Source organism: Rickettsiales bacterium (assembly GCA_025210695.1).
Lineage (GTDB): Bacteria > Pseudomonadota > Alphaproteobacteria > Rickettsiales > CANDYO01 > CANDYO01.
Map to the genome: position 1 here is coordinate 1 of JAOARE010000019.1, position 40,491 is coordinate 40,491.

The following is a 40,491-nucleotide window of genomic DNA, read 5'->3' on the forward strand; positions in this document are numbered from 1 at the left end:
AGCAGCGATTTCAGCTGATTCAATAACTGGAGCAAAGATTTCAGATAGTGAAGTTGCTTCTGAACATTTAGCAGCAAATGCAGTTACAGCAGCAGCGATTTCAGCTGATTCAATAACTGGAGCAAAGATTTCAGATAGTGTTGTGGCCTCTGAGCATTTAGCAGCTAGGTCAGTTCTTGAAGCAGCAATAGGTGTTGGAACTTGGGGGGCAGCTAATTGTGCTTCTTATACTATAGCTGATTGTACTCGTTCAGATTCTCCAAGTAATTGTGCCACTAGTGGTGCTGCTACGTTTTCTGATATATTAAATGTAGTTGGTCTTTGTAGTATTGAATGTACTAGTAAGACCGGTGTAGAAGATTGCATATCTTACTATATAGATATAGCCTAATTTTCTAGGTAGATCAGTTTTAAAAGCTAATCTATTTAGTTAAACTATAAAAAACCTGCTATAAAATAATCTTATAGCAGGTTTTTTATTAAAGAGCTGAGATTATTAACTTATTATTAACTATTGTATTTTAAATTTAGCGCTCTGTAGTTATTAATTGAGCTAGTCATGTGTTATGCAAGTTAAGAATAAAAATGTTTCAGTGTTAAATAAACGACTGTTTAATGCCGCAAGTGCTGGAGAAAATGAAGTTATACTAGAGCTTTTATTTGAGGGAGCTGAAATTAATAGTTATCAGGAGTTAAATGCTACACCTCTTTTTGCAGCATCAGCTTATAACAGAACAGAGTCTGTTAAGTTATTAACATATATGGGAGCTGATATTGAAGCTTTAATGAATCATAGTACAACTCCACTTTTTAAAGCTTCCTATAATTGCTATTCTGGTATTGTTAAGTTTCTTATAGATTCAGGAGCTAATTATTCAACTACAATTGGTGTACGTACTTCTTTTTGGGATTCTGTGTATTCCGGATGCGTTCAAAATGTTTTAGTTTTTCTAGAGGCTGGGGCAGATATATTGTCGGATAAATTATACAATAGTCCATTACGTTTGGCTGGTAAGTTTCAAGATCAAGGCGAATCGTATAAAGAAGTATACCAAATTCTTATGGATCATTATTGGGGAATAGTTGAAAATTATCCTCCAATTGTGTCAACAACAACATTTGAGGTAGTAGTTGTCAGGTATAAAGAGGATCTATCATGGATTACTAAAGAGTTTAAAACTGAAAAAGTTATTGTATATAATAAAGGGGAAGACGATTTAGAATATTTGCCAGATAACTGTCAGGTTATAAAAACACCGAATATTGGGTGGTTCGGTGGGACTATATTACATCATTTGGTAAAAAATTATGATTCTCTAGCAGCTACAACTTTATTTCTTCAAGGGGAACCATATGATACTGAAGCATTTCTACCGCTGATACGATATAAAGCCCCTTTAAATTCCACATGTAATAATATTGTTGCTAAATGTGAAAAATCTACTTTATTACATTATTCTAAATATTTTGAAGGTCTTACAGAGGAAGATTGGGCAAGTAGTAAATATAAGTGTTTTGATAAACCTTTAGGGTTTAATTTAATTGAATTTGTTCATGAATATATTAATAAGGATTATTTTCCAAGTGATGTTTTATATGTTGACTTAGGGGCCCAGTTTTCTGTTAAATCTTCTCAAGTTCATATACATCCAAAAAGTTTTTATGAAAGAATGTTGCCTCTTTTCAATGAAAAATGTCCCAGAGCTGATTTTTATTTAGAAAAAGTATGGGATATTATTTTTCGCCCTAAGACTATATCAGAGTTGAATGATGAATTAGTTGAGGCTGTTCTAAAAGAAGATAATCAGACCATAGAGGAATTAATATTTAAGGGGGCCGAGATTAATAGTCGTCATGTTTTAAATGCGAGTCCTATTTTCATAGCAGCTGCTTACAACAAATCTAAATCAGTTAAGAAGCTTTCTGATATGGGTGCTGATCTTGAGAGTTTAACAGATTATAAAGAGACTCCTCTCTTTAAAGCTGCCCATAGGTGTTATTCTAGTGTAACAAAAACTCTTTTAGAAGGAGGAGCTAATATAGAAACAGAGGTTAAGGGATATACTCCTCTTTATGCTGCAGCCTCTTCTGGATGTGTTGAAACAGTAAAAATTCTTTTAGATGCAGGGGCGTTAACTCATTCAGATCATCTGATAGATTCTCCTATTTTAATTGCTACTCAGGAGCGTAATAAAGATTTAGAGCATAAACAGGTTTATAATATTATAATGGATTATTATAATCGGGAAGTGATGGATTTTTATTCTAATAGAGATCAAGATGATAGCTCAAGAAGTTTTAGAGTTGTTGTTGTAAGGTATGATGAAGATCTGTTATGGTTAAATAAGGAATTTAAATACGAGAAGATAGTTGTTTATAATAAAGGCAAAGATAACTTAAAACTAGAAAATTTACCAATTCATACTGTAGTAATAAATATTCCTAATGTTGGATGGTTTGGTGGAACTATATTAGCACATTTAGCTCATTACTATAGTTATTTAGATGATAGAACTTTATTTTTACAGGGAGAGCCATATGAACAGCATTTATTTTTACCTTTAATAAGGTATAAAAATGGTCTTTCATCTAAGTGTAATAATATAATAGCAAAATGTGTGGAAGTTACTTTACTTAAGAAGTCTAAGGATATAACTGATATAAATGAGGAGGATTGGGCAGAAACCAAATATGGTGGTAAGTTTAAGTTATTTGATAATTATACTATGATAGATTTTGCTCATCAATATATTGATAGGGATCTTGTGCCTAAGAATCCTCTATTTATGGTTTGGGGAGCCCAATTTGCTATAGATAAAGAAAGAGTTTATTTACATAGTCAAGAGTATTATGAAAGAATATTACCAGTGTTTAACAAGAAGTATCCAATGGAAGACTTCTATTTAGAAAAATTATGGAATGCAGTTTTTCAAGAAAAAAATATAACTTCATTAGATAAGAAATTATATAATGCTGCATTGGAAGGAGATAATCAATCTATTATTGAAGCTGTAGCAGATGGTGCTAACATTAATAGTAGGCATCTTATAGATTCGACACCGTTCTTTGCCGCTGGTGCTAATAATAGATTAGAGTCCATGAAGTTACTTAGTATAATAGGGGCTGATATTAATTTATCTGTAGAAAGTGGCGAGACTCCTCTTCACAGGGCTGCTCAGTTTTGTCGTGTAGATGTTGTTAAATTTCTTTTAGAAAAAGGAGCTAACAAAGATGCAGCTAAATTCAATATGCATACTCCAATTTACGTTGCTATTTATAAGGGATGTGTAGAGGTTGTAAGAATTCTTTTGGAATATGAAGTGTCTATTCATATTAATAATACAACGGAAACTTCTTTAAGATTAGCTGAGAGTAAAAAAAATAATAGTCCTGAGCATGAAGAAATTTTTAGTTTAGTAAAGGGGTATTATTGGAAAGAGATAGAAACAACTCTACCTAAGTTAAATGCAAGTTTAGAACTTAATAACTCAAGAAGTTTTCAAGTTGTTGTGGTAAGATATGATGAAGAATTATCATGGCTTAATAAGGAGTTTACTAATGAAGAAATTATTATTTATAATAAGGGAGAAAATAATTTAAATACAGAAAATTTGCCAGTTAATAGTGATATAATAAATATTCCTAATGTTGGATGGTTCGGTGGAACTATTTTATACCATTTGGTTAATTATTATAATAATTTTGCTGATAGAACATTATTTCTACAAGGAAATCCTTATGCTGAACCTCTGATTACTCCTTTAATTCAGTATAAAGGAGAGTTTAGCTTAAATTGCATTAATATAATAGCAAAATGTTCTAACTATACTTTGCTTACAGAGTCAGATCAATTTTCAAAATATAGAACTAAGGATACATGGGCTAAGACTAAGTATGGAAGTAAATTTCAGCTGTTTGATAACTATACTATGATAGACTTTGCTCATGAATATGTTGATGAGAATATGCCTCCCGAGGATTCTTTAGCGATAGTGTTAGGTGCACAATTTGCTGTAGATAAAGAGAATATTTATTTGCATTCAAAAACTTTTTATCAAAGAATGTTACCTATTTTTAATGAAACTTATGCGATGGCGGATTTCTATATTGAGAAGTTATGGGATAAGATATTTTCAACTAAACAAGTAGATTTTATTGAGTCTGATAACCAACTATTTAGTGTAGAGTTAGTAGGAGAGGATTAGTGTATTTAAATATTTTTAGTAGTTAGTATAATAATAAATAAGGAGAAGATATGGTAATTGATAAAACGAAAATATTAAGTGGAATTGCATCAGTGTTAGGTGGAATAACATTGCCAGGAACAAAGAAAATTTTTGCTTTGCCAGATGATTTAGTTTTCGTAATTGACACAAGGGATAATCTTGAAAAGTTACATAATTTATCGAGCGGTAAAGGGCATGAACCATATATGATAGAAAAGATGATGGATTTTGCTCGTGTGAATGAAACTTATATTGAAGTAGGGGGGCATTATGGAGATTTTTCTATTAGAATGAGTAGAAAGCTTGGAGATAATGGGCATGTATATGCCTTTGAACCTGGTCGTAACTTGTTCGAATGTTTTTCTACCAGTGTGGCTTTAAATGGAATTTCTAATATTAAACTAGAGAATCTAGCTGTGCTTGATTCAGAGCAAGAAATAGAATTTTCAGAAGATACAGAGGTGTCTTTAATGGGTCATGTTTCTACGGTTAGTGGTAGTGGAACTCAAAAAATAAAGTCTATAAATTTAGATTCTTATTTTGAGGGTAAAGAATCTAGCATTGATGTAATAAGACTTGATGCAGAGGGGAGTGAATGTAGGGTTTTAAGAGGAGCACAAAAAATTATCGATTCTTCGCCTGATTTAAGATTATTTATTGAGTGGCAATCTGCTTTATTAGATAGGTATGAGAAAGAAGAAGATCAAAGAGAGTGTCTTTCAGGCCTTGTTAATGAAGGGTTTGTTCTTATTGATATTGCTAATTTTGACAAAGAATGTGGTAACTTAAATTATCGCTTTACAATAGATGATCTTATAGGGGCACGAGTGCTAGAGTTTTTAGCAATTAAAGAGAATTCATTACAGAAATTTATAGATAATGATGTTTTAGGTGATAATAAAGAAAAATGTTCCAATAACCTTTTGTTTGCTGCTTCTTTAAGAAATAGCCCTGAAAATATAAAGTTTGCAATTTCACAAGGTGCTGATGTTAATAAGATGCATTCAATAGGAGCTACTGCTTTATATATGGTAGCTCAACATGGGGGGCTTGATGTAGCGGCAGAGTCAATAAAAGCAGGAGCTAATGTAAATACCAAAACAATCGGTGGTGCTCCACCATTGTGTATGAGTGCTCAAAATAATGATTTTCCTATGGTTAAGTTACTTGTAGAAAATGGAGCAGACATAGAGTCTTCTTATAGAAACAATGCCACAGCTTTGTATTTGGCCACATACGTTAATAGTGAAGATATGGTTAAGTATTTGTTAGAAAAAGGTGCAAGTAAAAATGTTACTGTGGGAGGTTTTAGTACTTTTGAGAGAGCTATTGAACTAAAACACTATGAAATTGCAAGATTATTAGCTGATGATGAGTTGAGTTTCTGTAAAGAGATTTCAGAACTAGATATATATCAAGAATATATAGAATATTGTGGTCAAATAGAAAATTTTAACCATGGAGAGAACTTTTAATAGAGAGTGATGTGTATTAATAAAATTAACTGGTAATAAAAATGAAAATGAAGGGTAATAATTCCACTTTAAATAAGTTGTTATTTGATTCTGCTTTATCTGGCAATAATGAGGCTGTAGTGGAGCTATTATTCGATGGTGCTGAAGTTAATAGTCGTCATACCTTAGGGGCTACTCCTCTTTTTGTAGCGGTTACTTATAATCATGTTAATACGGTTAAGTTACTTTCTTATGTAGGCGCAGATATTGAGTCTCCAATAGATAAAGGAACAACACCACTTTTTAAATCTGCTCATAGTTGTCATTCTAATATAACAAGAATTCTTTTAAAATCAGGTGCTAATACAGAGACAACGGTTGATGGGTATAGTCCACTTTATGCTGCAATTTCTTCTGGTTGTGTAGAGGATGTAAAAATTCTTTTAGAGGCGGGCGCTTTGATTCACTCGGATAGCGTTGTAAATACTCCTATTTTAATAGCTAATCAAGAAAGAGATAGTAGTGAGTTTCATAAGGAGATTTATAAAATTATAAGAGATCATTATCAACGTGAATTAGCAGAATTACCTCTTAATGAGGTTGATAATTCAGGTGATTTTAGAGTTGTTGTTGTAAGGTATAATGAAGATTTGTCATGGCTTAATAAGGAATTTAAGAATGAAAAGATACTTATATATAATAAAGGTGAAGATGATCTATTTTTAAAAGATTTACCAGTTAATAGTGAAATAATAAAGATTCCTAATACTGGGTGGTTTGGTGGAACTATTTTACATCATTTAATACATCACTATGATCGTTTGTATGATAGAACTTTGTTTTTGCAGGGAGATCCTTATGATCAACATTTATTGCTACCATTAATAAGATATAAAAAAGAGGATCCCTTTGTATGTAAGAATATAGTAGGAAGATGCGTTGAAAGCAGTTTGTTAGAGAGGTCTAAGAATATAACTAATATTGATAAATTAGATTGGGAAGCTAGTAGATATGGAGGGGGTAAGTTTCAGTTATTTGAGAACTATAGTATGATTGATTTTGCTCATCAATATGTTGATGGTGAGATTATTCCTGAAAAACCCCTATCTATGGTTTGGGGAGCTCAATTTGCTGTGAAGAAAGACAAAGTTTATACCCATAAAAAAGAGTTCTATCAAAGATTGCTAGAAATGTTTGATGAAATATATCCGATGGCAGATTTCTATTTAGAAAAATTATGGGATCTAGTATTCCAAGGTGCTACAGATACTACGAAGATAGACAAACAACTATTTGACGCTGTTTTGGAGGGAGATAAACAAGCTGTCATAGATCTTTTAAATAAGGGTGTTAATATTAATAGTAGGCATGATATAGGTGCAACACCTGTATATGCAGCAGCAAATAAAAACAAACCAGAAATACTTGAATTACTTATTAAAGAAAAGGCAGACATAGAAATTCCAGCTGATAATGGTGGAACCCCTCTTTTTAGCGCAGCTTTAAATTGTAATGCTAAAGCTACAAAAATACTTATAGAATCTGGGGCAGATATAGAAAAAAATGTAGATGGATATACGCCTCTTGCCGCCGCTATATATAGTAAATGTAAAGATGTAGTTGTGCAGCTTTTAGATGCTGGGGCAGATCTTCTATCTGATGTTGTATTATCGGAAACTGATATAGATTCCTATCGTGATGTTAAAATCCCATTTCAGCTTAGTTCATTTTTCTATAACCGAGAGGATAAAGATAGCAGAATTGATGAAATTCATTCTATAGTTCTTGACTATTATTATAATACTGTTGCAGATAAGATTAGAGAAGTAGATCAAAAGACGATGAATGATAAAAGATCATTTGAAGTGGTTGTTGTTAGATATAAAGAAGATTTATCATGGGTTTCAAAAGAGTTTCCTCACGATAAGGTAACGGTTTATAATAAGGGTCCAGATGATATTGAAGAATTACCAGGTAATATTAATGTAATAAATACAGAGAATGTTGGTTATTTAGGTGGAACATATTTAAAGCATATTGTAGATAATTATAATAACCTTGCAGATAGAACTCTATTTATTCAAGGCGATCCTTATGATGTAAATACATTTTTCCCTCTTATTCGATTTAAAGGTGATTTAGAGTCTAAATGTAAGAACATAATAGGAAAATGCGTTAATACTACTTTAGCAAAAGAGTGGGAATTTCTGAAGAACTTAGATTGGGATAATATTCCAAGATATAAAGATTTTGTTCCTAGAAATGCTAGTATGTTAGATTTTCATTATAAATATATAGGTAATCAATCACTTGATGAGGCTATGTACGTAACCTATGGGGCAGTTTTTGCAGCAGATAAAGAGGTTATTTTAAGGCATGAAGTTGAGCATTATTCTGTGATGCTCCCAGGGTTTAATGATACCAAAACAATGCTAGATCATTTTATGGAAAGAGAATGGGATTGGTTGTTTGATCCTATTAAGGCATGTTTTGGATTATAACATAAAAACTATGACTGTGGGCAATGAAAATCTGTGGATTTATATTCAAAAGAAGATTTTCTTTTATAAGAATAAGCAAAGTGCTAACTAATAATATTGTAAAAATTGGAGAATAATATGGTAAGAAAAACATTAAGTTCTATTTTAATTCAGGAGCATGGAATAGAGCTTCCTAATAATAAACAAATATGGCAGTTACCGAATGGTCTAATATTTATTGTAGATGATAGAGATAGTTTTGGTAAAGTGAATGATCTTTCTCTTGGAGAAGGGCATGAATATTATTTAGTAAAAAAAATATTAGAGCTAGTTGGTCCTGGGGATACGTATGTTGAAGTGGGGTCTAATTATGGAGACTTCGCTTTGCTAGTAAGTCAGAAGCTTGGTTCTACAGGAAAGCTTTACACTTTTGAGCCGGGTAAAAAACTATATGAGTACTTTACTACTAGTATATTTCTAAATGGTGTTACTAATATTGTTGCAGAGAATTTAGCAGTTTTAGATTATTCTCAACAAATAAATTTCTTTGAAAATATAAAAGAGTCTTTGGGTAGTAGCGTAATGGAAGAAAGTAATGATTTAACTCAGTCGGTTAAAGCTGTGTCTTTAGATGAATATTTTCGTGGAATAGAACATGGTATTAACTTTGTTAGATTAGATGCAGAGGGAAGCGAATGTAAGGTGTTAGATGGGGCTAAAAATATTATAAACTTTTCCGACGATGTAATGTTTTGTATTGATTGGCAGATGCCATTATTAATTAAATATCAGTCTGTGGTTGGTATAAAACAATGTTTAAGTAATCTTTTAGATAAAGGATATGTTTTTATAGATCTTTTATCGGTCAAAGAGGAGTGTAATTATTTAAATTATCAATTTTCTATAGATGATTTATTGCGTTTAAATGCAGCTGAGTTATTAGTTGTGAAACCAATGACTCTTGAGAAATTGGGTAAAACTAATAATCACATAGATGATGAGTATTGTGCATATGTTCCGCATCGTTTAATAATATATAATGCAATATATGGAGATGTTGAAGCAGTTAGAAGGACGTTAGACGAGGGAACTGATGTTAATTTTTTTGAACGCGGTTTAAATGCTCTATATGCAAGTGTTGAAAATGGTCACTATAATGTAGCAAAACTTCTCTTGGAAAGGGGGGCAGACACTGAGATTAAAGCTATTAACCAAATAACTCCATTATATAGAAGCGTTGTAACACACAATTACGATCTTGTAGAGTTGCTTTTAAATTATTCAGCTAATACTGAAACTCTTTCTAGAATGGATATTACGCCGTTATTTGCAGCCGCTTATTTAGGTTATGATGATATACTTAAATTGCTTTTAGCAAATGGAGCTAATAAAAATACTCAGGTTCAAGGAACAACTCCATTTGAGATATCTTTAGAAAGAGGGCATATAAATACAGCTCAATTATTAGCTGGGTCAACTGATGGTTTCTGTCAGTTAATTACTAATACAGATTATGAAATAACTTACTCGGGGTTGTGTGAAGAAGTGGTTTTATAATTTATAACCCCTGCTTATAAGGATGGTAAGTCTTTAGTTTAGAAGGTACCTTTAATAAGATTTGTGGTTTTTATTGGGAATGCCTTTTTTATAAAACAGAGTTAGTACTTTTTTAAGTTAAAGCTTATAGCTATAGGAGAATAAATAATAATGATAAAAAATAAAAAAATTGCATTTATTACAGCGGTATATGGAGATTATGAAGCTAGTTGTAGGAATTATGTTAATCAAACAATTCCTACAGATTTTATATGTTTTACTAATAATAATGATATTATTTCTAATCACTGGATTGTTGATTCAGAGCCTTACCACCATACAAATCCGTCAATGTTTGATGACGGCTCATACGTGAATTCATTGAAAAATAATAATCATACTTTTAATATAGCAAAATTCTATAAACAGTCATTTCATAATATTCCAAGATTAAAGGATTATGATGTAGTAGTATGGTTGGATGGAACAATAGAAATTATTAATCCTAAAACAGCAGAATGGGTTGTTAGCCAAATGGAATCCAGTCCAATTATATCTTGGGAGCATTATACTCATAAGGGGCTTTTAAAGAAAGAAGTAGATGATACAAAAGATTTTTATAGATATAGTTCAACATTTTGGTTTGATCAAAAGCAACCTTACCAGGATATACGCTTTCAATACAAATCTTATATAAGAGATGGTTATGATGAAAAATTATGGTTTTCTATTGATCCACAAAGAAAAAATCTAGGTGTTTGGAGTACTTGTTTTGTTGCTTTTAATAATAATGATATAGAAGTACATCGATTCTTAGATCTTTGGTATTTACAAACCCTGAGATATACGACACAAGATCAAGTATCCTTTCCATATGTAGTGCAAAAATCACATTTATATCCATATACTCTTCCTGATGCATTTATTAAAGGAAATGCCGCTAAGAACCATCTATTTGTGAAGCATTATCATAATAAGCAGAACTTTGATTTTGCAGGAGACAATAAAGATCCTTCACATGTTATGTTGCATACTGCAGTATTTGAAAATAAGACGGAAATAGTTGAGTCAATATTAGAATCAAGAGTGGATGTTAGACTCAATGCCAATCCTTCCTTTTATGCTGCAGTAATGAAAGAATATTCTCAACTAATTAAAATGTTTTTAGATTATGGAATTGAGATTAATCAAATACATTCGGGGGCTACTGCCTTATATTGGGCTGTTCAGGAAGGTTTTTTTGAGGTTGCAAAAATTTTACTAAATGCAGGAGCAGATACGGAGATTAAGGCAAAAAATGGTAATACTCCCTTAATAGCGAGTACTCAGAATCATAATTTTAATATGGTTAAGTTACTTGTAGAGGCTGGAGCAAATCTAGAAAATTCTAATAATCTGGGGGCCACTCCTTTGTTTATAGCTGCTCATTTTGGTTATAACGATATACTTCAATTGTTTTTGGATAATGGAGCCAATAAAAATGTTCATCTTGGAGTGGTGAGTGTCTTTCAAAATTCTTTAGAACAAGGGCATGGTGAAACGGCACAATTGTTATCAGGTTCTGTAGAGAATTTCTGTCAAGAGATTCAAGGGACCACCTTCCAAGCAAAATACATTGAAATTTGTGGGGAAGTGGAAATATCCAGTGATGGACATGAATTATAATAATTGATAAAGACCTAGTCATAAAAATTAGTGGGTAGGTCTTTTAAAGAAATCAAAGCTCTTTGGTTTCAAGAAAATATCCAGCCATAATAAGGTCTTCTTCAGGGATGTCGATTAAAATGTCATCAATTTTGCCGTTTAATGCATGTCCATATTTATGCTTTTGGCAATCAGACCAGGTATGACAATAATTAGGAAAATAAGGATATGGTCTTGCATCCCATACATATAAGAAATTATGTGCTAGGAAATCTTTATTTCTAGCATTGCTTTCTGCAAAGAATATTTCACTAGCTGCAATGGCAAGAGCTTGGGCATGGTTATTAACTTTAGGTGCGTTTTCTAAGTTTTCTTCATAATAGAAACTAGGATTGTTAGTGGTGCCATCAAGTGATGAGAATCCATATTCTGTGAATATAATAGGTTTCATTTTAGGTGTCCAGCAAGTGGATCCCTTTAAATGAAAAGAATCCCACCAATATTCAACATTTTTCCAAGCCCAGGCTTGATCAGTATATGGAATTTTATTGTCGCCTTCTTTATAGTAATCAATTCCTTCGCCGCTGCTCCAACCATTCTTTATAATATTATAAGTGATTTGATCTTGTGGTAAATTGTCAGTTAACGGGAAATATGCACTTATTCCTACCCAATCAATGTTGGGGTCACACCAAAGTGGATCTAGATTACTATTATGATATTCATCTCCCCAATTAGCGCTATAAGTCAATTTAATATTAGGTCCCATTGAAGTTTTTACTAGGCCTGATAGATTTTTTAGTTGATGTATTGCAGGGTATAGATATTCATTAACTTTAATTGATGTGAGTCCTTTTAATTCACTGCCAAGACAGAAGCTATCGATAACATCTTTTAGTTTGATATTATTATATTCAAGATTAGCATAATGTAGGATAAAGTTATTATATCCTTTTTGACTCTTAAAAAAATGTTCAATATCTTTCTGTTGGGTGTGCCTTTTTCCCATTGGAGTAATATATCCTCTCCAAGGTTTAGCTAAAGATTCATCATCCACCATAATAAGTGGAGATAGCATAACTTTATATCCTTCTTCTTTAAGTAAACTACATAGTTCAATTATGCTACGATCAGTGGGAGTTCCACCAAAGGTTGTTTCTCCATTAGAGAAATAATGCATTTCCTCAGCATTCTTACGATTATATTCTCCTACTTGCCAATCGATATCTTTATCATTGCCTTCTACTTTGGGTATGACTTCTGCTTCTCCTGCACTTAAAGAGGTGGAAAACCAATTAACCATAACAGAAATATATTTTAAATTGGGCATGGTTTGTTTTAGATGAATGATGGATAATGTTGCGTCAGGCTTTGCTTGGTCGTTATGGATATTTATTACAATATTATCTGAGATAATAGGGGTTGTTTCATATACATACTCCCCAGACCCTGGATATAAGTTAATTGCTTTAATCAAATGTGCTGGATTTATTAAGGACATAAAATTTCTATTAAATATATTTCTTTATATTTACTATAAGTGTATAATTCAACGTATAATGTCAATATTATTTGAATGAGCTATGATAAAAATTTTTTTTATAAGAACAATAAAAACGCTTGTAGTTTTATTTTTGCTTCTTTCTCTTGCGGCTTTTGCAGTTCCAAAAATTATAGATTTGAGTCCTCATTTGCAAAAGTTAATTGTTTATATTGAGAAAGAATCAGGTAATAAAGTTTCTATTAAAGATGATGCTACTTTGTCAATATTTCCACAAGTTAAAATAACTCTTCCTAATGTGCATGTATATACTGGAGATGAGCATAATTTCGTTAATGTAGTTCAGGTCAATAAAATTATAATAACTATGTCTATCTCTAACTTTTTCTGGGGTGATAGGGAGCCTGATAGTATTGAGATTCAGGAAGCTAAAATTAATAGAGATCAGAGAGCGGATAGTATTGATAACGTATTTGCTGCGGTTAAGAAAATAAATTTAAAATCGTTTATTGTTACAAATTCTTTATCCTATAGTCAAGCTCATCCAGAACAAGAACAATATACTAAAATGAATATAAGGATGGATTTTGGAAACAATGATAGTATAAAATTTTTAGGGAGTGTTTTTCAAGATAATAAGAAAGTTAATATAGAAGGTCAGTTAGGAGGATATGACAGGAATTCTTTGCAGCCGTTTGATATAAATGTTAAGAGTGCAGATGCAGACTTAACTTTTCAAGGCAAGGTAAAGCAAGGAAAAGATAATTCTTTAGAGCATTTTGTAACCTTTAATGTCGACCATACCTGGGAAGTTGATGGTAATATAAGCGTTGAAATTAGAAATCCTGTTGTATTAGTGAAGCATTTTGCAAGAGTAATGCCTTTTTTAGTTGATATGGAAAAAAATTCTTCGGACGATGATATAAAAATATCAGGAAACATATCATATATAGATGGCTTCGTAGATGCTAAAAATATTAAAGTTAGCTCTAGTCACACCAATGGCAGTGGAAATCTTAGATTTATTTATAGTGATTTATCAAATATGACATTAAATTTTGATTTTGAAAGTATTGATATAAATCATTTCATAACTTTTTCTAAGAAAAAAGAATTGTCAGTTTCAGCCGATGAAGTTTTTGTAGATACCAGTAATTTAACTACAGATAATAATAGTTATTTAAATTTTGGTGTTTTAAACCAGAAGGATGTGGCTTTAAAATTAACATCTAAGAAAATTCTTATTCAAGAAGTATCATTATATGATTTTAATTTTCATTACAATATTAAGGATAAAAAAATTAATGATGGGATTTTAGAATTTGATATTCGTAATAACGAACTTAATTCAAAATTTTTAATATCAAATTTTACATTTAGTAAAATTGCTGGAACCACAGTTTTATTAGGGTATTTCTCTAATAATGGAAATAATATTAATAAAACACTAGAGTTGTTTGATTTAAGGGATTATATAAATCTTCAGGAAGATGACTTAAATTATAGTATAAGTTCCAAAATTATATTTGCTCCAAAAGAAATTTCAATATTTGAGATTACCGGTTCTATTGGTAGAGATGGTGAAATATCTGGTAGTATAGCCACTAAGCAAGATGTAATTAATGACTATAAAGTAAATTTAAACATTCGTAATTTAGAAGTGGATAATTTTGAGCTTCCTTTGTTTAAGTCTAGGTTAGAAAGCTTACTTAAAGACTCTGAGGATGATAGATATTTATCAAAATTTATTTGGTTTAGAACGTTAGACTCTACTTATGATATTAAATTTACTTTTGAAAATACAAAATTAGATGAGCATAGAATTGATAATTTAACAGTGTTGTGTAGATTAGTTCCATCAAATATGAGCTTAAAAGGAAGGATACAGTCAGATTTTGCAGAGAGTAATTTCTCACTAGATTTAACGGCTTTTACAATTAAACCATCATTAGCTATTAAGATATCGGGTAATAAGTTAGATTATGATGTGCTTGACTCATTACTATTTGGATTTATTAAATCATCAGACTATAAAAAGCCAAACAATCAAGTGTGGAGTGATGAACCTATAAAGCCATTTAGGATTTATAAATATGCTGCTAAGTTTGATATAGGAGTTAAATCTCTTAAGGTTAAAAAGCAAAAACTCGAGAATTTTAAGTTTGTTGCTAGGACAGCAGGTGATTCTTTATATGTAGATAACTTGGAAATGGGGGTTTATGGCGGCAAGATTCAAACTAGAGGGAATGTAAGCTTTTTTAAACAAATATTATGTCAGTTCTCATTTTCAGGGTCTAATCTTGAAGTGAAAAATTTACTGTCTAATATTTCTCCCAAGCTTGATGCTTTTCAAGGTCCTGTTTCAGTTAATGGATCCATGGTTGTTGGAGGAAAAAATATAAAAGAACTAGTGGGAAGTTTAAATCTATCAACTAATTTTATAGGGTCTAATATTAGCATTAATGGTATAAATACTGATGGAGTTGTTGATATCGCACTACAACGGAAGAATTTTGCTAAAGATAAAGTGTTGAGCTCAGTAGAAAGGCGTTTAAATAGTGGAACTACTGAGATTCTTTCATTAAGTGGGGATATAAAAAGTCATAAAGGAATTATTCAAAGTAATAATATTACTTTTAAAAGTAGATTCACTAGTGCGATTAGCGCAATATATTTGGATCTTAATAATATGGTATTATCTTCTAATAGCCAGTTTCTATTTTTACCATATAATGACTCTAAGCCAATTTCTTATAATCTTCTTATTAGCGGTGATTTAAATGGAGAATTAAAGCGAAAAATAGATGATGCTAAGCTTTTGAAATATATTAAAGGAGAATACAACATTGTTACCAATGAAGACATTTTAGAAGCAAGGAGGCGTAATAGAGAAATAGCTAGACAGAGAAATAACGTGATTGGTAATCCTAATGATAAAAATTATTTATATTATAAGCTACAAGAAGAAATCAGGATTAAGAAAGAAAAGGAGCAAGAAGCAAGGGAGTTGAGGAAATTAAACGAAGCTAATCCATCCAATTAAAAATAAGGTCATTATATAATGATAACTAGATTAAAAGAGCGCCTATTTATCAATCTTGGTAATTATAGGGTTCTATCAATTCTATTTTTAGGATTCTCTGCAGGAATTCCTTTAGCGTTGACTGGTTCAACTTTGAGTATGTGGCTATCACGCCTTGGAATTGATGTTAAAACTATAGGTCTATTTTCTATGGTTGCTATTCCTTATTCTTATAAATATCTCTGGTCATCTCTATTCGATTATATACCTATACCTTATTTTAGTAAAAAATTTGGTCTCCGAAGAAGCTGGTTAATATTAATACAAATTTTATTAATGGCTTCCGTGATAGCGTTAGGGTTAACTTCTCCTATAGATAATATCACTATTACAGCTTTAGTTGCTCTATTAGTATCATTTTTTTCTGCTACTCAGGATATTATTATTGATGCATTAAGAATTGAGGTATTAGAAAAAGAAGAACAAAGTATGGGTGCTACTATGTATGTCTATGGTTATCGCATAGCAATGCTAGTTTCAGGAGCCGGATCATTATTATTAGCAGATTATATTTCTTGGGGAATGGTGTATTTTGTTATAAGCCTCAGTATTTTAGTTGGAACAGTTGCCGTAATTTTTTTAGAAGAGCCTGTTCTTTCTAGAGAGAGATTTAAGACGTTACCTAAATTAAACTGGTCTTTTAATGTGGTATTTAATTTTCTAAAAACTAGAAAATGGCTTCCTAGTTTAATCATCATCATTCTTATTCATGCTTTGTTAGAACATTTGCAAGCTAATCTTGTAATTAAAATTATATTTGGGGTTATGATTATAGGATGGTTTTATTATAAAAGAAAGACCATTAATATGTTGCCTGACTCGCTTCAAGATTTTTCTAAACAACAACATTGGTTATGTATTCTTCTATTTGTAATTTTTTATAAATTTGCTGATACTTTATTGCTTTCTCTACAAAGTAAGTTTTATGTAGATATGGGGTTTTCTAATAGTGAAATAGCCTATATAACCAAGGGATTTGGATTTTTTATGACTTTGGCAGGGTTGTTTATCGGTGGTTTAATTTACTACCGCATGGGAACATTTAAGAGTTTATTCTTAGCAGGGGTATTACAAATTTTATCTAATTTAATGTTTATATGGGTCGCAAATACAAGTCATGATTTAGTTGTGTTATCTGCGGTGATTGCAGTAGAGAACTTCACTGGTGCAATAAGCAATGTTGTTATAGTTGCTTACTTAAGTAGCCTTTGTAATATTGCCTATACTGCTACTCAATATGCTTTGCTATCATCGTTATCTAGTATGGGGAGAACTATTTTTTCTGCACCAGCAGGATATTTAGTGGCTTACTTTGGATGGGTTAAGTTTTTTTGGATCACTGCTATAGCTGGTATTCCTGGCATAGTATTGCTTTGTATAATTTTCAAAAAAGAATGGAAACATGGAAAATCCTAAAAAGACTCAGCATTTATTAGTTGTTGATGACGATTCTAGAATTAGAAGTTTATTACAGAAGTATTTAGTTGAGAATAACTATTTCGTTTCTATAGTAAAAAATACAACAGAGGCTATATCTTTATTGAAAGAAATAGAATGTGATTTAATTATCTTAGATGTAATGATTCCTGGGGAAACAGGGATTGAATTTGCAAAAAGATTGCGTCTTGGTAAATATAGTAATATTCCTATTCTGATGCTAACTGCAATGGGAGAAGTTGATGATCGTATTGCAGGATTAGAAGTTGGGGCGGATGATTACCTAGTTAAGCCTTTTGAGCCCAGAGAGTTATTACTGAGAATAACAAAGATACTCAAGAGAAGTCAAGAGAGCAGGAGTTTTTATTATTTTGGTGATTTTATATATGATTTACCACGCCAATTATTATTGCAAAAAGATAAGAAAATATTTCTTACTCAGAGTGAGTATAGTTTATTAAATAGTTTATTGAAGAATTCTAATAAAATTGTTAGTAGAGAGGAATTAGCTGAAGAGTTGGGTATTAATGAGAGATCTGTAGATGTGCAGATTATTCGTCTTCGTTCTAAAATTGAGAATAATCCAAGCCGTCCATTGTTTCTTCAAACTGTTAGAGGTAAAGGCTATATAATTAGGCTTTAAAGATACTTTATTTTAAAGGCATTAGATTCCAGTAATAATAGCGCCCTGCTCTTTCTTTCGGTTTTATTTCACCAAAATCACATTATTGATATATAATTTGTTTATTAGGTGAATTTTTTTTATATTTATTTTTCCATAAAGCGATCTAATTTATTTAGATAATGTTTAGAACCTTTTATTTGTTAATAAGGGGAGAATTCTTGTTTGAGTTACTGCTATTCCACTTAATATAATGGCTCCTCCTAGTAATACGGGCCAAGAAGGAAATTCTCCCAAGAATAGTATAGAAAGTAAAATACCAAAGAATGGAGTCAAAAGGTGGAAAGGCATAATTTTATGAATTGGATATGTTTGCAATAGACGGAACCATAGTATAATACCGGCTCCAGTTACTATAATACTATATGCTAAAGCTAACCAAAGCTTATATGTTGTTCCTTCAAGTAATTGGAAAGGGTTCCCTTCAATAAAATATGACATTAATAATAAATGTGGCGCTGCTATTAGGTTAGACCAGCATAGCAATGACAATGGGGAGACTGTATTTAATTTTCTCACTTGTATATTAAATATTGCGCCAAAACATGCGGAAAATATTAACATTATAAAGGCAATGGGGTTGCCCATTGTTTGTGGTGCACCAACTATAATAAGCACCCCAATTAAAGCTAGCGAAACACCTATGATTGAGCTTAAAGTAAAATGTTCTTTTAAAGCAAAGCGCGCAATGATTATTGAGAGAGGAATATTTAATTGGGCAATTATTACAGTAAGGCTTGTATTTATTCCTAAATATAAACCATAATAGAGTAGTCCTATATAAAATACTCCCATTACCAATGCTAGCGAATAAATTTTACCAAAATGTATTTTAGGTTTGGGGATGAACGGTAGGAATATGGCGCTAGTTATTATAAATCTTATAGCAATTGATAGAAGTCCTGGTATCTCAATAACTGTATATTTTATAGCAATATAGCTTCCTCCCCAGGCTAGGGTTACCAAAACAGCAATAAAAATATCAATTTTTTTCATTATTAAACTCACATTCAATCATAAACATTTCTTTTTCAGTAGAGATCATATCATTTGTTTTGTTATTTGAAATATTTTGGGCTTTTGTTACATTCATCAAATCATCGGATATCAAAGCAATATCTAGATCAGATTTTAGATTTATTATATGAAGGTTCTTTATAGGAGAGCTGACAGAAAGTTGATTCGCTGCCTTTATTTTACGTACGGTGTCTAAAATATCAAGAAGACCATCTCCTAATTCTTCAGATTCTTTGTTTTGTTGAAACTCTTCTTGTTTAGGCCAGCTTCCCCTTTGGGTAACCAGAGTTTCACCCGCATATAGATAAGAATAAATTTCTTCTGTTACATGTGGTAAATAAGGAGCAAATAATTTGAGTAGATTTTTCATGCAGTGATGCATGGTGATTAATGCACTGGTTTGTCCCTTACTATCCAAAGCTTTCTCGTCATATGCTCTAGTTTTCACAATTTCTATGTAATTATCACAATAAATATTCCAAAAGAAATCTTCTATTGCAGCCCTAGCATTACAATATTCAAATTTATTAAATTCATCAGTAGCCTTTTCAATAGTTTTTTTTAGTTTTGTTATTAACCAAAGGTCTACAGGTTTAAATATGAGATTCTTATCATTGGGGTCGCTTTTTAGATTTTTTAGCTGCAATTCAGTAAATCTAGCTGCATTCCAGAGTTTATTAATTAGTTTATGGCCAATTTTAAATATTTCTTCTGAATATGATATATCAGCTCCTAATTTAGAATTAGACGCCCAATAACGAACGATGTCAGCTCCTTTTTCTTTTATCAAATCTACAGGTGTTATGACATTTCCTTTGGATTTAGACATTTTAGTTTTATCTGCAGCTAAGCACCATCCACTTATCATTAAATTTTTCCAAGGAATAATTTGTTCATGAAGGTAGGATTTTACAATGGTATAAAAAGCCCATACGCGAATTAGTTCATGAGCCTGTGGGCGTAAATCAGCGGGGAATAATTTTTGATGACGGTCATAATCAATAGAATATTTTTTAGTTATAGCTCCACTGTTTAATTGAGGAGAAATAGAGCTTGTTGCCCAGGTGTCCATAACATCAAAATCTGGCTCAACTTCATCTTTTGCATATCCACGAGGAAGATCTATTAATGGGTTAACGGGCAAATCTTCTGGGTGAGCAAAAAGTATTTTTCCTTCTTCTCCCTTACGTTTAGAATACCATACAGGGAATGGAACACCAAAAAAACGTTGGCGGCTAATACACCAATCCCATTTTAGTCCTTCAATCCAATGATCTAATCTTACTTTCATATAAGACGGATTCCAATTGCATTTAGCAACTTGGTCTAATAATTCTTGTTTTATATCTAGTAGTTTAATAAACCATTGAGAGGTTACTAAAATTTCTAAAGGAGCTCCAGATCTTTCAGCGCATTTAACAGCATGAGTAATAGGAACTTGTTTAATCACAGACTCTCCCAGAAATTCTAAAATTTTCTCCCGTGCAGCTTTACTTTTTAAGTTTTGTAATTGCTCATTATAATCTTGTGATATTATCCAATCTGCATTAGTAAAGTCTAACTTTCCATATTTGTTAAGTATAATTCTAAGAGGTAAATCATAATTGCGCCACCAATCAATATCAGTTGTATCTCCGAAAGTACAACACATTACAAGTCCTGTGCCTTTCTCAATGTCCACCTTATCATCAGGTAGAATTGGAACGGTTACAGAAAATAATGGAGTAACAGCTTTTTTATTAGCCAAGTGTTGGTAGCGCGAATCTTCAGGGTGATAAAATATTGCCACACAAGATGGTAATAATTCAGGTCTAGTGGTGCTTATCACCAATTCTTCATCATCTTCTGACTTAAAAATTATTTCATTCATGATGCTTGGCATTTCAATATCAACAACTTCAGCTTGAGCTAAAGCCGTGGCATCTATTGGGTCCCATAGAGTTGGTTGCAGTTTACGATAGGCTCGGTCTTTATCTGCTAAGTCAAGAAATGACATTTGAGATAAGGCAGTGCTACGTTCGCTGATAGTTTGATATTCCTGTTCCCAGTCAACACTTAAGGCAACGGATTTGAATAATTTACGAAATTCTTCTTCAGCTTCGACGACTACTTCTTTACATGAATCAATGAATTCTTCTCTTGGCATGGAACTAGCGCGGACTTTCTTAACTTTCTCAACTAGCCTTTCAGTAGGTAATCCATTGTCATCGAATCCAATAGGGTAAAAAATAGTTTTACCTGACATTCTTTGAAAACGTGCTACAAAATCTGCTTGAGTATAGCTGAAGATGTGTCCCATATGAAGGAGGCCAGAAACAGTTGGTGGAGGGGTGTCAACAACAAAAGTTTGCTCACGAGGAAGGTTTTCTTCCCATTTATATGTGCCCTTATCTAACCAGATTTTCTGCCATTTATGTTCAATATTTTTGTGATTATACTTCGTTGGTAACTGATTCATATTTTTTGAGAGACTCTGTAAATATTTTGGACAATAATACATCATTAAGAGAAAATTGCAAGGATATAGAATATCTAAGCTAAGATAGACTCAAGATTTTTTGAGTGTGTTTAGGTTTTAAATACTGCTTGTATTTTGAGTTCTGGATGGTTCTTTAGGTTCTTTTGTGATATTATGCTTTATATGATTTTATAGTTATGTTAGGGCAATTTTATGAGAAATAACTTGAGTGCAATTCCGGGTCTTGGAGCTAAGGCTGAAGAATCACTTAAGCGTCTTAATATAACTTGTTTTGCTGATTTGTTTTGGCATTTTCCTAACAATGTTATCCATAAATCTTTATATCCTCCTTTACATTCCATTAATGGAGGGGATTTAGTGATTCTGCGTTTAAAAATTATTGATATAGATCAGCCAAATAATCCTAATTTTTCTAGGAGAAAGCCATTTAAAATATATTGTGGAAATGATACCGGTAGAATTCAATTATTGTATTTTAACTATAATCCTCAATATTTATTGAAATGGGCGAAAGTTGATAGTGAAATTATAGCTATTGGGAAAATAGAACTTTTTAATGGTTTTAAGCAGCTTGCTCACCCTGAGGTTCTTAATCCTAATAAGCCACATGCTCCTATTATTAAAGATGAAGTTATTTATCCTTTAACTTATGGAATAGTTAATAAACAAATTCAAAAATATATTAGTTTTGCTTTAGATAACTTGCAAGAAGATGAAGAATGGATTAGTGCTTCTGTTATAAAAAAATTTAGATGGGATGGATTTAAAGAGTCATTATATAAAATTCATCATCCAAAAGATATTTCTAGTGTAAATCCTTATGCTCCTGAAAAGCAAAGAATAGCCTATGATGAATTACTGGCTACTCAGCTTATGGTTAATTTGCTTAGGCAGTATAAAAATAAACAAATGGGGAGGTCAATTGTAGCCAAAGGGGATTTATTAAAGAGCTTTTTATGTGACTTGCCTTTTGAGTTAACTCATGGTCAACATCATGCTATTGCTGAAATTATTTCTGATCAAGAGTCCTGTAATAAAATGTCTAGGCTTTTGCAAGGAGATGTGGGTAGTGGCAAAACAGTAGTAGCTTTGGCAGCAATATTAAATGTTGTAGAGTCCAAGGGGCAGCAGGCTGTATTGATGGCTCCTACAGATGTATTGGCGAATCAGCATTTTCAAACATTAGAAAAGTTTTTTACAAAACTGCCAATTAAATATGCTTTGTTGACAGGAAAGACAAAAGCAAAAGATCGTAAAATAATAATGGATGAATTATCTAGAGGAGAATTGCAGATTCTAGTTGGAACTCATGCGGTATTTCAAGACAAAGTTCTGTTTTATGATCTAGCTTTGGTAGTGATTGATGAGCAGCATCGTTTTGGTGTTGAACAAAGACTCTCATTAGTTAATAAAGGAAATAAGGCTGATTTATTGATTATGTCAGCTACTCCCATTCCACGTAGTTTAAGTTTAGCTCTTTATGGAGATATGGATATTACTAAAATATCTGAGAAGCCTAAATCTAGAGTCCCTATAAAAACTTCTATTTTACCTAAGTCAAAATTAAATGACATTATCCAGTCTTTAGATAATATTTTAAAATCTCAAGGTAAAATTTATTGGGTTTGTCCATTAATTTCTGAGTCAGAAGACAAGCCTATTGATATAGATTTAGAAAAAACTGCTGCTGAAGCTAGGGTGAATGAATTGTCTAAATGTTATCCTGGAATAGTTGGTTTAGTTCATGGACAGTTAGATAGTAAAATTAAACAGGAAAACTTAAATAAATTCATTGAAGGAGATTATCGTATTTTAGTTGCTACCACGGTAATTGAGGTGGGAGTGGATGTTCCTGATGCTACGGTAATTATTATTGAGAACGCTGAAAGTTTTGGTTTGTCTCAACTTCATCAGTTGAGGGGAAGAGTAGGTAGGGGGAATAAATCATCTCATTGTATTTTATTATATCAACCACCAATTAGTAATATTTCTTGGCAGAGACTAAAAATTTTACGTGAAACAGATGATGGTTTTGTATTGGCTGAAGAAGATCTAAAACTTAGAGGAGGGGGGGATATAATAGGAACTAAACAAAGTGGATTACCTAATTTTAAAACTGTAGATTTTATAGCTCATCACCAATTGATTGCCGATGCAAATTTTCAGGCTAAAGAAATTATAAAAGAAGATCCTATGTTGGCCATGTCAAAGAATCGTAAATATCAACGATTACTTTCTTTATTTGGTTTCGAGCACCAAAATACTGATTGGTAAGTATTAAGGTGAAGATCCAAAACACCAACTCCCATGATCCGGTAACACTTATTCATCAGGTTTTGTGGTATTTTTGAGGTCACTGCAAGGAGTATTTTGAATGCTAAAGCTACTTTAGCACTCTGTAATGACAAAGGAAATAAACAGTTATTATTTTATGTATGTTCTATCAATGTTCATTGATAAAATGAGGTTGTAACCGCCTTGAAGTGTAATGTTGAGGGGTGTTTATCTAATATTGAAATATTACAATATTCTTTCCATCCAGCCTAAATGAAACATTGACAAACTTGTGATTTTTGCTTAAGTTTAATCTTAAATGTTAATTCTTAACTTGGAAAATTGTTATGACTAAGCCATTAATGCCTAAAGCTACAGCTGTGTGGTTAATTGAAAACACTACTTTAACTTTTGATCAAATTGCTGAATTCTGTGAGATGCACCCATTAGAAGTGAAAGGCATAGCTGATGATGAAGTTGCTGTTGGTATTATTGGAGAAAATCCAATTTCTAATGAGCAGTTATCTAAAGAAGAGATAAAGCGTTGCGAAAAAGATCCTAAGGCTAAGTTACAACTTTCTGGTCAAGCGCAGAAACACATAAAAATTATGAATAAAAAGCGTAAAACTGCGCATTATACTCCAATAGCTAAAAGACAAGATAAGCCGGATGCAATTTCTTGGTTTGTTCGTTATTATCCACATGTTCCTGATCAATTGATTGTAAGGCTGATTGGAACAACTAAAACCACTATTGCTGCGGTTAAAGCGCGCACTCACTGGAACACTAATAATATTAAACCTCGTGATCCAGTATTGTTAGGTCTTTGTTCTCAGACAGATTTAGATAAAGCGCTAGAAAAGGCTAAGATGTATGCTGAGCCTGTTTCGGATGCAGAAGATTCTTAATCAATTACTGCAAGGACAATATTCATTTAAGAGAAAAATTTTATTCCCAGAAATTTATTTCGAGGGTGTAGCAAATTTTTCGATTGGGAAGAAGGATCAAAGAGTTTACACAGAGAAAGGTCGTTATAATAAAACCGTGCTTTTTCAACAAAAGCTTATTTTTAGGTTTTGCTCTTCAAATCTACGTATATACAAAAGTGACTATAGCCTATTGCATCAATTTTTTATCGATGAAAGTTTGGTAACTCCAGTAAATATTTGCCATACACATCATTGCGTTAGGGATCAATATTTTCTAAACATGACCATTTATTCAGAGGACAGCTTTTCAACTTCTTATAGAATAAATGGCCCTTTTAAAAATTATACCATCCATACAGATTTTAGTAGGGTGGTTTGAATTTTGGCTTTAATAAAGTTTGATATTTAATTTTCTATTCGAGGTTTGATGTTGTCTTCTCAACAAAGTTCTATTTTATTGGGTTGAATATTTTTAAAGTTGATGGAAGATTGTACTGGTTCAAATAATACAAATCTTATAAATAATAGGACATATAGCTAGGTGCATGGTCCCATTGTGTGATGGTTTAAATAATAGTAAATTATCATCTATGACCCAGGAGGTATTATGGGACAAATATTACACAGCTTCGCCACAACGAAAGAGGCAGTGCGTAGAGCAATACAAAATAGTCAAGAGAGCTTAAATGACCTGGCTAAAAGTTATCCTCTTAATCCTAAAATTGTAGCTAAATGGCAAAAGCGAAATTATATTCATGATACCGTCATGGGACCTAAGGAGATTCATTCAACTGTATTAACTGCTGAAGAAGAAGCTGTAATTGTGGCTTTTCGCAAAACTACTCTGCTTCCTTTAGATGATTGCCTTTACTATCCTATAGTATGGATTACTAAGTCTGATTATAAAGAGGAAATACTATACCTTAGTGGATTGAATATTTCCATTGTTTTAGAGTTAGTTCCATATGTCTCTAACTCAACCAATCTTACTATTAATTCTTTAGATAATTCATGATCAGTTTTTTCATAAAAAATGTCTTCATTCTCTATGACAAAATCACCTACGCCAAATATAGGAAAAAACAAAGGATCAAAAGGAAGAGGGAAATAACTAATATTGACATCTAACAAAATTAAAGCGATTATTAATTGAAGCAATCATATAAAAGGTAACTTTATGGGTTTTTCCTCTCTTTTGTTTTTTGAAGGTTTTAGTCTTTGTTTCAGCTTGATCGTTTCAGTTGGAATGCAAAACACCTTTGTTTTAAAGCAGGGGATACTCAAAAATTATAATCTCCTCATTGCATCAATGTGTTCTGTTGGTTACACAATTCTAATTGTAGCTGGAATATACGGCTTTGGAATGATGATAGATGATAATGCACCACTTATGGCCTTATTTCATTGGGGAGGAATTGTTCTTTTAATGGGTTACGGAACAATGTCTTTCTATTCAGCTTTTAAAAAAAACAAAACTAAACTAAACACTGAAACTAAACTTCTAGACTTAAAAAATGTAATCCTTATCACTCTAGCTGTAACTTTCTTAAACCCTAACACTTATCTTGAAGCATTCATTTTAATTGGTAGTGTTAGTGCAAGCTTTTCAGATACAGATAAATTACCTTTCGCCATAGGAGCCGTAGGAGCTGCATTCATTTGGTTTTTTCTTCTTAGTTTTGGATCGCGCTTCTTAAAACCACTTTTTAAGAAACCACTCTCTTGGAAAATTCTTGACTTTTTCATAGGCTGTCTAATGTTTACAATAGCCATATCTTTTATAAATAAAAATATCTCATAAATTTACACTAGTATTGACTTCCTATAAAAATAGATTAAAGATTAATAATTATCTTTATAATATATAAATTTTATGACCTTCTCCTATACCTTGTTTTTTCAAGGATTCAGCCTTTTACTGAGCTTAATTATTGCCATTGGCATACAGAATAGTTTTGTTTTAAAACAAGGAATTCTAAGAAGCCATAATCTTATAATCGCAATAATTTGTTCTTTTGGTGATACATTATTAATTATTGCAGGAATTTACGGATTCGGAGAACTTATAGCCACTAATGAATCTCTGCTAAAATTCTTCCACTGGGGAGGAGTATTGTTTTTACTTGGATATAGCCTAACTTCTTTCTACTCAGCATTCAAAAGTAATAGATTAGATCTTAATACCCAGCCCAGAATTTTAGATTTAAAAGAAGTAATTATTAAAGCTTTGGTTGTAACTTTTTTTAATCCCAATGCTTATTTGGACACTTGCGTTTTAATAGGCAGTGTTACCGCTAATTTCTCAAGCGACCATAAACTATCTTTTACCCTAGGAACCATTACCGCTTCATGTTTTTGGTTTTTTGCACTTAGCTTTGCTGCACCATTTTTAAAACCATTATTTGAAAAACCAATCTCTTGGAAGATTTTAGATTTCATGATAGGATGCCTAATGTTCACAATCGCCATATCTCTCATAAAATGAAAAAATTATATTTAATTGCATTCATTTTAGGATTAATTTGTTCCTTCGGTCAACCACCATTTAACTATGCTATTGCTTCTCTATGTTCACTTTCTCTATTTTTTTATTTACTTAATACAATAAAAAATACCAAGCAAATTATTTGGTTTTCATTTTTATTTGGATATGGATATTATATTTACAGCTATCATTGGCCAAGTGAATCCGTATTAACTTATGGCGACCAGCTGCTATGGCTATATCCCTTAGGAATAATTTTTATCCCAGCATTCTTTGCCCTCTACTTTATTTTGCTAGGATATTTAATTACAAAATTTGCAAAAAATAACGTCTTCTTAATAGCACTAATTTGGCTAGCAGTAGAATTCATCCGCAGTTATGTTTATATTGAATCTCCATGGATATTAATTGGTTATATTTGGTCTAACTCAAATATCATTAGCCAAAGCGCATCTTTATTTTCTATCTGGGGATTAAGTTTTTTAAGCCTGATTTGGGCAGGGGCAATATATTCTGCAGTTAATATTTATACAAAAAAAGATATATCCCAGTTATCTATTATATATGTAGCCCTAATTAGCTTTATAGCTTGCTATCTTTATGGTGAGTATCGTCTAAATAATCCTCCCAAACTTACCGAGCAAGATGCTAAAATTCGAATCATTCAAGCCAATATTGATCGAAACATCTACTCTAGAATGAGGAACCATCATTTTAATTTCATGAAACATATTAATGCCAGCAAAACTTCAAAGGATGAAAAGATTGATTATATCATTTGGCCAGAAGGAGCACATGAATATTCTTTAAATACCCCTGGAATGCTTGATACATTAAGAATCGTTATACCTGAAGATTCTTTGCTCATTCTAAATGCCACACGTAGAGAAGGAGAAAAACACTGGAATTCTTTATATGCTATTGACCATAATGGAGAGGTTTTTGATTATTACGATAAAATTCATTTAGTACCACTAGGAGAATTTATTCCTTTCAGAACTATCTTGCCATTTATAAGTAAACTAACTTCTGGAGGAACTGATTATAGCACAGGAGATGGTGGTAAAATTATAAATGCCCGCCATCCATTTATGCCAAGTGTATGTTATGAGGCTGCTTTCCCTGAAAGCAATCCAGGATTTTTCACATGGATTCTTAATATTACTAATGATGGGTGGTTTGGCACCAGCATAGGCCCCCACCAACATCTGGCAATAGCTAAGTTTAGAAGCATTGAACAAGGCGTCCCAATGGCTAGAGGATCACTCACCGGAATTTCAGCAATCATAGATAGTTTTGGCAATATAACAAAAAGCCTCCCTCTTCTAACCACTGGAATATTAGATGCTCAATTGCCAGGCTATATTACAAAATTCACCTTCTATAGATATTATGGATATTATAGTGTGATTCTGCTAATATTAAGTATTTTCTTCTTAGAGAAATGCATTAATTTTAAACGCAACCTGGATATCTAATATGCAAAGATATTTCTTCACTCACGATAATTTAAAATTCTCATATCTTGACTCTGGAGGTGATGGTAAAATATTAATAGCCCTACATGCTCATTTTATGCAAGGGAAAACTTTTTCTAAAATAGCTGATGAGTTATCTCCGAAATGGCGTATTGTTGCTCTTGATCAGAGAGGTCATGGATATACAGATCATGCTGATTCTTACGCTAGAAAAGATTATCTTGATGACATTAGCGCTCTTCTAAAACATCTTAATATCAATAAACCAGTTGTATTAAGGGGTAATTCCTTGGGAGGAGTTAATGCATATCAATTCGCTGCCAAAAACCCCAAACTAATACGCGCTATGGTCATTGAAGATATAGGCGCTAACCTATCAATTGATCTAAGCTTCTCACTTGCTTGGAAGGGAACTTACAAAACAAAAGAAGAACTTCTACAAGCTATTGGCCCACGCTTTAGTTCTCATCTTAAAGATTCATTTTGTGAAACAGATGCGGGCTGGAAACTTATGTTTGATCCTAAAGAAATGATAATCTCAAATAGTTATCTTAGTGGCAACCACTGGAATGACTGGTTAAAAACAGATTGTCCTTGTTTATTAATTAGAGGCAAAAACAGCATTGTATTAACACAAGAACATGTAGAACAAATGGCTAGCAGAAGGCCTAATACTAAGCTAACTGTTTTAGATGGAGGTCATGCAGTTCACAGAGATAATCCTATAGACTTTACTACAGCCTTAAAGGATTTTCTACAAACGATATAAATCTAACTTCTTTCAAATAGTTTTTCTATAGCCTTAAGATCTAACTTAATATAAGTTGGGCGCCCATGATTGCATTGACCGGTATGGTCACAATCCTCCATTTCACGAAGCAAGGAATTCATTTCTTTTATACTCAAGTTTCTCCCAGCTCTAATACTATGATGACAAGCAAAAGTGGCTAAAAAATGCTGTATCTTCTTTTCTAAGGAAACTTGTTGGTTATATTCATTTAAATCATCCACTATATCAAGTATTAGTTTTTTCACATCTTTGCATTTCAATAATGCGGGTAACTCAGTTACTGAAATCTCTTTACTACCAAAACTTTCAAAATATAATCCTAAATTTACAAACTCTTCTCTATTAGCCAACAGCTGCTCTATTACATGCTCAGGCAATTCAATAATTTCTGGAACTAAAAGACGTTGAGTTTTTATTTGTTTGTTTAATATTTCTTTCTTTAGCCTTTCATAAAATATTCTCTCATGCGCTGCATGTTGATCTATTAAAATCATTCCATCTTCAGTTTGAGAAATAATATAAGTATCATGAATTTGTCCACAAGCAGCTCCCAAAGGAAAATTAACTTGGGCTTGATCGAATTCAGCAGGCTCTGCGTTAACCATCGGTTCTATGGGAGCAAAAATAGCCGCAGTGGTTTGAGCATCTGGAATAACTGGTCTTGTAAAATTAGGCTTTGGGGAAGCAGAATATTGTGCCCTTGAAGGCTCTTGCATAGAAGGCACATTCTCTGGAATGAATGAACTTATAGCCACCTCAGTTAAGTGATCTGAGGCTTGCTTACCTATACTACGAATTCCATGTTTTATAGCAGAAATTACTGCTCCACGAATCAAATTGCTATCTTTAAATCTAACCTCAGATTTAGCAGGATGAACGTTCACATCAACGAAAACCGAATCTATTTCTAGAAACAAACATAATAATGGATGTCTGCCATGAGGAATAAAATCTTGATAGGCTATTTTTACAGCCATCGATAACAGTTTATCTTTTACCGGGCGTTTATTTATAAAGAAATATTGCTCATTAGAAGTACCAACGTTATAGGTAGGAGCACTAATATACCCCCTCAAAGAATAGTCAGAATCTTCTGATTGAATATAAGTAAAGTTCTCTTTGAACCCTTTGCCTATTATATCATTAAGGCGGTTGTATAGAGCTTCTTCACCATCATAAGCATCATAATTAAATATCTCTTTCCCTTCACTGGTTAAACTGAATGCTATATTTGGATTAGCCATAGCAATTTTCTTTAAACAATCAACGATGTAATGGATTTCTGTTTTCTCAGTTTTAAGAAATTTTAAACGAGCTGGAGTTGCAAAAAATAAATCGCGCACCTCAATCTTGGTGCCTTTTGAAAGAGAAGCAGGATGAGGCTCCTGTTTTTCTCCTCCAATAATATTAATACTCCAAGCAAATTCTGAAGTATCATTTTGAGGCCTAGAAGTAATAGTTATTCTACTCACTGAAGCAATGGAAGGCAAAGCTTCCCCTCGAAAGCCAAAAAACTCTATATTATTTATGTCCTCATCTGGTAATTTTGATGTTGTATGACGTTCAGTTGCTAATAATAATTCTTCCTTATTCATGCCGATACCGTCATCGATAATGGTAATCAAATTTCGTCCAGCATTCTCAATAATAATATCGACTCTAGATGCTTTAGCATCAATTGCATTCTCTACTAACTCTTTTACAGCAGAAGACGGACGCTCTACAACTTCTCCGGCAGCAATACGATTAATTATAGTGTTCGAAAGAATTTTTATATTCATAACTAATATTTTCCTATATATTTTCTCTAGAGTATAGATATATAGTTAAAGTAATTCAAGAATATAAGGACATGATGGACATAGACTTTAGTAAAGTTTCAGGAATTGCAATAGATTCGCGTGAAGTAAAGCCAGGCTTCATATTCGTAGCAATAAATGGCTCCACGCAAAATGGACATAATTATATAGCTAAAGCAGTGGCCAATGGTGCAAACATCATTATTCACCAAGAAGAAATAGAAAAAATTTCAGGAATAACTTATATTAAAACCTCTAATTCCCGGGTAACCTTAGGGGAATTAGTTGAGCAATTTTATCCAAAGCAACCTAAATATTTAATGGGAGTGACTGGCACGAACGGAAAAAGCTCAGTAGTTCATTTTGTTATAGAAATTCTAAGTGCTTTAAATAAAAAATCCGTCTCTATTGGAACATTAGGAGTATTGGGAGATCTGCAAATTGATTCTAAGCTCACTACTCCTGCAACTATTGAAATGCATAAAATTCTTAATGAAATTGTAGATAATAACATTGAATATACTGCCCTTGAATGCTCCAGCCATGGAATAGATCAACATCGTTTAGATCATGTTAAATTTAAGGCCTGTGCATTTACTAATTTCACTCAAGATCATTTAGACTATCACCATACAATGGAGAAATACTTTGAGGCAAAACAGCACTTATTTGATCTAATGAAAGAAGGCTTCGCTATTTTAAATGGAGACATTCCTGAATATAATGACCTGCTTGACTATTGTTTAGAACGTAAACATAAAATTATCTGTTATGGAAAAAAAACAGATAAATACGCAACATATAACATAACAATCAATTCCATCAAAACTCTTGGAACCATACAGGAGGTTTCCTGGAACATTGAAGGAAAACCTTATAATACTTCCTTTAATCTAGTTGGCAATTTTCAAATATATAATATAGCTTGCGCCATTGGTTTATTAATGGGGTGCGGTATAGATCCAGATAAAATTATGCCAGTATTATCTAAAATAAAAGCTGTTACCGGAAGGATGGAATTAGTAACAACCTATAACAATGCTAGCGTTTTTGTTGATTATGCCCATACTCCTGATGCCTTGGAACATTCATTAAGAACTTTATCCTTTGCTACAAAAAATAAGTTATTTGTAATATTTGGTTGTGGAGGAGATAGAGAAATAGAAAAGCGTCCTATAATGGGGGAAATAGCTAAACATTATGCTGACAATATAATTATCACTGATGATAACCCACGTAATGAGGATCCTGCAAAAATTCGTCAAGCTATTATAAATAACTGCACTAGCGCAAAGGAAATTGGAGATCGAGAAGAGGCGATATCTTTTGCCTTATCACAATTACAACCAGGAGATAATTTGCTGATTGCTGGGAAGGGACATGAAACCTATCAAATCCTTAAAAATAGGACTATAGAATTCAACGATTCTCAGAAAGTTATATCCTTAATAAATGCCCTAAAATAATGTTACTCTTACCTCTTTTTTAAATATTATAAATTCATAAATTTGGCATCGCCCAATAATTGTACATAGAAGTTTAAGTTTATCATATCTTTCCAAAACAATAAAGTTAAGCTAGCAACAATCATTTTAATAGATTTACTGTATCTTTTAGTTCGACGATTAAATCTAGCTAAATAATGCCTCACTATAGAATTCTTAGCCTCTACCAACGCTGTTTCTGATTTGGTCGTATGATGATGTTCAGATATTTTGTAATATTGATAAGCGCTATACCCATCCGTACACAAATGTTTAACCTTATATTTCTTCTCTATTCTCAAGGCTAACTTTAAATAAGTTTGCCTACTTCTGTCGCCTACTTCAAAATCAATAACTTTATTCGTCCGTCTATCAACAGCAATCCATACGAAGGTAAATTCTCCGCCATTTTTTGGTCTTTTTTTATATACGTACAAAGCTCATCTAATTCCAATATTTCTATTTCTTGAATTGAATTTAAGTTATTATGGGTTTTTTCAAACGCTAACTTTACATAAGACGCAGCGCTCTCAATCCATTTTGAGATTTGACTGTTACGAATTCCGGTTAATCTTTCTATAGTCCTGATACCGCAGTTTTCTAAATAAAGCTTGATTACCTTAAGGTGGTCGGCTGTAGAGTATTTTTGTCTTGCGTCACCTTCTCTAAAAAAGTTCCGCACTTCTTGCATTTATACCTTTGTTTGCCAAACGCAAAGCCGCTCTTTACATAATCACTGAAACCGCAAGACTTGCATATTATCATCGTCATAATCCCCCATATTTGTTATATAGAGGATATCATAACATTTTTATTTATTGTTGTATATAATTATTGGGCAATGCCGAAACATCATTACTAGCAGCGCTTTCTTTAGTTGAAATGGCATTGTTATTTAGGCTCCTTGTAGTAACGCTCTCTTGGTTTATGAGCTTGTTTTCATCTGATTCTTTATTTGTTGGTACACAAAAATCACGATGTACGGCGTCTACCTTGTCGCCAATTTGACCACTATCAAAAGTCTTATCAATATTTGCTGAATATTGCTTAAATAATTCATACCCCATTCTATAATAAAAAATTGCTGACGAAATTGGTCCAACAACTTTGAGAGAATTGTTAGATATTGACATAATGTCCTCTCCATAAATTAGAATCTAATAGCATTTTTTATTATCAATTAATAGTGTTGTCATCACCTGTTGGTTGCTGCTCACCTGGAAGAGTAGTTAGATTATTTTCAGTGATAGCAAAATCTTTTCCATCTTGTTCAATTTCTATATAATTAGTTTTATTAAGCAATAGTTGTAATGCAGCTGTATAATTCAAACTTTCATCAGTGTTATTTAACTTATTATGATATTCAACCAATGTACTATATGACTTAACCAAATCTGGATGATCTTCACTAATATTTCTACGTACAAATAGAGCTTGCTCGTAATTAAAAAACTTTCTTGCTCATGACCTTCGAGTTTCTCATATGCAATTGCTAGTTCGTCTAACATATCAGCTTTTTCTTCTAGTTCCTTTTGTGATGTAGGTTTTATAAAGTTTAATTGCATTTCTAATTGCTTAATCTTAAAATCTGAGCTATTTTTCGTTTTATTTAACACTTCATATGTCAAAGTGAGGTCTTTATATAGATTTATAATATTTTCACGCGGCTCTTTTTCGCCATAAATGCGTTTTTTTAATTCTAAAGCTTGGTGAAAAAGTGATTCACTTTTACTATAGTTAGCTCCTAATCTATAATAAGCAGCTCCCACATTCCTAAGTGCATCAGCGTAATCACTAATGAGCTGATTATCGGTTGGATCAGTAATTTGAGGTAATTCAGTTGCATTGTATTTTGCTTGATACAATAACTCCCGTTTGTTCAATACAATCTGATAATTTTCTAAAGAACGTTCATGGTTATTTAATCTTTCATAACAAACACCAATATTGTTATAAATATCTGTAATATCTTGAGGCGGAATTTTACCAGATTTTTCTAGCTCTTCAAACATATCTCGCTGTTTATAAAAGTTACTTAGGCTCTCTCGGTATTTTCCAAGAGCAAAATTACACAAAGCTATCACTCTATACAAACTAGCTGTTTCGGGTCTGGCTTCTTCTTGATAAACATTCTCTCTGATAAGAAATCCTTTATTATACCATTTTAAAGCCTCTAGACATTCTCCATTACCATGCTTAGCTGTTCCTATTCCTATTACTGCCATTGCTGTTAAGGGATCCATTCCTTCTTTGTCAAAATCAGTGCAAATTTTCCATGCCTCTAAAAATAGGGCAAGCTCTCCTCAAATTGTTGATTATTTATATAACCTGTCCCTTTGTGTATTAGAGTTTTTGCGTGTTCCTTTGTGTTTTCTATGGGATTTGACATGGTGTAAGTCCTCTAATTTTGTTTTCTTATCATACTATATAGATAATGAATATTTTAAAGATTATAGTATGAGCAATCGTAAACTAATTTTAACGTATATAGCAGTCTCAATCAATAGCAAAATTTAATTTCTACTGTTATTTTGTTAATAGGTTAATATATCCAGTTGTTAATCTACTAGCTTATAAAAACCCTTTGGAGTAGTGACTCTCTCTATTTACGAACCAGTTTTGTAGCCCAGTGTTTCTGAGGGTGTTGCTGGATTTAAAAATCAATACCCTAAACGGAGAATGGAGATAAAATATGGGATAAAAATGGTCAAAATGGGGTTATTTGAGGTGAATTCTGAAAGTGGAAGCAACAAACCCATTTCGCTTTTCTGAAGCTCTAGGCTAGGCAGATATTGGGTTGTAGAGCGTAGGAGACGAAATGGTCAAAATTAGTGGAGAGTGAGTTCAACTCAACGGAAACTGGTGGAGTGGATGTGTCTAAAAAATAAATTTTCTCCATTCAAAAATATGAGAGTTTCTACTGGATACAGAAGTAAAGACAAGTTTGTAATACTGAAAAGCGGTAGGTGGATATTACTATTTGCAAACTCTCATATAAACTGAATTAATATACTACCTAGTCGGACGTTAAAAAGTATGCTTTTGAACTAACTGTATGGAAGTAAGAATTTTTTAGATGATCTAGCTTTTATTGCACTCATAAATATAGTTGCACAAATTGCAATAAAAGCCTCAACCAGGCTAATACCTGTCTAAAATTGAAGCCAGCCGCTGATAGGCATGCATTAATTTTTGATGAGGCAATGCGCCCATGCTATATTCCAAATCAGTCAATATTGGATTACTAAAAAATATAATATAAATGTTAATTTAGGGTTAACTAAATCGAGTAGGAGCAAAGAGGGTAGATTTAAAAAAATACTGATAAGATATTTCAAGAACATTGAAGGATGCTGGCAAGCTGTCAGCATCCTTTGGTTTTGTAATAATTAAACACAAAGATCAGTACAGAAATAATCAGGACCTTCTTCGCTATTAGAACCAAGTATAGCATTATTACTATTATCGTTATCGTATAGTGTAAAATACCATGGTGATGTGCAAGTTGTAGGCTTTTCAGTACGATTCCAAGTATCATAACCTGTTACTGTATAATTTAAAACGTCATAAAATGGATCTGACTCTTCATGTAAAATTGGTTGTTCACTAGTCGAGAAAACATCGAACTGGTCTCCACCATTATTACGGGCTTTGAATTCAAAGTAGGTAAGATACTGAATTGCTGATGATGTGTAATTAGTGTAGCAAGGACCCATTTCAAGAATAGTGAGCTCAAATTCTGGACTAGGTTTATTAATATTTAACCACTGTTCAAAATTATAATACAGACATGCCCATCCAGTGCTAAATACATATTTTATTTGTTCAACAAATCCCAAATCATTTGCTGTAACAGGATCAAGTCTTTGTTGAATTGCCGCTCCGGTTTTAAGACAATCCTGAGGAACATCAAAACACTGAATTGCACCACTATTTGGATTTAAAAGAACATTGATATTATTATTTACTTGTTCATTTAGAGACAATGCATCAGCATAACCTTCGCTGGTGGTAGATAATTCAACAGGGTAGTTATATACGATAGCATCTGATAACGGCTTATAGTATCCTTTATTTTCTGTAAGTTCATTGGACAGTTTAATTCTCTCCCCAAGAATTGCTGGTGTAACTACAGAGCTAACAGTCAAATTATAATCAGATGTTGGGGTATACTCATATTGTCCTGCTCCCAATACAGTGGTGTTTTCATTGGTATTTAAATCAAACTGATTAGGGAAATCTGTATTTGCATAATCAAGCATGCCATTTGCAGCATTAACGCATGCATCCATATCTTGTAATAAGCATGAGATTATATAATAATTGCCATCAGAATCTGCATTAAAAATATTAGAAAGACTGGCTGGTGTCCCCCCTTTCTGGTAAGCTATTATTGAGATTTTTCCTGCAGCCTGTGTATTCTTGGCCCAAGCACTTATATCTGTGGAGAATGCACCTATATCTCCAGAGGAAGCTTCAAATGAAACTTTTTCCTGATGATTATAAAATGCCATTTTTACACTCATTAACAACATGGCACCTTCTTTATATGAAGTGATAATATTATCTCCACATATTTGATTAAAATATTGATTTTCTCCGTTGTCATATTTTAATTTAGCGTCCTCAGTTAATATTGAGTCTTCATAGCCAGCAACACTCAATGAATTTGTTTTAGATACAACTTTATAATAATTATAGGAAGTGGCCAGATAATCATCTTGCACAGAATGATAAAAATCAATTTCTGGTTCACTTAGAAAAACATTTATACTACCTGGGCTAAAGTCTATATTCATAGAGCTTGCAAACTGATCAAACAACAACCATGTATCAAGTTTTATTAGGCTTTCCCCTCCTGATGTGCTAGAAATAGCACTATTGAAACATCTGTTACCATCAACTAGTTTCTGAGAATCACTAGAGAAACCAGCACCTATTAAATCGTCATTATTACCTTCATTTAGTTTATTTATATTTGCCATGATATACCTCTTCTTTTAATACACCTAGTAAACGAAAAAAAAACTACTAGGCCTAATTGAATATTAGGAAATTGCTCTCTGTAAAACAATGGGTACAAATTACCTATGTTGCTCACTAAAGATCCTACAACCATTTGTTTGTATTTAATAATTCAACTTTCACGATAAAAACTATGCCTCAAAAGTTCTAACTAATTGATAGTTTAAAAATGAATACCGGGGCTTCTTGCTTTTCTTTTACTTAAAAACATAGAAATAAAGCCCCTTAACTAGATGTTTACAATGCCTAAAACATTAAGCAACAACATCACTACCAAACATGGTTTGGTTATATGTAGTAAAATACCACTCAGAGATATATGTAGTTATTGTTGTTGTTGAACACTCGTGAGAATATCCATCTCTACAATAATCACTAATTTCATATAAGGGATCACTCCCTTCATGCACCTCAGGTTCTCCATTTGAGTAGTAATGCCAACTGTCACCAGAAATATCTTTATAAAAAAATCCCCATTCAGTAAGGTAAGGTATTTCGGATGAAGTTTGATTAGTGTAACAAGGATCCATTTGATAGATTTGATCACTTGTGCTCTCCCATTCATCTCCATCCCAAACAAATGCCCCCCACTGCTCACTTAAAAAATAATATTTTATATCTTCTAGAAAACTTAGATTACTTTCAGTAACTGGATTAATATTTTTTTGAATAACTGCACCAGTTTTAAGACAAGACTCAGGAACATAAAAACACTGAATTTCTCCATTAACAGGATCTAAAATAACATCTACATTATTTTTCACATCGTCATTTAAAGATTTAGCTGCTGCATAATTTTCACTACTAGTAGACCACTCCACCGGATATGTCTTTAACAAGGAATCTGATAATGGCTTATAATAATTTTGATTTTCATCAAGAATTTCAGACATTTTTACTCTTTCATGAATAATTGCTGGAGTAACTATTGACTCAACTGGTAAATCATAACGATATGTAGGGGTATATTCATATTGTCCATCTCCAAGCACTGTTATATTTTGGCTATTAGTACCGTCAACTGAAAATTGTGTAGAAAAATCAGAATATGCATAATCTAACATACTGTTTGCAGTATCAACGCAAGCATCCATATCCTGCAGAGAACATGAAATACTATAATAATCTCCCTCCGAAGATTTATCAAGTATGTTAGCAAGCTCACTTGGTATACCACCTTTTTGATAAGCTATTATTGAGATTTTACCTGCAGCTTTTGTCTTTTGAGCCCATTCCTGTATATCTTCAGAAAAAACTCCTATATTGCCGGATGATGCTTCAAATGAAAGTTTTTCTTGATGCGTATAAAAAGCCAACTTAATACTCATCAATAGCATTGCCCCTTCTTTGTATGAGGAAATAAAATTATCTCCACATTCTATGCCAAAATATATGTTATTACCATTATTGTATAAAGTCTTGCCTTCATCTGTTAATATTTCTTCGCCCATTCCATTAACTTGTAGTAAAACTTCTTGCAAGGTAGTTTGATAATAATTAAATGACATAGATAAATAATCATCCATAACCGTACGATAAAAATCAGATTCACCACCTGTTTTAAAAAGGTTTATACTTCCATAGCTAAAATCTAAATTAAGGGCTTTAACAAATTCTTCAAATACCATTGCTTCATTAAGTGCTATTACACTCTCAACACTGGAAATACCAGATACAGTCGTACTATAACACCTATTATTCTCAACCAATTGCTGAGAGTCATTAGAGAACCCCGCACCAATTAAAGTACTATCTTCGTCTGCTTTTACTTTAATAAGATTATTTTTCATACTAAACCTCTTCTTTATAATCACACCTAGTAAACGATAAAAAAAGCAACTAGGACTGTTTTAATATTAGGAAACTGCTCTCTGTAAATCAATGGGTACAAATTACCTATTGATCAACCATGAGTTTTGATATTTTTTATATAAAAATCGATTAGTTCTTCTTTAAAATGCAAACCTGTTTTACTTTTTATATGTTCCACATGATGTTGAATAGTTTTAACTGAAATATTTAATTTTCTTGCTATAGTTTTATAGGTAAAACCATCACAAATAATTGAAAGTACTTCTACCTCCCGATTAGAAAGTCTATTATGACATTTATTAATTAGATATACATTTCTGTGTATAATGTTCATCATATCCTTAACAGGGGGCATTTCTAATTTTGCATATCCTGATTTCGCTAATTGGGTATTAAAACTTGTACTAAGTCTAAATGTATTCTGCTCAAAATTATCCTCCGAAAAATGCAATATCTTTTTGTGAGCGTTAAAGTACTTTATAAATTTTAGTAAAAATGGCTTATTCCTAATAAACAACTTATGCCAGCCATCTTCTGCATTTTGTTTGGTGAACCAGTATAGCTCGGTATAGTCTTTGCTTACTTTAGAAACTGTAATCCCATTCCACATGCCATATTCTTTGTATATTTCCATTGCTGGACAATTTGGTATTGGCTCCTCTGGCCAGATGGTGAAGTTATATGGTTGATCAAAATAGGTGGTAACGTTCCTAGCGCAGAAGATGTGGCTTGTTTTAACATTAGTCACCCATTTTTTGAGACATTCTAGGTCCTCAATAATTTGGTAGTATCTGCCATCATTAAACACAATCATATAACCGAAGTTAATGCCAAGATGCTGTTTTAATGGGGTGATGATCTGCTTGAACAGATCGTG

Annotated in this window: 28 protein-coding genes and 1 pseudogene; 17 read left to right on the forward strand and 12 right to left on the reverse strand. The window is 32.3% G+C overall.

Translation table 11 applies throughout. The features are described from left to right. The 6 genes from N4A31_03165 to N4A31_03190 all read left to right on the forward strand — a co-directional run. The coding region (locus tag N4A31_03165; protein ID MCT4635233.1) for a hypothetical protein at positions 1-391 on the forward strand (391 nt) is incomplete at its 5' end. A 175-nt stretch (positions 392-566) separates the two neighbouring features. After that, positions 567-4,205, forward strand: a complete 3,639-nt coding sequence (locus N4A31_03170; protein ID MCT4635234.1) for a DUF3431 domain-containing protein — start codon at positions 567-569, stop codon at positions 4,203-4,205. Between the two features lie 50 nt (positions 4,206-4,255). Continuing rightward, complete coding sequence (locus tag N4A31_03175) at positions 4,256-5,701, forward strand: FkbM family methyltransferase (protein MCT4635235.1); 1,446 nt, start codon at positions 4,256-4,258, stop codon at positions 5,699-5,701. 47 nt (positions 5,702-5,748) lie between these two features. Continuing rightward, a complete protein-coding gene (locus N4A31_03180; GenBank protein ID MCT4635236.1) occupies positions 5,749-8,181 on the forward strand; it encodes a DUF3431 domain-containing protein in 2,433 nt (810 codons plus the stop codon). 117 nt (positions 8,182-8,298) lie between these two features. Then, positions 8,299-9,717 (forward strand): FkbM family methyltransferase, encoded by a 1,419-nt coding sequence (locus N4A31_03185; GenBank protein ID MCT4635237.1) that lies wholly within the window; start codon positions 8,299-8,301, stop codon positions 9,715-9,717. A gap of 150 nt (positions 9,718-9,867) precedes the next feature. Then, positions 9,868-11,361: an ankyrin repeat domain-containing protein gene (locus N4A31_03190; GenBank protein MCT4635238.1), complete on the forward strand. Its 1,494-nt coding sequence runs from the start codon at positions 9,868-9,870 to the stop codon at positions 11,359-11,361. A gap of 52 nt (positions 11,362-11,413) precedes the next feature. Here N4A31_03190 and N4A31_03195 read toward each other — a convergent pair whose 3' ends face one another. After that, the gene (locus N4A31_03195) at positions 11,414-12,841 is read right to left on the reverse strand and encodes a glycoside hydrolase TIM-barrel-like domain-containing protein (GenBank protein MCT4635239.1); all 1,428 of its coding nucleotides are present in this window, start codon (positions 12,839-12,841) and stop codon (positions 11,414-11,416) included. 82 nt (positions 12,842-12,923) lie between these two features. Between N4A31_03195 and N4A31_03200 the strand changes: the two genes are divergently transcribed. The 3 genes from N4A31_03200 to N4A31_03210 are packed head-to-tail and all read left to right on the forward strand — an operon-like array spanning position 12,924 to position 18,003. After that, a complete protein-coding gene (locus N4A31_03200; protein MCT4635240.1) occupies positions 12,924-15,884 on the forward strand; it encodes an AsmA-like C-terminal region-containing protein in 2,961 nt (986 codons plus the stop codon). A gap of 18 nt (positions 15,885-15,902) precedes the next feature. Continuing rightward, the gene (locus N4A31_03205; GenBank protein MCT4635241.1) at positions 15,903-17,339 is read left to right on the forward strand and encodes an MFS transporter; all 1,437 of its coding nucleotides are present in this window, start codon (positions 15,903-15,905) and stop codon (positions 17,337-17,339) included. Continuing rightward, the gene (locus N4A31_03210; protein ID MCT4635242.1) at positions 17,326-18,003 is read left to right on the forward strand and encodes a response regulator; all 678 of its coding nucleotides are present in this window, start codon (positions 17,326-17,328) and stop codon (positions 18,001-18,003) included. Before N4A31_03205 ends, N4A31_03210 begins: the two co-directional genes overlap by 14 nt. Before the next feature lie 165 nt (positions 18,004-18,168). Here the strand turns inward: N4A31_03210 and N4A31_03215 are convergent, their stop codons facing one another. Together N4A31_03215 and N4A31_03220 are read right to left on the reverse strand one after the other, a co-directional pair. Beyond that, complete coding sequence (locus N4A31_03215; GenBank protein ID MCT4635243.1) at positions 18,169-19,038, reverse strand: EamA family transporter; 870 nt, start codon at positions 19,036-19,038, stop codon at positions 18,169-18,171. Continuing rightward, complete coding sequence (locus tag N4A31_03220; GenBank protein ID MCT4635244.1) at positions 19,025-21,517, reverse strand: valine--tRNA ligase; 2,493 nt, start codon at positions 21,515-21,517, stop codon at positions 19,025-19,027. Before N4A31_03220 ends, N4A31_03215 begins: the two co-directional genes overlap by 14 nt. A 213-nt stretch (positions 21,518-21,730) precedes the next feature. Between N4A31_03220 and recG the strand changes: the two genes are divergently transcribed. The 7 genes and pseudogenes from recG (at position 21,731) to N4A31_03255 (ending at position 29,473) form a co-directional block, all read left to right on the forward strand. Next, entirely contained in the window at positions 21,731-23,812 is a 2,082-nt protein-coding gene (gene recG, locus N4A31_03225; GenBank protein ID MCT4635245.1) for an ATP-dependent DNA helicase RecG, read from the forward strand. A gap of 347 nt (positions 23,813-24,159) precedes the next feature. Next, positions 24,160-24,720, forward strand: a complete 561-nt coding sequence (locus tag N4A31_03230) for a DUF1013 domain-containing protein (GenBank protein ID MCT4635246.1) — start codon at positions 24,160-24,162, stop codon at positions 24,718-24,720. Positions 24,721-25,348: 628 nt separating this feature from the next. After that, positions 25,349-25,612 (forward strand): annotated as a pseudogene (locus N4A31_03235) (IS481 family transposase). A 306-nt stretch (positions 25,613-25,918) separates the two neighbouring features. Continuing rightward, a complete protein-coding gene (locus tag N4A31_03240) occupies positions 25,919-26,542 on the forward strand; it encodes a LysE/ArgO family amino acid transporter (GenBank protein MCT4635247.1) in 624 nt (207 codons plus the stop codon). 72 nt (positions 26,543-26,614) lie between these two features. Further along, the gene (locus tag N4A31_03245; protein ID MCT4635248.1) at positions 26,615-27,226 is read left to right on the forward strand and encodes a LysE/ArgO family amino acid transporter; all 612 of its coding nucleotides are present in this window, start codon (positions 26,615-26,617) and stop codon (positions 27,224-27,226) included. After that, complete coding sequence (lnt, locus tag N4A31_03250; GenBank protein ID MCT4635249.1) at positions 27,187-28,704, forward strand: apolipoprotein N-acyltransferase; 1,518 nt, start codon at positions 27,187-27,189, stop codon at positions 28,702-28,704. The genes N4A31_03245 and lnt overlap by 40 nt, the downstream gene beginning before the upstream one ends. A 1-nt stretch (position 28,705) precedes the next feature. After that, complete coding sequence (locus tag N4A31_03255) at positions 28,706-29,473, forward strand: alpha/beta hydrolase (GenBank protein ID MCT4635250.1); 768 nt, start codon at positions 28,706-28,708, stop codon at positions 29,471-29,473. Between the two features lie 2 nt (positions 29,474-29,475). On the opposite strand, the gene mutL is transcribed toward N4A31_03255, so the two are convergent. Continuing rightward, entirely contained in the window at positions 29,476-31,275 is a 1,800-nt protein-coding gene (gene mutL / locus N4A31_03260) for a DNA mismatch repair endonuclease MutL (protein MCT4635251.1), read from the reverse strand. Between the two features lie 71 nt (positions 31,276-31,346). Here mutL and N4A31_03265 point away from each other — a divergent pair, with 71 nt between their 5' ends. Continuing rightward, positions 31,347-32,759, forward strand: coding sequence for a UDP-N-acetylmuramoyl-L-alanyl-D-glutamate--2,6-diaminopimelate ligase (locus tag N4A31_03265; protein MCT4635252.1), 1,413 nt, complete (start codon positions 31,347-31,349; stop codon positions 32,757-32,759). Between the two features lie 26 nt (positions 32,760-32,785). On the opposite strand, the gene N4A31_03270 is transcribed toward N4A31_03265, so the two are convergent. The 8 genes from N4A31_03270 to N4A31_03305 form a co-directional block, all read right to left on the reverse strand. Beyond that, entirely contained in the window at positions 32,786-33,214 is a 429-nt protein-coding gene (locus N4A31_03270; GenBank protein ID MCT4635253.1) for an IS1 family transposase, read from the reverse strand. Next, positions 33,115-33,468, reverse strand: coding sequence for a hypothetical protein (locus N4A31_03275; GenBank protein MCT4635254.1), 354 nt, complete (start codon positions 33,466-33,468; stop codon positions 33,115-33,117). The genes N4A31_03270 and N4A31_03275 overlap by 100 nt, the downstream gene beginning before the upstream one ends. Before the next feature lie 124 nt (positions 33,469-33,592). Further along, the gene (locus N4A31_03280; protein ID MCT4635255.1) at positions 33,593-33,910 is read right to left on the reverse strand and encodes a hypothetical protein; all 318 of its coding nucleotides are present in this window, start codon (positions 33,908-33,910) and stop codon (positions 33,593-33,595) included. Between the two features lie 43 nt (positions 33,911-33,953). Next, the gene (locus tag N4A31_03285) at positions 33,954-34,169 is read right to left on the reverse strand and encodes a hypothetical protein (protein MCT4635256.1); all 216 of its coding nucleotides are present in this window, start codon (positions 34,167-34,169) and stop codon (positions 33,954-33,956) included. Continuing rightward, the gene (locus N4A31_03290) at positions 34,124-35,020 is read right to left on the reverse strand and encodes a tetratricopeptide repeat protein (GenBank protein ID MCT4635257.1); all 897 of its coding nucleotides are present in this window, start codon (positions 35,018-35,020) and stop codon (positions 34,124-34,126) included. Before N4A31_03290 ends, N4A31_03285 begins: the two co-directional genes overlap by 46 nt. A gap of 1,146 nt (positions 35,021-36,166) precedes the next feature. Then, on the reverse strand, positions 36,167-37,762 hold the full coding sequence (locus N4A31_03295) for a hypothetical protein (protein ID MCT4635258.1): 1,596 nt from the start codon (positions 37,760-37,762) through the stop codon (positions 36,167-36,169). Between the two features lie 294 nt (positions 37,763-38,056). Next, positions 38,057-39,592, reverse strand: coding sequence for a hypothetical protein (locus N4A31_03300; GenBank protein MCT4635259.1), 1,536 nt, complete (start codon positions 39,590-39,592; stop codon positions 38,057-38,059). Positions 39,593-39,705: 113 nt separating this feature from the next. Then, on the reverse strand, positions 39,706-40,491 hold a 786-nt coding region (locus N4A31_03305; protein MCT4635260.1), incomplete at its 5' end, for a LuxR C-terminal-related transcriptional regulator.

Bases quoted from the DNA above. Each gene is read 5' to 3' on its own strand.
- N4A31_03170 (MCT4635234.1), top strand. From the start codon at position 567: ATGCAAGTTAAGAATAAAAATGTTTCAGTGTTAAATAAACGACTGTTT.
- N4A31_03175 (MCT4635235.1), top strand. From the start codon at position 4,256: ATGGTAATTGATAAAACGAAAATATTAAGTGGAATTGCATCAGTGTTA.
- N4A31_03180 (MCT4635236.1), top strand. From the start codon at position 5,749: ATGAAGGGTAATAATTCCACTTTAAATAAGTTGTTATTTGATTCTGCT.
- N4A31_03185 (MCT4635237.1), top strand. From the start codon at position 8,299: ATGGTAAGAAAAACATTAAGTTCTATTTTAATTCAGGAGCATGGAATA.
- N4A31_03190 (MCT4635238.1), top strand. From the start codon at position 9,868: ATGATAAAAAATAAAAAAATTGCATTTATTACAGCGGTATATGGAGAT.
- N4A31_03195 (MCT4635239.1), bottom strand. From the start codon at position 12,841: ATGTCCTTAATAAATCCAGCACATTTGATTAAAGCAATTAACTTATAT.
- N4A31_03200 (MCT4635240.1), top strand. From the start codon at position 12,924: ATGATAAAAATTTTTTTTATAAGAACAATAAAAACGCTTGTAGTTTTA.
- N4A31_03205 (MCT4635241.1), top strand. From the start codon at position 15,903: ATGATAACTAGATTAAAAGAGCGCCTATTTATCAATCTTGGTAATTAT.
- N4A31_03210 (MCT4635242.1), top strand. From the start codon at position 17,326: ATGGAAAATCCTAAAAAGACTCAGCATTTATTAGTTGTTGATGACGAT.
- N4A31_03215 (MCT4635243.1), bottom strand. From the start codon at position 19,038: ATGAAAAAAATTGATATTTTTATTGCTGTTTTGGTAACCCTAGCCTGG.
- N4A31_03220 (MCT4635244.1), bottom strand. From the start codon at position 21,517: ATGAATCAGTTACCAACGAAGTATAATCACAAAAATATTGAACATAAA.
- recG (MCT4635245.1), top strand. From the start codon at position 21,731: ATGAGAAATAACTTGAGTGCAATTCCGGGTCTTGGAGCTAAGGCTGAA.
- N4A31_03230 (MCT4635246.1), top strand. From the start codon at position 24,160: ATGACTAAGCCATTAATGCCTAAAGCTACAGCTGTGTGGTTAATTGAA.
- N4A31_03240 (MCT4635247.1), top strand. From the start codon at position 25,919: ATGGGTTTTTCCTCTCTTTTGTTTTTTGAAGGTTTTAGTCTTTGTTTC.
- N4A31_03245 (MCT4635248.1), top strand. From the start codon at position 26,615: ATGACCTTCTCCTATACCTTGTTTTTTCAAGGATTCAGCCTTTTACTG.
- lnt (MCT4635249.1), top strand. From the start codon at position 27,187: ATGCCTAATGTTCACAATCGCCATATCTCTCATAAAATGAAAAAATTA.
- N4A31_03255 (MCT4635250.1), top strand. From the start codon at position 28,706: ATGCAAAGATATTTCTTCACTCACGATAATTTAAAATTCTCATATCTT.
- mutL (MCT4635251.1), bottom strand. From the start codon at position 31,275: ATGAATATAAAAATTCTTTCGAACACTATAATTAATCGTATTGCTGCC.
- N4A31_03265 (MCT4635252.1), top strand. From the start codon at position 31,347: ATGATGGACATAGACTTTAGTAAAGTTTCAGGAATTGCAATAGATTCG.
- N4A31_03275 (MCT4635254.1), bottom strand. From the start codon at position 33,468: ATGCAAGAAGTGCGGAACTTTTTTAGAGAAGGTGACGCAAGACAAAAA.
- N4A31_03280 (MCT4635255.1), bottom strand. From the start codon at position 33,910: ATGTCAATATCTAACAATTCTCTCAAAGTTGTTGGACCAATTTCGTCA.
- N4A31_03290 (MCT4635257.1), bottom strand. From the start codon at position 35,020: ATGGATCCCTTAACAGCAATGGCAGTAATAGGAATAGGAACAGCTAAG.
- N4A31_03295 (MCT4635258.1), bottom strand. From the start codon at position 37,762: ATGGCAAATATAAATAAACTAAATGAAGGTAATAATGACGATTTAATA.
- N4A31_03300 (MCT4635259.1), bottom strand. From the start codon at position 39,592: ATGAAAAATAATCTTATTAAAGTAAAAGCAGACGAAGATAGTACTTTA.